Origin of the sequence: Pseudomonas putida, from assembly GCF_028682475.1 — a bacterium.
GTDB lineage: Bacteria > Pseudomonadota > Gammaproteobacteria > Pseudomonadales > Pseudomonadaceae > Aquipseudomonas > Aquipseudomonas putida_AG.
This window is the reverse complement of sequence record NZ_JANHLE010000035.1, coordinates 1-57671: the sequence shown is the minus strand read 5'-3', so window position 1 is coordinate 57671 and position 57671 is coordinate 1. Positions and strand designations below refer to the sequence as shown.

The following is a 57671-nucleotide window of genomic DNA, read 5'->3' as shown; positions in this document are numbered from 1 at the left end:
GCTGGGTGAGCGCCTGCGCCGCCTGCAGTGGGTTGCCGTAGGCCTGGCGGCACTGGGGGTGGCCCAGCAGGTCTGGCAAGTCGGCAGCCTGCCCTGGGTTTCGCTGGTGCTGGCGCTGAGCTTCGGCTTCTACGGCCTGATCCGCAAACAGGCCCCCGTCGCGGCCTTGCCGGGACTGGTGGTGGAAACCTGGATGCTGGTGCCGCTGGCCATCGGCTGGCTGCTGCTCAACCCCATGGCCCATAGCGCTCAGGCGAGCTTTTACACGACCAGCGAAGCGCTGTGGCTGATCGCCGCCGGCCCGGTGACCCTGGTGCCGCTGGTGTGTTTCAACGCTGCCGCTCGACACCTGCCCTACACCACCCTGGGCTTCCTGCAGTACCTGGCGCCGACGCTGGTACTGCTGCAGGCCGTACTGCTGTTTGGCGAACACCTGTCGAGCAGTACACTGGTGGCCTTCATGTTCATCTGGGCCGGTCTGGCCCTCTACAGCGTCGATGCCTGGCTGAGCTTGCGTCGGCGCCGCTGATCAAAAAACGTACAAATGTCTGCAGGCCACGTGATTCGTGGCCTACAGCAACCTCTCCCAAGGTTATCCACACCCTCATCCCCGTGCTTTGTGCACAAGCCACTGATGATTGATGGTTTTTTGCTCAACTCCTGCAAAGCCGCGGCCCGCCTGGGCTGGCGCAGGCTTCCCCCAGCTTATCCACAGGCCGGTCCCCGACAAACCGGGATAACTATTCTTCCGGCCGCAGCTTGAGTTCCACCATCAGGTCATCTGCCAGCGCCTCAAGCTTGGCCTGAAGCACATCCAGAGAAAGGGTCAAAGGCATCGCCAGCAACGCATCTGCGTGAAACAGCGGCTCGCTGCTCATCGGGGCCGGACGCACGTCGGTGCTGAGGCGCTCCACATTGACCCCCTGTTCGGCCAGCAAGCGGGTGATGTCACGGACAATACCCGGGCGATCATTGCCCACCAACTCCATGGCAATCGGCTTCCAGGTACAGGACGGATCGATGCCGCTTTTGGCAATCAGCACGCGAATATCATGTTTGCCCAAGGCTTCCAGGGCCCGGACCAGCTCTTCGTAGGACTCCGCCGGCACCGCTACCTTGAGGATCCCGGCAAACTGCCCGGCCATCCGCGACATGCGGCTCTCCAACCAGTTACCGTTATGCTCGGCAATGCATTCAGCGATACGTTCGACCTGGCCGGCTTTGTCGGGGGCGATCACTGTCAGTACGAGATGATCCACGCGGTAACCCTCTGCTTTTAAAGGTTAGGCCCCTGAATTCAAAGGGCGCGCAGAAAGTATAGGCAAGGCGCGGCAACCTGCCGCAGCAGCCTTTGAAGACAAATCGTGTACCGTTTCAAGATTTATCTGGAACAATCTGCCACTTTTTTGAGAACATACTGATTCCCAGCGTGACCCTCTGCGACCAAATGGTCGCAGAACGACGTATTTAGTCTGATTTTCACAACCGCAGCGCATCATGTAGTATGCCGCAGCGCGGACTACAAAACGTCGAATCGATGTCTGCCAAGGCGCCTGTGAAAATACGCAACCGCTCGCCAGCCTGTCTGGCAGGCAGCACCCAGCCGCCCATCGGGCATGTTCTGGTGCCGTGTTTAGAGAAGCGCGCAAGGCCTAAATAGAAGAGCAATAGCTGAGCAGAGTGAGGCAAGCAATGACTGAACACGTTCAAGTCGGTGGCCTTCAGGTCGCCAAAGTCCTGTTCGACTTCGTGAACAACGAAGCCATTCCCGGAACTGGCGTCAACGCCGAGCAGTTCTGGGTGGGGGCAGAAAAGATCATCAACGACCTCGCTCCAAAGAACAAAGCACTGCTGGCCAAACGTGACGCACTGCAGGCACAGATCGATGCCTGGCACCAGGCGCGCAAAGGCCAGGCTCACGATGCCGTGGCTTACAAAGCCTTCCTCCAGGACATCGGTTATCTGCTGCCAGAAGCTGCAGACTTCCAGGCCTCGACCCAGAACGTCGACGACGAAATTGCCCGCATGGCCGGCCCGCAACTGGTTGTGCCAGTGATGAATGCGCGCTTCGCCCTGAACGCCTCCAACGCCCGCTGGGGCTCGCTGTACGATGCCCTGTACGGCACCGACGCGATCAGCGAAGCCGGTGGCGCGGAAAAAGGCAAAGGCTACAACAAGGTTCGCGGCGACAAGGTGATTGCCTTCGCCCGCGCCTTCCTCGACGAGTCCGCGCCGCTGGCTGCCGGCTCGCATGTCGACTCCACCGCTTACCGTATTGAAGGCGGCAAGCTCGTCGTCGCCCTCAAAGGCGGCAGCAACAGCGGCCTGCGCGATGATGCCCAACTGATCGGCTACCAGGGCGACGCTTCGGCACCGACTTCGATCCTGCTCAAGCACAACGGCCTGCACTTCGAAATCCAGATCGACGCCAGCACCCCGGTCGGCCAGACCGACGCTGCCGGCCTCAAGGACGTGCTGATGGAAGCCGCCCTGACCACCATCATGGACTGCGAAGACTCGGTTGCCGCGGTCGATGCCGACGACAAGGTAGTGATCTACCGCAACTGGCTCGGCCTGATGAAGGGCGACCTGTCGGAAAGCGTCAGCAAAGGCGGTCAGACCTTTACCCGGACCATGAACCCGGACCGCGAATACAGCGCGCCGAACGGTGGCACCGTCACCCTGCACGGTCGCTCGCTGCTGTTCGTGCGTAACGTAGGTCACCTGATGACCATCGACGCCATCCTCGACAAGGACGGCAACGAAGTACCCGAGGGTATCCTCGACGGTCTGGTCACCAACCTTGCCGCGATCCACAACCTCAACGGCAACACCAGCCGCAAGAACAGCCGCACAGGCTCGGTGTACATCGTCAAACCGAAGATGCACGGCCCGGAAGAAGCGGCGTTCACCAACGAGCTGTTCGGTCGCATCGAAGACGTGCTGGGCATGAAGCGTAATACGCTGAAGGTCGGCATCATGGACGAGGAGCGCCGTACCACGGTCAACCTCAAGGCCTGTATCGAAGCGGCCAAGGAACGTGTGGTGTTCATCAACACCGGTTTCCTCGACCGTACTGGCGACGAAATCCACACCTCCATGGAAGCCGGCGCTGTCGTGCGCAAGGGCGCCATGAAGACCCAGAAGTGGATCGCTGCCTACGAGAACTCCAACGTCGATATCGGCCTGGCTACCGGTCTGCAAGGCCGTGCCCAGATCGGTAAAGGCATGTGGGCCATGCCGGACCTGATGGCCGACATGCTCGAGCAGAAGATCGCTCACCCGCTGGCCGGTGCCAACACTGCCTGGGTTCCGTCGCCGACTGCTGCCGCGCTGCACGCGCTGCACTACCACAAGGTCGATGTATTCGCCCGTCAGGCGGAACTGGCCAAGCGTACCCCGGCCTCGGTGGATGACATCCTGACCATCCCCCTGGCGCCTGACACCAACTGGTCGGACGAAGAAATCCGCAACGAGCTGGACAACAACGCCCAGGGCATCCTCGGCTACGTTGTACGCTGGATCGATCAGGGCGTAGGGTGCTCGAAAGTGCCGGACATCAACGATGTCGGCCTGATGGAAGACCGCGCCACCCTGCGGATTTCCGCGCAGTTGCTGGCCAACTGGCTGCGCCACGGTATCGTCACCGAAGCGCAGGTACTGGAAAGCCTCAAGCGCATGGCGCCGGTGGTCGACAAGCAGAACGCCAACGACCCGCTGTACCGCCCGCTGGCACCAGACTTCGACAACAACATCGCCTTCCAGGCGGCGGTCGAACTGGTGGTAGAAGGCACCAAGCAGCCAAACGGCTACACCGAGCCGGTGCTGCATCGCCGTCGTCGTGAGTTCAAGGCCAGGAACGGTCTGTAATCGCGTCGCTTTAATCGCGGGGCAAGCCCGCTCCCACAGGGATATCACCACACCCTGTGGGAGCGGGCTTGCCCCGCGATAAGCTTCAAAACATTCCCAGCTCCTTGCGCACCAACCCCACCAGCTTCTCCAGATCGATCGGCTTGAGCAAAAAGTCGACGACACTCAAATGCATCGCCGCGATGGCGTCCGGCACGTCGGCATCACCGGACACGATGATGATCGGCAACGCCGCTTTCTCCGATTCGCGAATCTGCCGGATCAGCTCCAGGCCATCGAACGGCCCCATACGCAGATCGGTAATCAACAAACCGATATCCTGCTTGCCTTTCAGGCACGTCAAGGCCTGTTCGGCATTTTCCGCCATCAGGCACTTGATACCCTTGGTTTTCAGGTAACTGGCCAACGCCTCACGAGCCAGCTGATTGTCATCGACGATCAATACTTTCTGTGACGCAGCCCGCGCCGTAACCGTTGCCAGTGCTTCACGTTCGGCATCACTCAGTATGTCTTCTTGGTCGGGCATGGCTGTCTCATCATCAATGACTCGCAAAATGTCCCTCGAATCAAGTTCAGACTGCTTTTGATCGCCTTGCAACCCGCCTCTCGTCGACAATTTGACACCCGTCGCGTTTCTCACCCTGCCCGTCGCCCCATTTAGACTTACGTCCAATGGGCACTGGGCACCCTGCAGCCGACCATGAGGGTCGAAAACAACAAGGTCGATGTACACAGGTCGACACAAAAGACGCGGTAATGCTCATGAGCAAAATGGACGCCTTCTCCCAGGCCGGAAAAACTGCAGTACTGCAGAACATCCAGGGGACCCTGCAATTCCTGCAACGCTTCCCGCCCTTCAACCAGATGGAGAACGCCCACCTGGCGTTTCTCGTCGAGCAGTGTCAGCTGCGCTTCTATGCGGCCAAAGACAGCATCATCAAGCCCGCCGACGGGCCGGTCGAACACTTCTACATCGTCAAACAGGGCCGGGTGATCGGCGAACGCCAGCACGTCACCCGCCCCGGCACCGAAACCACCTTCGAGATCACCAGCGGCGAGTGCTTTCCGCTGGCCGCGCTGCTCGGCGAGCGTGCGACCCGCACCGAACACCTGGCCGCTGAAGACACCTTCTGCCTGCAGTTGAACAAGGCGGCATTCATTCGCCTGTTCGCCCTTTCCGATGTGTTTCGCGATTTTGCCCTGCGCGGCGTCAGCAGCCTGCTCGACCAGGTCAATCAACAGGTCCAGCGGCGTGCGGTGGAAACCCTCGGCACGCAGTACTCGCTCAACACCCGCCTGGGTGAGCTGGCCATGCGTCACCCGGTGGTCTGCGAAGGCCAGACGCCGCTGCGCGAAGCCGTGGCCCTGATGCACGAGCAGCAGGTCGGCAGCATCGTGATCGTCGATGCGCAGCGCTTTCCGCTGGGGATCTTCACCCTGCGCGACCTGCGCCAGGTAGTGGCCGACGCCAGCGCCGATTTCGCCCAGCCGATCGCCGGCCATATGACCCACAATCCGTTCTACCTGAGCCCCCAGGCCAGCGCCTTCGACGCCGCCATCGCCATGACCGAACGGCACATCGCTCACGTCTGCCTGGTCGAGGACAAACGCCTGTGCGGGGTGGTCTCCGAGCGCGACCTGTTTTCCCTGCAACGGGTCGACCTGGTCCACCTGGCGCGGACCATCCGCCATGCCACGCGGATCGAAAGCCTGGTGTCGCTGCGTGGCGAGATCGGCCAGCTGGTCGAACGCATGCTCGCCCATGGCGCGTCCTCAACGCAGATCACCCAGATCATTACCCTGCTCAACGATCACACCGTGTGCCGGGTGATCGAACTGGCCATCGAGGACAAAGGCGATCCGGGTGTACCTTTCAGCTGGTTGTGCTTTGGCAGTGAAGGCCGGCGCGAACAGACCCTGCACACCGACCAGGACAACGGCATTCTGTTCGAAGCCCGCGATGCCGCCCACGCCGCCGAGATCCGTGGCCGCCTGCTACCGCTGGCGCAGCACATCAACCAGGGCCTGGCGCAATGCGGCTTTACCCTGTGCAAGGGCAACATCATGGCCGGCAACCCCGAGCTGTGCCTGTCCCGTGCCGAATGGGCACGACGCTTCGCCGCCTTTATCCGTGAAGCCACCCCGGAAAACCTGCTGGCCTCGAGCATCTATTTCGACCTGCGCGTGGTCTGGGGTGACGAAAGCGCCTGCGAGCAGCTGCGCCAGAGCATTCTTGAACAGGTTGCCGATAACCGCCTGTTCCAGCGCATGATGGCTGGTAATGCCTTGCGCCAGCGGCCACCGGTCGGGCGCTTCCGGGAGTTCGTGCTGACCCGTCAGGGCAATGACAAGGCGGCCACCCTGGACCTCAAGGTCCAGGGCCTGACGCCGTTCGTCGACGGTGCGCGCCTGCTGGCGCTGGCCAATGGCATCAGCGCCAACAACACCCTGGAACGCCTGCGCGAGCTGGTGACCCGGGAAGTCATCGACCCGCTCGATGGCGCCGCCTATGAAGAGGCCTACCACTTCATCCAGCAAACCCGCATGCAGCAACACCAGTTACAAAGCCGGCAGCACCTGCCCTACTCCAACCGCGTCGATCCGGACAGCCTCAACCACCTCGACCGGCGCATCCTGCGCGAGTCCCTGCGCCAGGCCCAGCGCCTGCAGAGCAGCCTGGCCCTGAGGTATCAGCTGTGAGCCTGTTCACCTGGCTGCGGCCCCGACAGATCAACGAACAGGTTCGCCAACGGGTAGCACAACTGACACCTGCCGCCCCACTCAGCGAAGACTCGCTGCGCAACCAGCGCTGGGTGGTCCTCGACCTGGAAACCAGCGGCCTGAATACCCAGCGCGATCAAGTCCTCTCGATTGGCGCGGTGGTTATCGAAGATGGCGCCATCGACTTCAGCCAGCAGTTCGAGCGCACCCTCTACCAACGCGATCACAAGCTGACCTCCAGCGTCCTGATCCATGGCCTGGGGCCCAGCGCCATTGCCGCTGGCTGCGATCCGGTCGAGGCGCTGCTCGACCTGATGACCTTCATTGGCAACAGCCCGGTGCTGGCCTTTCACGCGCCCTTCGACCAGCGCATGCTCAGCCGCGCGCTGAAAGACCACCTGGGCTATCGCCTGCAGCACCCGTTCTTCGACGTCGCCGAACTGGCGCCGCTGCTGAACCCGCAGATCACCCTGCGCGAGGCCGGGCTGGACGACTGGACCGCCTGTTTCGGCCTGGAAGCGATTGAACGCCACAATGCCAGCGCCGATGCCATGGTCACCGCCGAACTGGCCCTGATCCTCTTCAGCCAGGCCCGCCGCCAGCACCTCGACAGCCCGGCGCAGCTGGACCAGCACCTGCAGCGTTGGCGGCGGCGAAAGCAACAAAGTCACGGCTTCTAGCGCCATCCGATGAGCGTCAATTGCGTTCCACAAGAAGATTCTGCAACAATCGCGAATAATTCTCGTTAGTTAACGCATCTTTTTCGGGGAACGCCTTGTCGTCCGTACAAAGCCCACACAGTGAGCTGGTCGGTACGCTCTACCGCGACCATCGCAGTTGGCTACTCGGCTGGCTACGGCGTAATATCGCCTGCGCCGAGCGTGCCGAAGACCTCAGCCAGGACACCTTCGTGCGCCTGCTCGGTCGTGACCAGCTGCCGCCACCGCGTGAACCCCGAGCCTTTCTCCTGGCCATCGCCAGGGGCCTGTTGTTCGATCATTTTCGCCGCGCGGCACTGGAGCAGGCCTATCTGGCCGAACTGCTGCTGATCCCCGAAGCCGAACAACCGTCCCCGGAAGAACAACACCTGATTCTCGAAGACCTCAAGGCCATTGATCGCCTGCTGGGCAAGTTGTCGAGCAAAGCCCGCGCGGCGTTCCTCTACAACCGTCTGGACGGCCTCAATCATGCGCAGATTGCAGAACGCCTGGGGGTTTCCGTGTCCCGCGTGCGCCAGTACCTGGCCCAGGGCATGCGCCAGTGCTATATCGCCCTGTACGGCGAGCCAACATGAACAACAAACCGGTCAGCACCCGTGTGCTTGACGCCGCCATCGCCTGGCAGCTGTGCCTGGACTCAGGCAGCGGCAGTGCCGACGAGCGCGCCGAATTCGCCCGCTGGCATGCTGCCAATGAAGAACACGCCCGCGCCTGGATGCAACTGGGCATGCTCGATCAGCGTTTCAGTGCCGCCGCCGGGCCGGCGCGCCAGGCCTTGTTGCAATCGCGCGCCAGCCTGCGTCAGCGGGTACGCAAGATTGGCAGTGGCGTCGCCAGTCTGGTGCTGGTGGTTGGCTTGCTGAGCTGGGTCAGCGCCTATCAGTCAGCCGGTTACTGGCTCGCCGATCAGCGCACCGGCACCGGCGAGCAACGCAGCCTGCGCCTGACCGACGGCACCCTGATCAGCCTTAATACCCATTCGGCGGTAGACATCCGCTTCGATGAAAAGGAGCGCCTGATTGTCCTGCATGAGGGTGAAGTCTCCATCGAGACCGGACACAAGGATGATCGTCCCTTTGTCGTCGCGACCGAAGACGGACGCATGCGTGCGCTGGGTACGCGCTTCCTGGTCAAAGTGGAAGATCAGGGTACCCGCCTGAGCGTGTTGCAGTCGGCCGTGGCGGCCAGGCCGCAGGACAGTGGCGACGAACAGATTCTGCATGAAGGCCAGCAGGTGCTGATGAGCCATGACCGGCTCGGCCAGATTGCCGGGCTGAATGTCGGCGCCGACGCCTGGACCCGCGGCATGCTGGTGGTCGACAACGTACCACTGAGCGAGTTGATCGACGAGCTTGGCCGTTATCGCAGCGGCTATCTAGGCGTTGCACCGGAGGTGGCCAACCTGCGCATTACCGGCAGCTTCCCGCTGAACGACACCAACCTGGCCCTGACCTCGTTGCTGCCGACCTTGCCGGTGAAGATCGAGCAGCACACCCCGTGGTGGGTGACGGTGGTGGCGCGACCTTAGCAACCTGATCGCGGGGCAAGCCCGCTCCCACTGACCCGGTGGGAGCGGGCTTGCCCCGCGATGATTTTCGCCTGCAATCCCAGCCGCAATCAAAATCTAAATTATTTTCACTAACCCCTATCACTTTTTCTCTCTCACTCGGCAAGGAAGCTAGTTAGCACTTATTCGTCGAGGAGTTGCTGCATGTCCCGCGTTGTTCAAACCTTCCTGCGCCCCAGCTTGCTGGCCATCGCCATTGCCCTGTCCGCCCCCGTGGTGAGCAGCTCGCTGGTTGCCGCCGAGCAATCCGGCCTGCACAGTTACAACCTGCCTGCCGCACCGCTGTCGAGCGCCCTGAACCAGATCGCCAGCCAGGCCGGTATCGCCCTGACCCTGGACCCGAGCCTGGCCAGCGGCCGCACGTCGGCACCGGTCAGCGGCGAGTACAGCGGCGTCGGCGCGTTGCAGGCGGCCTTGCGGGGCACCGGTTTGCAACTGCAGCAAAGCAGCGCGGGCACCTACAGCCTGGTAGCGACTCCCGAAGGCGCCATGGCGCTGCCGGAAACCAGTATCAACGCCACCGGCGATTATGAAAGCGCCTGGGGCCCGGCCACCGGTTTCACGGCCACCCGCACCGCTGCGGGCACCAAGACCGACACCCCGATCGTCGAAATCCCGCGTTCGATGTCGGTTATCACCCGCGAACAACTGGATGATCGCCAGGTCCTCAACCTCAACGACGCCCTGCGCTACACCGCAGGCGTACAAAGCAGCGGCTACGCCTCCGACCCGCGCGCCGACTGGCTGCGGGTCCGCGGCTTCGATCCGACCCAGTTCCTCGATGGCTTGCCGCTGCCAAAAGGCTCGTTCGCCAACCCCAAGGTCGAACCGTGGAACCTTGAGCGTATCGCCGTGCTGCGTGGCCCGGCCTCGTCCGTCTACGGCCAGACCCCGCCAGGCGGCATGCTCGACATGGTCAGCCGTCGCCCGCAAGCTGAAAGCGCGCACCAGCTCGAAACCCAGGTCGGCAGCAACAACCACCGCCAGATCAACTTCGACAGCACCGGCCAGATCGATGACCAGGGCCAGTTCCTCTACCGCGTCAGCGGTGTGGTGCGCGACAGCAGCTCGCCAACCGACCACGTTCCGGACAAGCGCTACAACATTGCCCCCAGCCTGACCTGGAACATGGATGAAGACACCAGCCTGACTTTCATCACCCAGTACACCCGCGACGATACCGGCATCTCCGGGCAGTTCCTGCCGATACAAGGCACCAAGCTGGACTCGCCAGCCGGCGATATCTCTCACCACAAGAACCTTGGCGATCCGGACTGGGAATTCTACGACCGCACCTACTACGCGCTCGGTTACGCATTCGAGCATCGCTTGAACGATGTCTGGCAGTTCCGTCAGAACCTGCGCTACACCAAGAGCGATCTGTCGTTCCAGGGCATCAACGTCGCAACCATGAACAACGGCTTCGTCGAAGCAGACGGCACGGTTCCGCGGGAAACCGGCATCGTCAACGAAGACATCAGCCAGTTCGCCGTGGATAACAACTTCCAGGCCGACTTCCAGACCGGTGCGTTTGGCCACACCCTGCTGATCGGTCTCGATCACCAGCGCTCGAATACCAACTACCGCTGGGACTACGGTCTGAGCCCCAGCGTGCCACCCGGCAACGTGATCAACCCACCGTACGGCCAGGACTTCTCCAAGGTGCAGTACTTCACCATGTACGACTACAACCAGAAGACCCGCCAGACCGGCTTCTATGTCCAGGACCAGATCGCCCTGGACAACTGGCGCCTGACCCTGGGTGGTCGTGAAGACTGGGTGCACACCGGTACCACCTTCCACAACCTCGGCGACGCCACCAGCACCGAACGCGACACGGCCTTCACCGGCAACGTCGGCCTGAGCTATGTCTTCGACAACGGCGTGACCCCGTACATTTCCTACACCGAGTCGTTCCAGCCGACCACCGGTGCTGCGGTCTCGGCCAGCCAGTCGTTCAAGCCGACCGAAGGGCGCCAGTATGAAGTCGGTGTGAAATATCAGCCGGTGGGCAGCAAAAACCTGTACACCGCCGCGGTCTACGACCTGCGCCAGGAGAATGTCAAAGTGGCCGAAGGTAACCTGACCCGCCAGGTCGGCGAACTGCAGGTCCGCGGTCTGGAACTGGAGGCGACCACCCAGGTAACCGACAACCTCAAACTGATCGGTTCCTACAGCTACACCGACACCGAAATCCTCAAGGGTGCGGCCAACGAGCAAGGCAATCGCATGGCGCTGATCCCGCGCAACCAGGCCACCCTGTGGGCTGACTACACCTGGTACAACGGCGTGCTCGACGGCTTTGGTATCGGCGGTGGCGTACGCTATGTCGGCGACAACTATGGCAACACCGCCAACACCGATCTGGCCCATGTCGGCTCCTACACCGTCTACGATGCTTCGGTGCATTACGACCTGGGCCGCAAGATCAGCACCCTCAAAGGCATGACCGTAGCGGTCGAAGCCAAGAACCTGTTCGACAAGGATTACCTGGCCAACTGCGACGGCTACTGGTGCTACTACGGTGACGAGCGCAACGTGGTTGCCAGTGTGAATTACAAGTTCTAAGGGCGTTAATGAAAAGTTCGACCATACGCCGCTGGTCCTTCGTCCACACCTGGACCAGCCTGATCTGCACCCTGTTCCTGCTGATGCTGGCAGTGACCGGTTTGCCGCTGATCTTTCACCACGAGATCGACCACTTGCTGGGCGATGCACCCGAGTTGAGAGAGATGCCGGCAGACACGCCGAAACTGGACCTGCAGCAGCTGGTACTCAAAGCCCAGGCACATCGCCCGGGTGAGGTCATGCAGTACTTCGGCTGGGATGAAGACGACAGCAATGGCGTGATCGCGATCATGGCGGCCACTGCCGGTACCGAGCCGAACTCGTCGCATACCTTCATGCTCGATGCCCGAACCGGTGAAGCGGTGGAAATGCCTTCGGCGAACGGCGGTTTCATGATGACCATGCTACGTCTGCATGTAGACATGTTTGCCGGCCTGCCCGGCAAACTGTTGCTGGCATTCATGGGCTTGTTGTTCGTCGTCGCGATCATCTCCGGCACGGTGCTCTACGCACCGTTCATGCGCCGCCTGAAGTTCGCCACCGTGCGTCATGAAAAGTCGTCGCGCCTGCGCTGGCTCGACCTGCACAACCTGATCGGCATCGTCACCCTGACCTGGGCCCTGGTGGTGGGCGTCACCGGGGTGATCAGCGCCCTGTCGGACCTGGTCATCGCGGCGTGGCGCAACGACAGTTTGAACGCGATGGTGGCGCCTTACCGTGATGCCCCGCCATTAGCCGAACTGGCGCCGGTCAGCCGGGTGCTGTACATCGCCGCCGAGGCCGCGCCGGGGATGGTCCCGGACTTTATCGCGTTTCCGGGCACCCGCTTCTCCAGCGAACATCATTACGCGGTGTTCATGAAAGGCAGCACGCACCTGACAGCGCACCTGCTGACACCGGTGCTGATCGATGCCACGACCCTGGCGGTGACCGCTGTTGGCGACCGGCCCTGGTACATGGACGCGATGGGGCTGTCACAGCCACTGCACTTTGGTGACTACGGCGGTCGGCCGATGCAGATCCTCTGGGCGCTGCTCGATGGGCTGACCATTATCGTGCTGGGCAGCGGACTGTACCTGTGGTGGGGCAAGCAACGGCGCCCGCGGGTGCAGGAGGTGACGGCATGAGCCACCGTTCGCAATCAACTGCCAAGGTCTTTACCTGGCCGCTGGTCATTGGCCTGGCAGGGGCAGCCGGACTGTTCGCCGCGCTGCTCGGCGATGGCTGGTGGGATGCGTTGGCCTGGTTGGGGCTGGGTATTCCCGCCCTGTTGGGCCTGCGCGGGTTCTTGCGACCTCGAGCAACAATGTCATAACAATGTACCGACTGCGCCCGACAGCGCGGTCCCAGCATGGCCAGCTCCTTTTCAACAGGCGCTGGACCATGACCCCTCTTGAACGCATCGAAGCCGTCGATCAACAGATCGCCGAGCTGCTCAAAGACCTTCCATCACCTGAAACGCCCCTCAATGGCACTCATGGCGAACACCAGCATCTGCAGGGTGCATTGGCGGGTTTCTGGTCCGCCGCAGTCATTGACGGTGTCACGCGCAAGCAGCAACTGATCACACTGCGGCGCAATCAGCTGCGCGCTGAAATCGACCTGCGCGTCGCCGACCAGACCCTCGACGCCGAGCACGCCTGGCAGATACGTACCTGCCTGGAGCTTCCTCAATCCTGGCAGCGTCGGCATCTGCCACCGCAGCAACGCCCACAAGTTTTTCGGCCACTGCTGGAGAGCAGCCGCCCGAACTGGCGCAGCTACCTGCATGGCACCCTGGTCGTCATTGCAGGCGCTCCGGAAGGCACGCTGCTAGAACCGGAACAGACCCGCGGCCGGGCGTTGCTTTGCAGTTTGTCCCATGGCATCGAAGCCTATGCCTCGCTTGCCGAGCTGCACGCCGAACTGTGCGAGCGCCTCGACGACCCACAGCAAAGCAAGCCCCTGCTGCATCTCTTCGACCCTCAAGAGGATGCCGAACGCGCGCGTCATGCCGAACGGCTGCGCTATGACTGGTACGCCTATGACCTGCTTGAAGAACAGATCGAACGCCTGCTCGGCACCCAGCGTCAGCGCCTGAACAACGCCTGGCTGCAAGCACAACAGGGCGAACTGCGGGCCCGGCTCGACAAGGCAATGAGCCTGAAGGACGACTGTGGCGCTCAAGGTGCCCTGAAGACCCGCTACTCCTTGCTGCTGGAGAAACACTTACCTTCATGGCTGCGCCAGACCTCCGCCCAAGGCCTGAGTCACATCATGCAAACCCTGCAAGAGCTGGTGCTGGTCACGGAACAAGCGGCCGCGCCCGGCATCCTCGACTTCACCCGGTTTCAACAGCAACACAGCTTGCTGGCATGGACCCGCACGCGCCTGCAGGCACGCATTCGCCACGATCTGGGGGTAACCCTTGCACCTGAACAGGTCAGGGTCAGCATCACCCGCGCACGCCAGACCGGGCCGCACCTGAATCCGCTGAACCCATCGAGTCATGTCACCTGGCAAGGCATGGTCCGCGTCGGCGACGAACTCGTGGAGATGATCACCCAGACCTTCCCGTTAGACCTGCTGGCCTTGAACAATCTGCCCTGGTTCGATTTCGACTACTGGCTGACGGCGAGGATTTCTCATGCGCAAGGCGAGGCGCTTCCCACCGCACTCTCACCCGCCTATGTGAAGGCGCTCGTCCGCGATCTTAACGTCGGCGGACGCTATGCCGAGTTCCTCTATACCCAATTGATCGATTCCCGCGCAGGGCGTTGGCGCACGCAGGCACACGCCCGGATCAGCCGTGCGCGGATGCGCGCCGAAGCCGCCAAAGCCCGCTATGCCGGGCATTTCACCGAGGATCGGCGGGAGCGCGGATACCGTTGGGTAACAGCCGTACTGGACGCCCCTGACAATGGCAACCGTCCCCAGGTAGAGGGCCACTCGATTGAGGTTCGGCAATTGCTGATCAAGGGACACACCCTGCAAGGCGTACTGTTGCTCAACGCTCAGGAGCAGAGCATTCCTTCATTTGTCCTGTACACCCCTGACGCACCGGACAGGCGATCCTGGCGCGAATACAGCAGCGTCCGTGAACTGTTACGCGCGCTACGTGCCAGCCCGCCCCTGCGCCAGTACATCACGCACCGTCTGTCGCAACTCGATCCGGCCAGTATTGAGCGACTGTTGACCAAAGGTCGACTGGGCCCTCATTTCAGCAAACCCGCGATCTCCGGCGATCTGTTCTTCGCTTACTACATGGCGGAAGTACGCGGCTTGCTCGCTGCAGTCAGCGCGAGCAGTCGGACGACCGCCGAGGTCAACCTGCAGTCGGTCATCGATGCCGCCTGGCTGGTCGTCGACCTGATCAGCCTGGTACTCCCCAATCGCGCCATGGTGGCACTGTCCATTGGCCGCCTGGCCCTTGAGGTGTGGGATGGACTTGAAGCCTACAAACAAGAGGACCGCGAAGGCGTTCTCAGGCACCTTTACAACGCCCTTAGTCACGCCAACGACGCGGCGACCAGCTACGTAGGCACAGGCTTCATGCGCCGCGCCATCCGCGGTATCCCCAAGCGGCCACCGCTGCCGGTGCCAGGCCGCTTTCAGGTCAACCCCGAAACCAGCACGCTGCGCTACCGTATCGATAGCATCTACGGCGAAGGGGTATACGAGCATACTTCTGCGCTGGAAGGGCTCTCCCAGTATTACGTGAAAGATAACCATGGGCACTATTACAAGGTCAGCTTCGATGGCCAGCGTTGGCAAGCGATTGATCCCGAAGAACCGGACGCCTACATTCAACTCCCGCTCAAACGTCGCGAAAACGGTGACTGGTTCATCGATTCGCCGGTGATCTGGCATGAAGGACTGCCCGACCTGGAACGCTTGCTCGCTGACTGTCGCCTGTCAGACCCGCTGGCCGGGCAACCTGTCGATGGCGGCCACGGGGTGTACGAGGACGATGGCCAGCTGTATCTGCAGGCCGGTGCCAGACAGCTACCGCTACGTCGACACCTGCTGGAGAACCACTACCACCTGATTATTCCCGACGCTCAGCGCGCCACTGTTGTTGCCTGGGCGGTGCTGCGCTGGCATCTGGGCAATTGGCGCATCAGGGTTCGCCAGGCCGGTCGCAGCAGCGACTGGCTGGTGGGAGCGGGCTTGCCCCGCGATGCGATGTGACTGACAGACCGCAATCGCGGGGCAAGCCCGCTCCCACCGTCCGGTCAGTCAGTCAGCTTTGGCAAACACTCATCCAGGCGCTTGTGCAGCGCACTGCCACTCGGCCAGTTACGCAGCAGCCGCGCCCGGTCACGGGCAAAGGCCGGGGCGAAGCTGAGCTGAGTGGCGTGCTGGCACATGGCGTCGAGGTCGATCAGCGACCACTGGCCGTCCTGCCAGAACAGGTTGTGGCCCTTCATGTCACCATGGCTGATGCGCTCATGAATCAGTTGCTTCAACAGCGCGTGCAAGGCCTGTAGCTGCGCCTCGGGCACCTCGCCGCTATCGACGTAAGGGGCGAAGCATTCGATCAGGTCCGGCCCGTCGGCATACTCGGTCACCAGGTAGGCGCGACTGCGCAGGCCAATCACCCGCTGCTCAAGCACCGCCAGCGGCCGTGGCGTGGCGATGCCGAGAAACTCCAGGCGATGCCCTTCGATCCACGAGTGCCAGGCCCGGCTCGGACGCCAGAAGCGCTTGAACCAGTGTGCGGTGCTCTTGATGTTGTAACGCTTGAGGACCAACGGCCGGCCGTTCACGTCAATGCGCGCGACACTGGCAGCACCACCGGTCTTGTACAGGTGGCCCTGGTCGATCAGTGCATCGGCCTGCTCCAGCACCGGCAGCATGGCCGCCAGTTCGTTGCGGCGGACCGAACGCAAACCGGACAGACCGCGCTCGACGCTGAACAGCGTGCACTCGCGCCCGGCCTTCTCCAGGTAATCCTTCAGGCGCCAGCTGCGCACCTTGTCGATCTGCTTCTGCAAGGCTTCCAGGGGCAGGGCATGCTCGGCGTTGGCCAGCAGGTAATGCACCAGCAGCTCTTCGATGAACGGCTCCAGGCGCTTGGGCAGCTGCGCGAAGAGCACGCCCAGGTTCTGCAGCACTTGCCCACGCGACAGTGGCTTGCCGGGAGTTTCAGCCTTGATCCCGGCACCATCGATCAGGTACAGCTGACCGTCATGGCGCAACAGGTTGTCCAGGTGCAGGTCTTCCTGCCACAGGCCTTTGGCGTGCATCTGCCCGACTGCCGCCAGCGCTTCACCGAGCACTGTCTGCTGCTCATCGGCCAGCGGCGGCAAGGCTTCGACCTCTGCCCAGGCATCGGCCAGGCTCTGCGCGCCTTCGAGAAACTCGAACAGCAACCAGCCACCCTCACCTTCGCGCAAGCCATCGGCAAGCAACAGCGGCGTGGTCAAGTCTTGTGCCGCCAGCAAGCGTGCTCCGTCACGTTCACGCTGGAAATGCCGGGAAGCACTGCCGCCTACCAGCAACTTTGCCAGCACCGGCTTGCCACGCCAGACGCCAGCGCCGACATAGCGCTGCCCGGGCAGCACCCGCAGCAGGCTGAGCAGTTGCAGCTCGGCATTGCCAGCGGCGTCGGCCAGGCTGATGTTCAGGGGCAGGTCCGGGTGGCGCCCGGCATCCTTGAGTTCGGACAAACGCATCAACGAGCCTCTTTCGCACGGCGGCGGCGCGTCAGGCGCTGCAGCCAGGTATCGACCAGCATGCTGTCGGCAGGCTGTTCCAGGTAGGATGACAGCATCACCCGCACTTCAGCTTCGCTCCATACCGGGGCACGGCGCAACAGCGGTTCAAGGTCCTTGAGCCGGTCACGCATGCCCAGCAACAGCGGCCGGGTTTTCTCCAGATCGATCAGTTGCGCCAGCCAGCCATCGCTGCGTTCACGCAGGAAGATGTGCTTGGGGTAGAAACAGCCATGCACCTGGCCGGCGGCGTGCACGGTACGCGCCAACAGACCACAGGCGCGCAGGATGCCCTGACGCTGGCCGACTTCCAGCAGCGGCCATTGCCCGAGCAAGCCGTCGAGATCGCTCCAGTCGTCGAGGGCACGGGTCATCAGGATCGCCCGGCGTTCACCGTCGATCTTGCGCTCGCCGTAGTAGACCGCCTGCAGGGCGGGAATCCCCAGCTTCTGATAGCGGCTGATATTGCGAAACTCACGGGCAAAGGTCGGCTCGCCGAAGGGCCGGTGCAAGGTACGGGTCAGGTAATCGCTCTGGCGCTTGAGGTAGTAGCCCTTACCCTCCAGCTCCAGGCGATAGACGCTGCTCCAGCCACCGCGACCGGTATTGGGCTCATCCACAGCATCGAGCTGCAGCGCCCAGAGCTGGTCGAAACCGTTCAGGCCGTGGCGCTCAAGCAGTGCCGTCTCGGCACTGGCGAGAAAATCAGTCATTCGCGTCCCTCGAAAAACGTCACGACATGCCGGATCCGGCGCTTGTCCGCCGCATTCAGGCGCTCACGCCCGCGATACTGCAGGTAAAAGCGCAAACGCTGGGTGGCCGACAGGTGATATTTGGCCACTTTGTCCAGGCATGCCAGGTCTTTGGTGATCCGGTAGCGCAGCATGAAGCCCCACCAGAAGTCGCCGGTCGGGCAGTCAATCAAAAACAACCGGGCCTGGTCATCGACCAGCAGGTTGCGCCACTTCAGGTCGTTATGGGTGAAGTGGTGGTCATGCATGATCCGCGTATGCCGGGCCAGTTGACGGCTGACATGGTCGACCCAGCCGCGATCGGCCAGGCGGTGATCCTTGCGCTCGGCCAGCGCCGACAGGTCTTCGGTGCGCGGCAGCTCACGGGTGATCATCGCCCCGCGGCCAAAGGCCAGGCCGTTGCGTTCCAGGCCCCAAGCCACGACTTCGGCGGTGGGGATGTCCCACTTGGCGAACTGCTTGAGGTTCTGCCACTCGGCCTTGATCCGCGGGCGCCCCAAGTAGCGGCGCAGGCCTTTGCCGGCACCGATGTAACGTTTGACGTAATAGTTGACGCCATCACGCTCAACGCGGATCACCTCGCTCAATGGGTCGTGCGTCAGGCGCTCGCCCTGCAAGGCGAAGACCGCCTCGATACTGCCAAAATCCGCCGCCAGTGCCTGATAACCAGACGCCAGTGTCCAACCCGCCATCAGAGCGCATCCCCGTATCGTTGTTTACGCTCGTAGAGCTTCTGGGCCTTGCCTTCCAGCCAGCGCAGCAGCGCGGCTTCCTCAGCCAGGATCTGACGCAGCGGTTGCTGGAAATAGCCGCGCAGGAAGCGCAGCTTGTCACGCGCGGTCAGGCCGATGTCCAGCGCCGAGAAATACAGCGCCGCCAGGTCCTTGTTGCGCCAGCGCCGGGAGATGCTCGGCCGGGTCTGCGCACGGTGCAGGTCGATGAGCGACAGCTTGAAATCATCAGCCGTCACTTCACGGTCGGTGTGCAACAGGAAATGACAGATATAGCAGTCCCGGTGATTGACCCCGGCGCGGTGCATCATCCCGGTCATGCGCGCCACCTCGGCAATCAGCGCATGCTTGAGACGCGGTGCCGGCGGCTGCTTGACCCAGTCGATACTGAAGTCTTCGAGGCTGATGGTCGGCGCCAGCTCTTCGGTGACGATAAACGAATGCTGCCCGGCCGGATTGTTGCCGCGCTCGCCGTAAGCGACGGCAGTCATGGTCGGCACCCCGACTTCATGCAGGCGCTGGATCGCCCGCCATTCCTGGCCGGCACCGAGCACCGGCAGTTTGGCCGTGAACAGGTTCTTGAAGATTTCACCCCAGCCGATGCCGCGGTGGATCTTGACGAAGTAGCCACGCCCTTCGACTTCGGTGCGCAGGGTGCGACGGCCTTCCAGCTCGCGGTACACCTGGCCCTGCAGGCCCTCCACGGCGTCGAAGGCATCGCGCCCGGCCCACAGGCGTTTGAACGGCTCGGCCAATATCAGTTTCATTTACGCTCCGGGGCCAGGATCACATCGGCAGCATGCTCGGGCATGCTGTAGAGGTCGGCGCTGTCGGCGAAGGCCAGCCCGTTGCGCGCCCAGTCGGCGCGGGCCGCATCGTCTTCGAGCATGCGTTGCAGGTACTGGTTGAGCTGTTCCTGTTCGAACGGCTCATCGAGCACCAGGCCGCTGTCGGCTTCGGCAATGTAATGGGCATAGCCACAGACCTTTGACACCAGCACCGGCAAGCCGGCCACCAGCGCTTCGAGCAACACCGTGCCGGTGTTTTCGTTGTAGGCCGGGTGAATCAACAGGTCGGCACCGAGCAGGAACCGCGGGATATCGCTGCGGCCCTTGAGGAACTGCACCTGATCGGTCAGGCCGAGGGTCGCGCTCTGCAGCTGGAACACCTTGGGATCATCCTGACCGATGACCATTAGCCGCGTGCGCTTGCGCAGCGCCGACGGCAATGCTGCCAGGGCCTTGAGGCTGCGGTCGACGCCCTTGGTCTTGAACCCGGAGCCGATCTGCACCATCAGCAACTGGTCGTCCTTGAGGTCGAACTCGCGACGGAACTCGGCGCGGATCTCGGCGGCATTGGCCGGTGCCCGGCGGTCCTGGGAAATGCCCGGTGGCAGCAGATGGAACCGCTCCAGCGGGGTGTCGTAATGCTTGATGAACAGCGGTTGCTGGACTTCCGAGATCATCAGCACCTCGGTCTTGGCGTCCTTGGCAAACACCGCGCGCTCGTACTCGGCAAAGTGCCGGTAACGGCCCCAGCGCCGGTACAGCGAGTTGCGCAGGTTCTGCGCCTTGTCTTCGAAGCAACCGTCGGCGGCGTAGTAGACGTCGAGCCCCGGCATCTTGTTGAAGCCGATCAGGCGGTCTACCGGACGCTTGGCCAGGTCCGCTTCCATCCAGGCACTGAGTTTCTCGTTGCGCCGATGGTTGAACAGCGCCTTGACCGGCGCCACCAGCACTTCGAAGCCTTCCGGCACATCGCCTTCCCAGATCAGCGTGTAGACGCGGATCTGATGGCCACGGCGCTGGCATTCCAGGGCAATACGCATGAAGTCGCGCTGCAGGCCGCCGAAGGGGAAATATTTGTACAGCACAAAAGCCAGTTGCATTAACGAACATCCTCAGCCAGCAGCAACGCGCGCAATTGGCTCGCCACACGCTCGGGATTCAGGCGAGTGAAGCACAGCGGCCACTCGCGTTTGAGATCGAACCGGCGCTGGTCTTCAGCGCTCGGTTTATAGGTACATTTCTTCTGCAGACAGGGTGCGCAGGCCAGATCGCTGGCCAGATGCACCTGGGACTTGCCGTAGGCACCGGTCAGCCCCGGGTTGGTCGGGCCGAACAGCGACAGGGTCGGCACATCCAGCGCCGCCGCCAGATGGCCGAGACCGGTATCCACCGCCACACAGGCTTTGGCCGCCGCCAACACGCGAGCAACGCCAGCAAGGTTCAATTTGGGCAGTACCTGGCAGTTATTCAAGCCTTTGGCGATGCGCTCGGCACGCGCCTGCTCGGCCGGGTTGCCCCACGGCAGGCGCACCTCGAGGCCCTGCTGCCCCAAGCGCTCGGCCAGCTGACGCCAGTAAGCCTCGGGCCAGTGTTTGGTGGCCCAGGTGGTGCCGTGCAGAAACACCACGAACGGCGCGGCCGGTGGCAACTGCAGGCGGTTGAGGTCCAGGCCGTAGTCACCCAGGCCGGCCGGCAAGTCGTAACCCAGGGCCAGGGCGAACAGCTGGCGCACCCGCTCCACCGCATGTTGCCCACGCTGCACCGAAAAACGCCGGTCATAGAAGCGGCTGGCCAGGCCTTCACGTGCCGAATAGCGGTCGAGCCCGGCCACCGGGGCCTTGACGTAGCGGGTCAGCCAGGCGGACTTGACCAGACCCTGGGCATCAATCACCAGGTCATATTTGGTTTCGCGCAGGCGCTGCTTGAACTGGCGCCATTCGCCGTTCTTGAAGGTCTGCCAGAGGTTCTTGCGCCAGCGTCGGATCGCCACCGGGATAACCTTGTCCACCGCCGGGTGCCAGCTGGGGATCTCGGCAAAGCCTTCCTCGACCACCCAATCGAAACGAATACCGGGAATCGCCCGGGCCGCATCGGTCAGGGCCGGCAGCGCATGAATCACATCGCCCAGGGAAGAGGTCTTGATCAGCAATACCCGCACTTAGTCGACCTCGGCCAGGACATCGATCAGCTTCGGACCATTGAGGCGCTGCAACGCAGCCACCACCGCCTCGGGTTCGAGCTGACGCAAGCAGTTGTAATGGCCGAAACGGCAGGTACGGTCGAAGCACGGACTGCACTCCAGGCCCAGGCGCACCACCTCGACCTGATCGGCCAGCGGCGGCGTGAAGCCCGGCGAGGTCGAACCGTAGACCGCCACCAGCGGCCGGTTGAGGGCCGCGGCGACATGCATCAGCCCGGAATCGTTGGACACCACGGCATCGCTGCACGACAGCAGGTCGATCGCCTCGGCCAGCGAGGTTTCGCCACTGAGGTTACTGGCTTCCTCACGCAAGCCGGGAATCAGCCGGTCGCGAATCGACTCGCCCACCGCATGGTCGCTCTTCGAGCCGAACAGCCACACCTGCCAACCCTCACGGATCTTGGTCTCAGCCACCTTGGCGTAGTGTTCCGACGGCCAGCGCTTGGCTTCGCCGAACTCGGCGCCCGGACACATTGCCAGCACCGGACGGTCGAGGCTCAGGCCGAACTTGGCCAGCGCAGCATCGCGGCTGGTAGCCTCGATCTGCAGGCTCGGACGCGGGTACGGCTTGGGCAGCTCGGTGCCCACCGGATAAGCCAGGGCCATGAAGCGCTCGATCATCAGCGGATAGCGCGCCTTGTCCAGCTTGCGCACATCGTTGAGCAGGCCGAAACGCAGCTCGCCGCGCCAGCCGGTACGCTTGGGGATACCGGCAAAAAACGGCACCAGTGCCGACTTCAGCGAGTTGGGCAGCAAGATCGCCTGGTCGTACTGACCAGCCAGGGACTTGCCGATGCGCCGCCGGGTCGCCAGTTCCAGCGCGCCGTGGCCGAGCGGAAAGCTCAAGGCCTGGCGCACTTCAGGCATGCGTTCGAGGATCGGCCGGCTCCACTCGGGGGCCAGCACATCGATCACACACGCCGGATGTTGCTGCTTCAGGCACTGGAACAGGGTTTGCGCCATTACCATGTCGCCCACCCAGCTGGGGCCAATGATCAAAATTCTCATGCTTTATCCAGAAACGATCAGGGAGGCTGCAGCCTGTCCGTGAACAGCCTGGCCTCCCCTCTTTATATTCAGGCTATATGTGGACCAGTGTACGCCACTCGGGCTGTAGTGTGGTCGTGGCAGGCTTCCTGCCGCCTGATTCGCCTGGTTCAACCGCTCAGGTCAGCCCCAGTTCAGCCCAGATACGCCGCACTTCCCGGCGTTCCTGAACGAACTGCGAGGCATCGATCACCCCGGCCTGCTTCTGCAGGGCCTGGCGGTGCGCCGCCGAGCGGAACGCTTTGTACACCTCACGCAGCAGTATGGCGTCGCTGGCGGGCATCAATCCGGCCTGCTCGAGTTCTTCGAGGATGCGGATGTTGTCGGTCCAGCGCAGCAGTTCCGGATGGTCGTGAGACCAGGCCAAAGCGGCGTATTGCACCATAAATTCGATATCGACGATACCACCGGCATCCTGCTTGATATCGAAGGGTACGCCAGCCTCGAACGCATTGGCACCGGTACCGGCGGCGCTGACTTTGGTCCCCAGGTTGTCGCGCATCTTGGTGCGCATGTCGCTGACCTCGGCCTGCAGCCCGGGCAAGTCGCGGGCCCGGCCAAGAATCTGCGCACGCACCGCTTCAAACGCCGTGCCCAGCTCTGCACAACCCGCCAGCACCCGCGCCCGCACCAGCGCCTGATGCTCCCAGGTCCAGGCCTCGTTCTGCTGATAGCGCTCGAAAGCGCCCAGCGAACTGACCAGCAGACCGGAAGCGCCGGAAGGCCGCAGGCGCATGTCCACGTCATACAGCTGCCCGGAGTTGGTCTGGGTGGTCAACAGGTGGATGATCCGCTGGCCCAGACGGGTAAAGAACTGGGCGCTGTCGATGGGCTTGGCACCATCGGTTTCAGCCTGCGGGTCGCCATCATGGATGAACACCAGATCAAGGTCCGAGCCATGACCAAGTTCGATGCCTCCGACCTTGCCATAGCCAACAATAATGAAACCGGGGTCACACAGGCTGCCGTCGCTGCGCTTGGGCTGCCCATGGCGCGCCACGGTCTGGCGCCAGGCCAGGGCCAGCACCTGGTTGAGGATGGCTTCGGCCAGCCAGGTCAGGTAATCGCTGACCTTCATCAACGGCAGGTTGCCGGCGATTTCCGAAGCGGCGACCCGCAGGCTGTGGGCCAGTTTGAAGTGCCGCAGCGCTTCCATCTGCTGTTCCAGATCTTCCTCGGGAATCCGTGTCAGCCGTTCGCGCAATTCAGCCGCCAGCTCCGGCGCTTTGGGCGGGCTGAACAAACGGCCTTCGTTGAGCAGCTCATCGAGCAACAGCGGGAAGCGGGTGATCTGTTCGGCGATCCACGGGCTGGCGGCGCACAGGGTCAGCAAACGGCGCAACGCCCCCGGGTTCTCGGTCAGCAACACCAGATACGCCGAGCGCCGGGCCACCGCCTCCACCAGCGGCAGCACGCGTTCGAGCACCAGGTCCGGATCGGCGTGCTCCACCGCCTGCGCCAGCAAACGCGGAATGAAGGCGTCCAGCCGCTCGCGGCCCAGACGCTGCATGGCCCGCAGCTGTGGGCTGGCGCGCAGCCCGGCAAGCTGCTTGAGGGCCTTGCCAGGATCGGCAAAGCCGGCGTCCTGCAACTGACGGCAAGCGGCTTCTTCATTCTGGGCCTCTTCCCACAGCGGCAGCCATTCGCCACCGACAATGACCTCTTCGTTTTCATCCTCATCCGGATCGGCGATGACCTGACGGAAGTGCCAGTCGATCCGCCCGCGCCAATGCATCAGCTGGTCACGGAAGCTCGCCCAGTTGCTGAACCCGAGCATGAAGGCAATGCGCACACGGTCCAGCTCATCATCCGGCAACATCTGGGTCTGGCGGTCGGCAATCGCCTGGATCGCGTGCTCGGTGTAACGCAGGAACTCATAGCCCTCGCGCAGTTCGGCCACCACTGCAGGCGGCAGGTAACCCTGTCCTTCAAGGGTCGAAAGCACTTTCAGCAAAGGCCGCTGCTGCAGGCTCAGGTCGCGTCCGCCATGGATCAGCTGGAACGCCTGGGCGATGAACTCGACCTCGCGAATGCCGCCAGCACCCAGCTTGATGTTGTCGGCCATGCCCTTGCGCCGCACTTCCTGCTGGATCAGCTGCTTCATGGTGCGCAGCGCTTCGATCGCGGAAAAGTCCAGGTAACGCCGGTAGACGAAGGGTCGCAACACATCCAGCAATTGCGCGCCAGCCACCTGGTCACCGGCGACCACCCGCGCCTTGATCATCGCGTAGCGTTCCCAGTCACGGCCCTGGTCCTGGTAGTACTGCTCCAAAGCATTGAAGCTGAGCGCCAGCGCGCCGGACGAACCGTAAGGACGCAGGCGCATGTCGACGCGGAACACGAAGCCGTCGACGGTGATCGGGTCCAGGGCCTTGATCAGGCGCTGGCCGAGGCGGGTGAAGAACTCCTGGTTGTCCAGCGAACGCTTGACCCCTTCGGTCTCGCCGCCTTCGGGGAAGGCGAAGATCAGGTCGATGTCCGATGACAGGTTCAGTTCCACCGCGCCGAGCTTGCCCATGCCCAGCACCACCATATGCTGCGGCTGGCCGCTGCGATGGCCGATGGGGGTACCGAACTGCTGGCAATGACGTGGGTACAGCCATTGGTAGGCCTGGTCGATGCTGGCGTCGGCAAGGTCCGACAGGTCACGGCAGGTCTGCACCAGGTCGGCCTGGCGGTTCAGGTCGCGCCAGATGATCCGAACCTGCTGGCGGCTGCGCTGGCGGCGCAGGTTGCGCGCCAGCTCGTCTTCGCTCCCGGCAGCCTGAGTGGCAGCGGCAATCTGCGCGCACAGCTCGCCCGGGGCGAAGCTGCGGTCGAGTTCGCCGCTGGCGACCAGATCGAGGAGCATGGCCGGATCACGCAGTGCTTGTTCGAAGACAAAGTCGCTGGCCGCAGTGACCCGGGCGAACTGTGCCCAACGCTCTAGCGTCCAGCTATCGAGCGATAAAGAAGGTGTCTGGGCAACCGCGTCACGCAACGATTGCTCGCTGCGGCTGACAAACGGCGCAAGGGTGGCGGGCACATCGGCCAGCAATGGCAGGCTCATGGTCTATCCTTGATCGGCGAGAAAAGATTGGCAGCGAGCGGACGAGGGAAACCTGACCACGGTTGGACTGTCATACAAAAGTTAGAAATAGCTGAAAAACATGATTCTCTGGCAGAAACCATCGCAGCAAACCTTTTCTTAACTTGTTTTTAACTACCGGTATCGATTTTTCTCACAACCCGAACAGAGGCCACGAGCCATTTTTCTGTAGTTTTACTACTGCTTCTTCACTTCAAAAGCATGAAATGGTGATTCATTTGTAGTAAAACTACACAACGCCGGTACACTCTCCGGTAATCCAAGAATTTCATGTCGTCTGCCCAAAAGGCCAGTCGCAAACTCAGGCAACCGATTCTGGAAGCCTTTCCGCCCTGGAGCAAGCCATGCAAGACCTCGATCCCGTCGAAACCCAGGAATGGCTGGACGCCCTGGAGTCGGTTCTCGACAAAGAAGGCGAAGACCGCGCTCACTATCTGATGACCCGTATGGGCGAGCTGGCCACCCGTAGTGGCTCCCAGCTGCCTTATGCCATCACCACGCCATACCGCAACACCATCCCTGTTACCCACGAAGCACGCATGCCTGGCGACCTGTTCATGGAACGCCGCATTCGCTCGTTGGTGCGTTGGAACGCGCTGGCCATGGTGATGCGCACCAACCTGAAAGACTCGGACCTGGGCGGCCACATTTCGAGCTTCGCCTCCAGTGCCACCTTGTACGACATCGGCTTCAACTACTTCTTCCAGGCCCCGACCGACGAGCACGGCGGCGACCTGATCTTCTTCCAGGGCCACGCCTCGCCTGGCGTCTACGCCCGCGCCTTCATGGAAGGCCGGATCAGCGAAGACCAGATGAACAACTTCCGTCAGGAAGTCGATGGCCAGGGCCTGTCGTCCTACCCGCACCCTTGGCTGATGCCTGACTTCTGGCAGTTCCCGACCGTTTCCATGGGTCTGGGTCCTATCCAGGCGATCTACCAGGCGCGCTTCATGAAGTACCTGGAAAGCCGCGGCTACATTCCTGCCGGCAAGCAGAAAGTCTGGTGCTTCATGGGCGACGGCGAGTGCGACGAGCCGGAATCGCTGGGTGCAATCTCGCTGGCTGGCCGCGAGAAGCTGGACAACCTGATCTTCGTCATCAACTGCAACCTGCAGCGCCTCGACGGCCCGGTTCGCGGCAACGGCAAGATCATCCAGGAACTCGAAGGCGTGTTCCGTGGCGGTGGCTGGAACGTCAACAAAGTGGTCTGGGGCCGTTTCTGGGACCCACTGCTGGCCAAAGACGTCGACGGTATCCTGCAGCGCCGCATGGACGAAGTCATCGACGGCGAGTACCAGAACTACAAGGCCAAGGACGGCGCGTTCGTCCGTGAGCACTTCTTCAACACCCCGGAGCTCAAGGCCATGGTCGAAGACCTGTCCGACGACGAGATCTGGAAGCTCAACCGTGGTGGCCACGACCCGTACAAGGTCTATGCAGCCTACCACCAGGCGGTCAACCACAAAGACCAGCCGACCGTGATCCTGGCCAAGACCATCAAGGGCTACGGCACCGGTGCTGGCGAAGCCAAGAACACCGCGCACAACACCAAGAAGGTCGACGTCGACAGCCTGCGTCACTTCCGCGACCGTTTCGACATCCCGGTCAAGGACGAAGAGCTGGAAAACCTGCCGTTCTTCAAACCGGAAGAAGGCAGCGCCGAAGCCCGTTACCTGGCCGAGCGCCGTTCTGCCCTGGGCGGTTTCGTGCCGCAGCGCCGCGCCAAGAGCTTCAGCATCCCGACCCCGCCACTGGAAACCCTCAAGGCAATCCTGGACGGCTCGGGCGACCGCGAAATCTCCACCACCATGGCCTTCGTGCGGATCCTCGCGCAGCTGGTCAAGGACAAGGAAATCGGCCAGCGCATCGTGCCGATCATCCCGGACGAAGCCCGTACCTTCGGTATGGAAGGCATGTTCCGCCAGCTGGGCATCTACTCGTCCGTCGGCCAGCTCTACGAGCCAGTCGATAAAGACCAGGTGATGTTCTACCGCGAAGACAAGAAAGGTCAGATCCTCGAAGAAGGCATCAACGAAGCGGGCGCCATGTCCTCCTTCATCGCTGCCGGTACTTCGTACTCGAACCACAACCAGCCGATGCTGCCGTTCTACATCTTCTACTCGATGTTCGGCTTCCAGCGTATCGGTGACCTGGCCTGGGCCGCTGGCGACAGCCGTACCCGTGGCTTCCTGATCGGCGGTACTGCCGGCCGTACCACCCTCAACGGTGAAGGCCTGCAGCACGAAGACGGTCACAGCCACATGCTGGCCGCGACCATCCCGAACTGCCGCACTTATGATCCGACCTACGGCTACGAGCTGGCGGTGATCATTCAGGACGGCATGAAGAAGATGACCGAAGAGCAACAGGACGTCTTCTACTACATCACCGTGATGAACGAAGCCTACACCCAGCCTGCGATCCCTGCCGGCGCCGAGGAAGGCATCATCAAGGGCATGTACCTGCTCGAGGAAGACACCCGCGAAGCGGCACACCACGTTCAGCTGATGGGCTCCGGCACCATCCTGCGTGAAGTGCGTGAAGCGGCGAAGATCCTGCGTGAAGAGTTCAACGTCGGTGCCGACGTCTGGAGCGTCACCAGCTTCAACGAACTGCGTCGCGACGGCCTGGCCGTAGAGCGCAGCAACCGTCTCAAGCCTGGTCAGAAGCCACAGATCACCTACGTCGAAGAGTGCCTGGCTGGCCGTAAGGGCCCGGTCATCGCCTCCACCGACTACATGAAGCTGTTCGCCGAACAGATTCGCCAGTGGGTGCCGAGCAAAGAGTTCAAAGTCCTGGGTACCGATGGTTTCGGTCGCAGCGACAGCCGCAAGAAGCTGCGTCACTTCTTCGAAGTCGACCGTCACTTCGTCGTGCTGGCTGCACTGGAAGCCTTGGCTGACCGTGGCGAGATCGAACCCAAGGTTGTGGCCGACGCCATCGCCAAGTTCGGTATCGACCCGGACAAACGCAACCCACTGGACTGCTGAGGAGTATTTTTAAGTGAGCGAACTCATTCGCGTACCTGACATCGGCAGCGGTGAAGGTGAAATCATTGAACTGTTCGTCAAAGTCGGCGACCGCATCGAGGCTGACCAGAGCCTGCTGACCCTGGAGTCCGACAAGGCCTCCATGGAGATCCCGGCCCCCAAGGCCGGCGTGATCAAGTCGCTGAAGGTCAAGCTCGGCGATCGCCTGAAAGAAGGCGACGAGCTGATGGAACTGGAAGTCGAGGGCGCCGCTGCGGCGCCTGAGGCTCCGGCCGCTGCCCCGGTTGCGGCTGCACCCGCTGCCGCTGCGGCTGCAGAGGCTGCTCCTGCTCCGGCAACTGCCCCGGCGGCTGCCACTGTTCAGGACATCCACGTTCCGGACATCGGCTCCTCGGGCAAAGCCAAGATCATCGAAGTGCTGGTCAAGGTCGGCGACACCGTCGAAGCCGACCAGTCGCTGATCACCCTGGAATCGGACAAAGCCTCGATGGAGATCCCGTCTCCAGCCGCTGGCGTGGTCGAAGCCGTGATTGCCAAGCTGGACGACGAAGTCGGTACCGGCGACCTGATCCTCAAGCTGAAAGTTGCCGGTGCCGCGCCGGCTGCCGCTCCAGCACCTGCCGCTGCCGCTCCGGCGCCAGCCAAAGCTGAAGCTGCACCAGCTGCTACGCCTGCACCTGCTGCTGCCCCGGCTGCCGCGCCAACGGCTGCTCCTGCGGCCGCCAACGGTGCCAAGGTTCACGCCGGCCCTGCCGTGCGTCAGCTGGCCCGTGAGTTTGGCGTCGAGCTGAGCGCTGTGGCTGCCACCGGCCCGCACGGTCGTATCCTCAAGGAAGACGTGCAGGTTTACGTCAAGGCCATGATGCAGAAGGCCAAGGAAGCTCCAGCCGCCGGTGCAACCGGTGGTGCAGGCATCCCGCCGATTCCGGAAGTCGACTTCAGCCGTTTCGGCGAAATCGAAGAAGTGCCGATGACCCGCCTGATGCAGATGGGTGCTACCAACCTGCATCGCAGCTGGCTGAACGTGCCTCACGTAACCCAGTTCGACTCGGCCGACATCACTGAGCTGGAAGCCTTCCGCGTTGCGCAGAAAGCCGTTGCCGAGAAGGCCGGCGTCAAGCTGACCGTCCTGCCGCTGCTGCTCAAGGCCTGTGCTCACCTGCTCAAGGAACTGCCGGACTTCAACAGCTCGCTGGCGCCTAGCGGCAAAGCGATCATCCGCAAGAAGTACGTCAACGTCGGTTTCGCCGTCGACACCCCGGATGGCCTGCTGGTCCCGGTGATCAAGAACGTCGACCAGAAGAGCCTGCTGCAACTGGCTGGCGAAGCGGCGGCCCTGGCTGAAAAAGCCCGGACCAAAAAACTCTCGGCTGACGATATGCAAGGCGCCTGCTTCACCATCTCCAGCCTCGGTCACATTGGCGGCACCGGCTTCACGCCGATCGTCAACGCGCCGGAAGTGGCGATCCTCGGTGTTTCCAAGGCCACCATCCAGCCAGTCTGGGACGGCAAAGCCTTCCAGCCGAAGCTGATGCTGCCGCTGTCGCTGTCCTACGATCACCGTGTGATCAACGGTGCAGCCGCCGCGCGCTTCACCAAGCGCCTGGGCGACCTGCTGACCGACATCCGCACCATGCTGCTGTAATGCTGTTTCCTGTCTCCCCCTGCCGGGGGAGACAGGCTCCCTTTTCGAGCTGCCACGCTCGTACCTCAACCCCGTCACTTTGGCGGGGCTTTTTTTTGCCTGTGATTCCCGGTGGGAGCGGGCTTGCCCCGCGATGCGATGGGGCTGACAGCTCGCAATCGCGGGGCAAGCCCGCTCCCACCGCACTTAAGATCTCAGCTTCGATGCCGACACAGTAGATGCAGGCTTGTCAGCCTCAAGCGCATGATGCAACCTTGCCAAAACGCCGGGTAGCAGATTGCGCTATCTTCGCGAACAGCCTTCTTGAAGCGAGCCCTCAATGAAAAGCCAACCCGATGCCGCCAGCCGTATGGTGGCCGAGGTCGTGACGCAGTTGCCCGTGCCTTCGCGGCTCGGCATGCTGCGTTTCGAACGGCTGAATGAAGCCAGTTGGGCCCTGCTGTACCTCGACCCTGCCTGCGAACGCCAGTTCGGCCTGGCCGCGGTCGAGCTCTGCGCCCTGGTCGGCTCGCCCTACGCCAGCCTGATGGAACCCGAGGCTCGCTACAAACTGCATGACGACATCCAGCTGCAGCTGGGCCAGCGCCCGCACTACCTGGTGCGCTATACCCTGCACACCGCGCAAGGACCACTGCACCTGCTGGAACTCGGTGAAGCCTACAAACAGCACAACCGCCAGTTGCTGCGCGGCTACCTGATGGTCATCGACACCCAGCCCGGTGACGGCCCGGACCTCAGCGCCGCCGACCTGGAAACCCGCAACAACCGCCTGCAGATCGCCCTGCAACTCAACCAGCAGGCGCAGCAGGAACAACTTGAACATCTGGAACGGGTGCGTGCCCAGCAAGAGCTGATCCTGCACCTCGCCCGCCATCGCTACAGCGCCAGCAACTCGCTGCTCGAAGCGGCCGAGCTGATCACCCGCAGCGCTTGTGAGATCTACAAGATCGAATGTGCGAGCATCTGGTACCTGGAAGGCCAGCGCCTGGAGCCTATCTCCGCGTACTACCGCGAGAGCCAGCAATACCACCTGCCCGAGCCCATCGACGCCAGCTGCTTTCCCGACTACCTCGACGCCCTGCACACCAGCCGCGCTATCGACGCCCACAACGCCAGTCACGATCCGCGCACCCGGGAAATGGCCGAAAGCCTGCGCCCGCGCGACATCAACGCCATGCTTGATGCCAGTATCCGCATCGATGGCCAGGTGGTCGGCGTGCTTTGCCTGGAACACACCGGCTCGGCACGGGCCTGGCAGTCGGATGAAATCGCCTTTGCCGGCGAGCTCGCCGATCAGTTCGCCCAGGTCATCAACAACCACAACCGGCGGACCGCCACCAACGCCCTGCACTTGTTCCAGCGTGCTGTCGAACAGAGTGCCAACGCCTTTTTGCTGGTCAACCGCGATGGCGTGGTCGAGTACGTCAACCCCAGTTTCACCGCCATCACCCAGTACAGTACTGACGAGGTTCATGGCCATCGCCTCTCCGAGCTACCGGCCCTGGAAAACCTCAGCGAGCTGCTGTTCGACGCCCCTTCCAGCCTGGCCATGGGCAACAGCTGGCAGGGCGAATTCAAGAGCCGGCGCAAGAATCTCGAGCCCTACTGGGGGCAGTTGTCGATTTCCAAGGTCTACGGTGACAACCGCGAGCTGACCCATTACATCGGCATCTACGAAGACATTACCCAGAGCAAGCTGGCCCAACAGCGCATCGAACGCCTGGCCTACACCGACAACCTGACCAGCCTCGGCAACCGGCCGGCGTTCATCCGCAACCTTGACGAACGCTTCGCCCGCGACAGCGACAGCCCTATCTGCCTGCTGCTGGTGGACATCGACAACTTCAAGCGGATCAACGACAGCCTCGGCCACCAGACCGGCGACAAACTGCTGATCAGCCTGGCCCGGCGCCTGCGCAACAGCCTCAGCGCCGGCGGCAGCCTGGCGCGCTTTGCCAGTAACGAGTTCGCCGTGCTGCTCGAAGACACCGACCTCAAAGACGGCAAGCAGATTGCCCAGCAACTGCTCAGGACCCTCGACAAGCCGCTGTTCGTCGACAACCAGCTGATCAACGTCACCGGCTCCGTGGGCCTGGCCTGTGCGCCGTTGCATGGCCGCGATCCGCAGACCCTGATGAAAAACGCAGGGCTGGCCCTGCACAAGGCCAAAGCCAACGGCAAGCACCAGGCCCAGGTGTTCACCGAGGCCTTGAATGCCGAAGCCAGCTACAAGCTGTTCGTCGAAAACAACCTGCGCCGGGCCCTGACCCAGAACGAGCTGGATGTCTTCTACCAGCCCAAGCTGTGCCTGCGCAGCGGCCGCCTGCTGGGCCTGGAAGCGCTGCTGCGCTGGAACCATCCGGACAAGGGCATGATCCGCCCGGACCAGTTCATCAGCGTTGCCGAGGAAACCGGGCTGATCATCCCGATCGGCAAGTGGATCGCCCGCCAGGCCTGCCGCATGAGCCAGAAGTTGCGCACCGAAGGGCTGGGCAACCTGCAGGTGGCGATCAACCTGTCGCCCAAGCAGTTCTCCGATCCTGAGTTGGTTGCCTCGATCGCCAATATCCTCGAGGAAGAAGCCCTCCCGCCGCATCTGCTGGAGCTGGAGCTGACCGAAGGCCTGCTGCTCGAAGCCACCGAAGACACCCACCGCCAGCTCGACCAGCTCAAGCAGCTGGGGCTGACCCTGGCCATGGATGATTTCGGTACCGGCTATTCTTCGCTCAGTTACCTGAAGAAGTTCCCGATCGACATCATCAAGATCGACCGCAGCTTCATTCATGAAATCCCCGACAACCAGGACGACATGGAAATCACCTCGGCAGTAGTGGCCATGGCCCACAACCTCAAGCTCAAGGTGGTCGCCGAAGGCATCGAGACCGCCGAGCAGCTGGCGTTCCTGCGGCGTCACCGCTGTGATGTCGGCCAGGGCTATCTGTTCGACCGGCCTATTCCCGGGGCCGAACTGGTCAACAAACTCAAGCGTTATCCACGCGGACCTGGCGCCTGACAGCGGCGTAACACTCGGGCAAACTACGACTCTATCCCTTATCGTCCTACTTTGAAGAGGAATGGGTTCATGGTCCTGCGCTCGGAAATCCTGGTGAACAAAAACGTCCTGCCTACTGCGGAACAGGCCCTGCCTGGCCGCGAAACCCCGATGACCCTGCCCGAGAAGCACTTTGTCTTCAAAGACACCCCACTGCTCGGGCCGTTCTTCGAGAACGTCGACTTTGCGATCTTTGGCCTGGGTTGCTTCTGGGGTGCCGAGCGGCGCTTCTGGCAACGTGAAGGCGTGGTCAGCACCGTGGTCGGTTATGCCGGCGGCTTCACCCCCAACCCGACCTACGAAGAAGTCTGCTCGGGCCTGACCGGCCACACCGAAGTGGTGCTGGTGGTATTCGACAAGGACAAGGTCAGCTACCAGGAACTGCTGGCGATGTTCTGGGAACTGCACAACCCGACCCAGGGGATGCGCCAGGGCAACGACATCGGCACCCAATACCGTTCGGTCATCTACTGCACCAGCCCGCAGCAGCTGGAGCAGGCGCTGGCCAGCAAGCAAGCCTACCAGGCAGAACTGAGCAAAGCCGGCTTCGGCGAGATCACCACCGAGATCGACCAGGCGCCGACCGTCTACTTCGCCGAGGCCTATCACCAGCAGTACCTGGCGAAAAACCCTGACGGCTACTGCGGTATCGGTGGTACCGGTGTCTGCCTGCCGCCCAGCCTGCAAGGCAACTGAGGGTTCGACATGTCCGCACCGAGCATGATCCTGTTCTACTCGCCGGCTTCGCCCTTCGTGCGCAAGGTCATGGTGGTGCTGCACGAAACCGGGCAGACCGACCGCGTGGCACTGCAGAGCGTCAACCTGTCGCCGGTCAACCCGGTGGCCGAGCTCAACCAGGGCAACCCGGCAGGCAAGATCCCGGCCTTGCGTCTGGTTGACGGCACGGTGCTGCACGACAGCCGGGTGATCTGCGAGTACCTCGACCAGCAGCATGTCGGCATCCCGCTGATTCCCAGGGAAGGCTGGTCACGCTGGCATCGTCTGACGCTCGCCTCACTGGCAGATGCCATCATGGATGCGGCGGTACTGACCCGCTACGAAACCTTCCTGCGCCCGGAAGAAAAACGCTGGGACAGCTGGATCGAAGCGCAGCAGGACAAGATCCGTCGCGCTCTGGCCAGTCTTGAACAGGAACACATTGCCGAACTGAGCGCGGTGTTCGACATCGCCGCCATCGGTGTGGCCTGTGCTCTGGGCTACCTCGATTTGCGCATGCCCGACTTCGGCTGGCGTGAGCAGCAGCCGAAGCTGGCGGCCTGGTATGCCGAGGTCAGTCAGCGGGCTTCGATGCAGGCTACTGATCCTTCGCGTTCCTGATTCAACCCTTGTGGGAGCTGGCCTTGCCAGCGATGCAAACGCCGCGCAGCAGCTGACACCGCAGCGAATTCATCGCCGGCAAGGCCGGCTCCCACACTGACCTCGGCCGTCCACATATTGGCAATACCCACGGCCAACAGCATTCCCAGATGCCTTTCCTCGCGCAACCCGCTCATTGCAATTTCCCCTGACCAACGCTGTACCAGTCCAGTCGCCGGGTCAGGACCATGAACACACCCAACAGTCCAAACAACAGCAGTGAGCCCATCAGCAAGGCATAGTCCTCGGCGCTCAGCAGCCCGTAGAGCATGCCGTAGAGCACCGCCAGCCCGAGGGCAAAGCCCATGGCCCGCCACAGGCTATGCAGCACATGCGACAGATAGAAGCCGATCAGCAGCACACAGGCCCCGGCAGACAACAGGTAGGCCAGGCCAAAGCCCAGATGCTCGGACAACGACAGCATCAGCAGGTAGAACAACGCTAGGGCCGCCCCCACCAGGGCGTACTGGATCGGGTGCACGCTGAGGTTCTTGAGAATCTCGAAGAGGAAGAAGCCAGCAAAGGTCAGGGCGATGAACAACAACGCATATTTGATCGCCCGCTCGCTCTTGAGGTACTGATCCACCGGGTCGACAAAGCTGACGCCGAAGGCACGATTGCGGAAATCCTCGCAGTTGGCGTTGACCGCACACTGGGTCAAGGCGTCTTCCAGGTTGGTGGAAAAGAACGACGTCTGCCAGCGCGCCGAGAAACCCCCTGCGTCGATCTTGCGGCTGCTCGGCAGGTAGTTGCCGACAAAGCTTGGGTGCGGCCAGTTAGCCGCCATGCTGACACTGGTGCTGCGGCCAACCGGCAGCACATACAGCTGGCCAGTACCCTGCAAGCTGAGGTCGAAGGCGTAGTCGAACAGGGTTTCTGCCTTGCCGTCGAGGCGGCCCAGGGGTACGTGCACACCACCGCCCAGCCAGCTCAGGCCGGTGCCGGCCTGGAAGTCCAGGCGCTGATCATTGAACTGTAATTGCAGGCCCTTTTCGATACCGCGGATATCACTGATGCCGACCGCCAGATAGGCTTGCTCGAAACGATAATCCTCAAGGTCCTCGCTGATGCCCCAGTTCGCCGGCACCTTGAATTGGCCACTGATGTGGTTATCGGCATGAAACAGCCGTGCCTGGTAAATCCCTCGCGAACGCAGTTCGGTGTCGATCCCCGACTTCAGTTCGAAGGTCTCCGGCAGAAAGTACAGGTGCCCACTGACTTGCTTGGTTTCCTGGAACGTATTGCCGTCCTCGGTCTTCCAGCGGCGCTCGGTCTTGCGGTACGGCACCACCAGGACCGGGCCGCTGATCTGCTGACTGAAACTCGCGCTCTGGGCGATATCCTGTACGACGTTGTCACGCAGTTGCTGACGCTCGCCAATCACGCCGCCGATCATCAACAGCGGGATAAGCAACAGCACGATCAGCAAGGCGATGGTGCCTAATTTCAGACTCAAGGTTCGGCTCATGGGGCAACACTCCGGTTTCGATCAGCAGAGTCTGCGCAATCAACATGGAGCCCTTGGGGAGATGTGTGGAGCTTGCGTGCAGAGTGTGTGAAGTTTCAGTCCAGGCGTTTGGCCGGCAGCCACAAGCGCACACGGACACCGTCCTCGACGTTGGCTACTTCCAGCGAACCGCCATGCAGCTGCATGACTTCCTCAACAAAGTTCAGCCCCAGCCCGGTACTCTTGCGCCCGCTAAGCGGGCGCGGTAGCGAATAGAAGCGCTCGCTCACCCGCCCCAGGGCATAGTCGGGGATCGCCTCACCCTGGTTGAACAGGCTCAGGGCCACACGTGTGCCCTGCTTCTCCAGTTCGAACACCAGCTTGCCGCCGGGCGGAGTGAAGTCCAGAGCGTTGTCCAGCAGGTTGGCGATGGCCTGGCGCATAAGGAACGGCTCACACAGCAGGCGGGTGTTCGCCGGTACACGTTGGCGCACCTGCAGACCGTTGCTTTCGATCCGCGCACTCTGGGCCAGCAACAGCTCATCAACCAGGGCCGCCAGCGACACCTGCTGCTGTTCTTCCAGAGTCTGCAGCTGTTCGACCTGCGCCAGGTTGAGCAGGCGCTCGATCAACTGCTGCATGCGTGCGCTTTCGCTCTCGATGTTGTCGGCAAAGCGCTGGCGTTGCGCCTCCGGCATCGGCCCCTGGAGCAGCTCCGAGGCGCCGCGAATGGCCGCCAGCGGGCTTTTGAGCTCATGGGTCAGGGTGTGGACGTAGCGCTCGACATAGTCCTTGCCGTCCAGCTGAGTGCGCATACGCTCCACCGCTGCCGCCAGTTGCCCCAGTTCACCTCCGCGATAGTGCGGCAGCGCGGTTCGCTCACCTTCACTGACGGCCTGGGCGTAATGGGTCAGGCGTCGGAGCGAACGGGCCAGCCACCACGACAGCGCCGCACCGACCAGCAAGCCGAGGCCGATCAGGCCCAGCCCCAGGTACAGCAACCGCCGCTCGGAGCGGTCGATATACGGCTGCAATGACTTGTTCGGCTTGGCCACGGTGACCACGCCGATGATCTTGCCTTCATCGAGAATCGGCGCGGCGACGTGCATCACTGACGATTCGGGATCATCCGGGTCGCTGCGGGTCGAACGCGCGCCATATTCGCCGCGCAGGGTCAGGTAGACGTCGTTCCAGCGTGAGTAGTCCTGGCCGACTGCCGCACCACTGGAGTCGAGCAGGACAAGGCCCTTGGCATCGGTGACATAGATGCGATGGTTGACCTGATTCTTCGACAGCCCCCAGATATCGGCCTTCGGCTGACGCTGGCCATAGGCACGCAACACCTGCGGCAGGCGGCTCTGGCCAAGGGTACCGGCCTTGACGTCGTCGTGAAGGATTTCGGCGAGCAGGTTGGCGGTGTCCACCAGGGTTTCTTCAGTGGACTGGCGCACACCGGGGCGGATTTCCTCACGCACGGTGCTGAGAATGAAATAGCCGGTCAGCCCGACAAACAGGAAGTAGACCAGGAAGATACGGATGCCCAAGCGCATCAGCTGTGGCTCGGGCTGTAGCTGTAGCCCAGACCACGGTGGGTCTGGATCGGCTCGGCTTCGGCGGCCACCTGGCGCAGCTTGGCACGCAAACTCTTGATATGGCTGTCGATGCTGCGTTCATAACCGGCGTCGGCCGGTACACCAACGGCATCGAGCAGTTGCTCGCGGCTGAACACCCGCTCGGGTTGCTCCAGCAGGCTTTGTAACAGGCGGAATTCGTGGCGCGTCAGACTCAGGGGCTGACCGCGGTAGCTGATCTGCATGCGCAGGGTATCGACCTGGAACAAGACAGGCGCAATCACAGGCTCGGCACGCGGTGCCATACGTTTGAGGATGGCCCGCACCCGTGCCGCGACTTCACGCGGGCTGAAGGGTTTGACCACATAGTCGTCGGCGCCGATTTCCAGGCCGACCACGCGGTCGATTTCACCGTCGCGGGCACTGAGGAACATCACCGGCACATCACTGAAACGCCGCAATTGGCGGCAGGTTTCGAAGCCGCTGATATCCGGCAGGCCGATGTCGAGGATGATCAGATCGGCTGGCCGCTGACGCTGCTGCTCGAGCGCAGCACTGCCCAGGGTCACCCACTTTGTGCTGTGACCATCACCCTGCAAGGCAAAAATCAGGGTATCGGCGATGGCCGCTTCGTCTTCGACAATGAGAATGTGGGGCATGGCGTCCGGGCCTGGCACAGAGATGTTGCATCTTGTAGGAGATTCTTGGGTGCCTGGCAAGGCCCATAGGATGTTCCGCCTCCCCGGTGGGAGCGGGCTTGCCCCGCGATTGCGGTGAATCAGTCACAGCGCATCGCGGGGCAAGCCCGCTCCCACCGCAAGCCCCACCGCGTATCAGCACTCAGGCTTGCCCGCCATAAAACGCCGCGCCGGGTTCACCGCCGCCTTGAACTCACGCAACGCCTTGGCACCGATCAGCAGCGGATAATTGAAACTGCTGCGGTCGGTCAGATTGACCTCCACCGTGCGTTTGACATCACCCAGGCACAGCTCAAGGTCCACCACCGGACGCTTGCTGATCTCCGCACCTTCACCGTCTTCATCTTCATCGGCGCGGTTCTTGATCTTGCTGATGCGCGCCAGCTTGTGTTCGTAAACCTTGCCGCTGGAGTCCTTGGTCGCCAGGCGGAAACGCACCCACTCTTCACCATCGCGGGTGAAAAGCTCAATGTCTTTGGCCGACAACGATGCGGTCAGCGCGCCGGTGTCCATTTTCGCCTTGAGAGTTTCACCGCCAAATTCCGGCAGCGTGATGTATTCGTAGCGGCCATACAGGGTCGGCTCGGCAGCCATTACCGGAAGGGCCAGCAGCGACAGCAGTGCAAGTACAGATTTCACAGGGATCCGCTTCCTTGAGATAAGACAGTGTTTAGACTGCAAAGGCAGGATAGGTTCGCGCTAACAGCTTATTCAACACAATGTGAAACATTTGTCCCGCTCAAGCAGACCTGAGCATTTGGCGTAAGCCGATAGGCTGCTTATCATTGCCGGCCGCTTACTTGAATATAAGAGCTATCTTATGCGCCGCTTACTGACGGGCATTCTTGTGACCTTGCTGTTGCTGCTCAACACCCTGGTCCTGATCGGCCCATTGCTGGTCTTTGCCCTGCTCAAACTGGTCCTGCCCGGCCGATACCGTGACTACGCTTCATGGACGGTGATGTGGATCGCCGAAACCTGGTCTGAAATCGACAAACTGATTTTCCGCCTGTGCATCCCCACGGTGTGGGACGTGCGCGGTGCCGATGACCTGCGCCTGGACACATCCTACCTGGCCATCAGCAACCACCAGAGCTGGGTCGATATCCCGGCGCTGATCCAGGTGCTCAACCGGCGTATTCCGTTCTTCAAATTCTTCCTGAAAAAAGAGCTGATCTGGGTGCCGCTGCTGGGCCTGGCCTGGTGGGCGCTGGATTACCCGTTCATGAAGCGCTACAGCAAAGCGTTTCTCGACAAACATCCAGAACTCAAAGGCCAGGACCTGGAAATCACCAAGGCCGCCTGCGAGCTGTTCAAGCGCCAACCGGTCACCGTGGTCAACTACCTCGAAGGCACACGCTTCACCGAGGCCAAACGCGTGGCCCAGCAGTCACCCTACAAGCACCTGCTCAAACCCAAGGCCGGTGGTGTCGCCTTCGTACTGGCGGCGCTGGGCGAACAGCTCGATGCCCTGCTTGACGTCACCATCGTCTACCCCGGTGACAAGGCGCCGGGCTTCTGGGACCTGCTCAGTGGCGCAGTACCGAAAGTGATCATCGATATCCAGGTGCACGAGCTGGACCCGGCGCTGTGGGATGGCGACTACGAGAACGATCCGGTTGTACGCCAGGCGGTACAGGAGTGGGTCAACCAGCTGTGGCACGACAAGGATCAGCGGATTGAAGCCTTGCGGGCGGAGCTTGCTCCGCGATAGCCGATTAAAATCTGTATTAATAATCAAGATAAGGGAATCTTCTTTGCTATTGGCCGCTTAACTGGATAAAAATCGATCAACAAAACAACTACAAAAAAGCCAGGATCGATCAATGGCCAACCAATCCAGCAATGCTGCCCAGGCAGATTCCGCTCAACTGCGCCGCGTCCTCGGGCTTCCCGCCCTGGTGTTCTTCGGGCTGGTGTACATGGTCCCGCTGACCATCTTCACCACCTACGGCATCGTCACCGAACTCACCGGGGGACGCACCGCCGGCGCCTACCTGGTCACCCTGCTGGCCATGCTGTTCACGGCAACGTCCTACAGTTTCATGGTCCGGCGCTTTCCGGTCGCCGGTTCGGCCTACTCTTACGCCAACCTGGCGTTCGGGCCGAGCGTCGGCTTTCTCGCTGGCTGGTCGCTGCTGCTCGACTACCTGTTCCTGCCGATGATCAATTACCTGCTCATCGGCCTGTTCCTGAACATCGCCTTCCCGAGCATCCCGGTCTGGACCATCATCCTCGCCTCGATCGCCCTGGTTACCGTGCTCAACGTCGTCGGCATCAACTCGGTGGCCAAGGCCAGCAACTTGATTGTCGGCGCGCAGATTGTCTTCATCGGGGTGTTCGTCGCCTTGTCGCTGAAAACCTTGGGCGGCGGGCAAGCGGTCGATGTGCTCTCACCTTTTCTCGGCGATGGCAGCCAGCCGGGCTTCGGTCATCTGATGGCGGGGGCGGCGGTGTTGTGCCTGTCGTTCCTTGGCTTCGATGCGGTGTCGACCCTGGCTGAAGAGACCAAGGACCCGGAGCGTAACGTGCCACGGGCTATCATCCTCACCACCCTCGGTGCTGGCCTGCTGTTCACCCTGCTGGCCTATATCAGCCAGCTGGTATTGCCAGGCAGCCATTTCGCCAATACCGACGCAGCCGCCAACGAAGTCATGTTCAAGGCCGGTGGCCAGTTCCTGGCCAACTTTTTCACCGCCGCGTTCGTTGCCGGCAGCCTGGGTTCGGCCCTGGCTTCGCAAGCGGCGGTATCGCGGATTCTCTACACCATGGGCCGGGACAAGGTCTTGCCACAACGCTGGTTCGCCACCCTCTCGCCACGCTTCGGCACCCCGGTCACTGCGACCCTGGTGGTCTCGGCGTTTTCCCTGTTGGCGCTGGTGATCGACCTCGCCACCCTGGCATCGCTGATCAGCTTTGGCGCCCTGGTGGCGTTCTCGGCGGTGAACCTGGCGGTGATCCGCACCCACCTGATCAGCGACACCTGCCACCGCAACCTGGCCGGGGTGCTGCGTTACGGTGTGATCCCGCTGGTGGGCATGAGCCTGACCCTGTGGCTGTGGACCAGCCTGTCGACCCTGACCCTGACCATCGGTCTGAGCTGGTTCGGCCTGGGCCTGGCCTACCTGATGGTGCTGACGGGCGGATTCCGCCGCCCGGTGCGCACGGTGAACTTCTCCGAAGCCTGAGCCGTTACACCGACGGCACTGTAGCCGTAGCCGGCGTGCCCCACAGGCCGCCAAGGCTCTGCAACAGTGAACCGGTTACGCCCTGCTGACCGAGGTACTGCAGGATCAGCGGGGCAAACTGGCCGATCATGCCGGTGTCCATGCCCAGGGCACTGAAAGCGTTGTTCAGGTCATTGGTGTCTTTGACGTTGTCGCCCAGGGCATTGCTCAGGGCCGACGAATTGCCGCTCTTGCCGAGCAACTCACCCAGCCCACTCAGGCCGCCCAGGGCGTTCTCGCCAGAGAGCAGATCGAGGCCCGGCACAGCTTTGCTCAGTTGTTCATAGTCAGCGCTGCTGAGTTGATTACGGGCCAGACCGAGCAAGGCGCCGGTGCCACCGATAGCTTGTTCAGGGGTGATTTTCAGCTCGCTGCCGAGGGTGTTGAGCAGATTCGCCGAGGCGGCTGGCGCCTGCACGGCAGCACCGTCCTTGTTGCCTTGCATGGCCGACACGGCATTGGCCGCATCGCTGAGGTTGAAGGCAAACACCGGGCTGGCAGCCAGGGTCATCAGGGTGACCAGTGCAAAACGTTTCATGGGTAGACCTCGTCAGCCGTAAAGGCGGGGGGAAACGAGGGTTGGACTGTGTCGGCGGGGGAATGTTCCATTGCCAAGGCCAACGCCCACAGTGGCACTGCATGCAGCGGACACTGTGGGAGCTGGCCTTGCCGGCGATGGGCCGCAAAGCGGCCCCAAAATAATTCGTCAGGCCGCACTGAACAGCTTGTGCGGATCGATGACAAACTTCTTCGGCACCCCGGCATCAAACTCGCCATACCCTTCAGGCGCCTGATCCAGGCTGATCACCTGCACGCCCACCACTTCGGCAATGTTTATGCGGTCCCACATGATCGCCTGCATCAGCTGGCGGTTGTACTTCATCACCGGGGTCTGCCCGGTGTGGAAGCTGTGCGACTTGGCCCAACCCAGGCCGAAGCGAATGCTCAGGCTGCCGATCTTCGCCGCGGCATCCACCGCACCCGGGTCTTCAGTGACATACAGCCCGGGAATACCGATCTTGCCAGCAACCCGCACCACCCCCATCAACGAGTTGAGTACAGTCGCCGGCGCTTCATGCTTGGCCCCGGCATGGCCATGACCACGCGCTTCGAAGCCCACGGCGTCCACCGCGCAATCCACTTCCGGCTCGCCCAGCAGGTTGGCGATCTGTTCGTGCAGCGGGGTGTCCTGGGACAGGTCGGCAATTTCAAAGCCCTGGGCCTTGGCGTGCGCCAGACGCACCGGATTGACGTCACCGACGATTACCACTGCAGCACCCAGCAGACGTGCCGAAGCCGCCGCAGCCAGGCCCACAGGGCCGGCACCGGCGATGTACACCGAGCTGCCCGGACCGACCCCGGCAGTCACCGCGCCGTGATAGCCGGTCGGCAGGATGTCGGAGAGGCAGGTCAGGTCGCGGATCTTCTCCATGGCCTTGTCGCGGTTAGGCAGTTTCAGCAGGTTGAAATCGGCGTAAGGCACCAGCACGTATTCGGCCTGGCCACCGGTCCAGTCGCCCATGTCGACATAGCCGTAGGCACCACCGGCGCGGGCCGGGTTGACGGTCAGGCAGACGCCGGTGTGTTGTTCCTTGCAGGAGCGGCAGCGGCCACAGGCGACGTTGAAGGGCACCGAGACCAGATCGCCGATCTGCAGGTTTTCCACGTCGCGGCCTTTTTCGATCACCTCGCCGGTGATTTCATGGCCCAGCACCAGGCCGACCTGGGCCGTGGTACGGCCACGGACCATGTGCTGGTCGGAGCCACAGATGTTGGTGGAGACCACCCTGAGGATCACCCCGTGCTCGATCTTCTTGCCACGCGGATCCTGCATTTTTGGGTAGTCAATTTTCTGCACCTCGACCTTGCCGGCGCCGAGATACACCACACCACGATTACCAGACATGCTTTTACCTCGCTAAAGTTTGTTGTTATGTAGCGGTGCAAAGTGCGCTGCCCGGGGGCGGCGCTGGGTTACTGGAATCTGTTTGTTTTATCGCGGGGCAAGCCCGCTCCCACCGGGGCCACTCAACCCGGTGGGAGCGGGCTTGCCCCGCGATCAAAGCACTACCGTCCTGTTGGCGTTCAGAAACACCCGCCGCTCAATGTGATAGCCCACCGCCCGTGCCAACGTCAGGCACTCGATATCGCGCCCCTTGGCGATCAGGTCTTCCGGATAATGGCTGTGATCGACCGACTCCACGCCCTGGGCAATGATCGGCCCTTCGTCGAGGTCGTTGTTGATGTAGTGCGCCGTCGCCCCCACCAGCTTCACGCCTTTGTTGTAGGCCTGGTGATAAGGCTTGGCGCCCTTGAAACCCGGCAACAGCGAGTGATGGATGTTGATCGCCCAGCCGTCGAGTTTGCGGCACAGTTCCGGCGACAGTACCTGCATGTAGCGGGCAAGGATCACCAGCTCGGCGCCGGATTCCTCGATCACCTGCAGCACCTTGCGCTCCTGCGCCGGTTTGTCGTGCGGATCCAGGGCGAAGTGGTAGTAGGGAATGCGGTGCCAGTGCGCCAGCGGCTCGAGATCCGGGTGATTGGAGATCACCGCCACAACGTCCATGCTCAATTGCCCGATGCGCTGGCGATAGAGCAGGTCGTTGAGACAGTGATCGGCTTTGGACACCATGATCACCACTTTCGGCCGGTGCTTGGGCGCGGTTAGCTCGAACAGCATGCCAAAGGCCTCGCCACGCTCACCAAGGCCGGCACGGAAACCGGCTTCGTCGAAATCATCCGGCTGACGGAATTCCACGCGAATGAAGAAACGCCCGGACAGCCGGTCATCGAACGAATGGTGCTCGGTGACGTAGCAGCGCTGCTCATACAGATAACGCGTCACCACATCCACCGTGCCGAGCAGGCTCGGACAGTCAGCGGTGAGAATCCAGGTGTCCGGTGCTCGGCTCATGACGACTCTCCCTAGGCCTCGATGCTCAAACCGTATTCGGCTGCCGCGTCCTGCAGCCACAGCCACCAGTAATCGGAGAAGCTGCGGCGGATCAGCAGTTCCCAGGTTTCCTCGCCAGTACGGCGGATCACCAGTTGCGACTTGGCGAACACCGTGCCCACGGCCTTGCCGACGGGGAAGTTGTTTGGGTGTACATCGTAGCTGGTGGATTTCATCAGCACTTCGCGCACATTCGGGCCGCTCAGTTCCAGCAGGGTTTGCCCGCCGCTGACGTTGACCACCTGGATATGCTGGCCGTCGAGGGCGTCACGCAGTTTCTGCTCGACGGCGAACTCCTGGCCGCCGGGCACGATCAGCAGCCATTCATCCGGGCCCAGCCATTGCAGCGACATCTCGCCGTTGGCGACCACGGTCAGCGCCACCGGCAGTTCCAGGCCCAGGGCCTTGAACACGCCACCGGCGAACGCCGGATCGCGGCCATCGCCACGCAGGGTCAGATGACCGAGGAACTTGTGTTCACGCAGGGTTACCCCGGCGTTCTTGCGGCCTTTGCCGACCAGGCTGGGCAGGTCGGCGTGATGCAGTGGCGACTCGGCCTTGACGTCGTTGCCGGGGCGTTGCTGGTAGACGTTGATCGTGCTCATTACTCACCTGCCTTGAATTCGTTTTCTGTAGGGCGACTACCTTGTGGGAGCCGGCGTTGCCGGCGATGCAAGGCACAGCCTTGCCAACACCAGGGCCGCTACGCGCCCCATCGCCGGCAACGCCGGCTCCCACAGGTCATCAAGCCACCAGATCGATTAAACGTTCTGCCGCTCACCCTTCGGATCGAAGAACACCGAAGAACAGATCTCCGCTTCAATCACACTGCCATCGGCCTGCGGTGAGTAAACCCGCTCGCCAATACGCTTGAGCCCGCCTTTCACCACACCCATGGCGAAGGAATAGCCCAGGGAGTTGCTGGCATAGCTGGACGTCACGTGACCGACCATGTCCATCGGGATCGCTTGTTTCGGGTCAAACACCAGTTGCGCACCTTCCGGCAGCCACTGGTTCGGGTCGACCGGCTTGAGTCCGACCAGCTGCTTGCGGTTCTCGCGCACGCAGTCTTCGCGGTTCATCCCGCGCCAGCCAATCCACGAGAACGGCTTGGTCCGGCCCACACACCAGCCCATGTTCAGATCGTCCGGGGTCATCGAGCCGTCGGTGTCCTGGCCGACGATGATGAAGCCCTTCTCCGCCCGCAGCACGTGCATGGTCTCGGTGCCGTAAGGGGTGAGGTTGTACTGTTTGCCGGCCTCGGCGATTTTCTCCAGCACGCCCATGGCGTAGTTGGCCTGGATGTTGATCTCGTACGACAGCTCACCGGTGAACGAGATACGGAAGACGCGCGCTGGCACACCAGCGACCAGGCCTTCCTTCCAGCTCATGAACGGGAAGGCGTCCTTGTCCAGGTCGATATCGGTCACTTCGCCGAGCAGCTTGCGGCTGTTCGGGCCCGACAGGGTCAGGGTCGCCCAGTGGTCGGTCACCGAGGTGAAGTAAACCTTCAGGTCCGGCCATTCGGTCTGTTGATAAATCTCCAGCCACTGCAACACACGCGCCGCGCCGCCGGTCGTGGTGGTCATGATGAAGTGGTTTTCACCGACGCAGGCAGTGACGCCGTCGTCGAAGACCATGCCGTCTTCCTTGCACATCAGGCCATAACGGGCCTTGCCCACATCGAGCTTGGTCCAGGCGTTGGTGTAGATGCGGTTGAGGAACTCGCGGGCGTCCGGGCCCTGGATGTCGATCTTGCCCAGGGTCGAGGCATCGAGCAGGCCGACGCTGTCACGCACGGCCTTGCACTCACGGGCCACGGCGGCATGAATGTCTTCGCCGTTGCGCGGGAAGTACCACGGCCGTTTCCACTGGCCGACGTCTTCGAACTCGGCGCCGTTTTTCAGGTGCCAGGCATGCAATGCGGTAAACCGCACTGGCTCGAACAGGTGCCCACAGTGTCGCCCAGCCACGGCACCGAAGGTGATCGGCGTGTAGTTGGGGCGGAACATGGTGGTGCCCATTTCCGGAATGGTGATGCCCATCGAGCGTGCCGCGATGGCCAGGCCGTTGATATTGCCCAGCTTGCCCTGGTCGGTGCCGAAGCCCAGGGCGGTGTAGCGTTTGACGTGCTCGACCGACTCGAAGCCTTCACGCGTAGCCAGTTCGATGGCGGCGGCGGTGACGTCGTTCTGCTGGTCGACGAATTGCTTCGGCGCCCGCGCAGTGTTCTTGTCGTGCGGCACCTGGAACAGTGCCACGGTGGCTTCTTCCTGACGCGCCAGGACTTTCGGCAGCGTGCCCTGTACAGCCTTGAAGCCCGCTTCTGTGGCCGCGCGCACGCCGCCTTCGAAACCGTCGGCCAGGGTGTCGGCCAAGGCGAACACACCGTTGATGCCACCGACACACACACGCTTCTGCGGTGCGTCGCCCGGCACGAAGCCGAGGATGTCTTCACGCCAGATTGGTTTGCCGCCCAGGTGCGAGGCCAGGTGCACCACCGGGCTGTAGCCGCCGGAAGTGGCAACCAGGTCGCAGTCCAGCCATTCGCCGGGACTTGCGACTTTGTGCGCCTTGAGGTCAATCGCAGCGACACGGGCAGCGGTGACATGCTTGCTGCCACGCGACTCGATCACCGCACTGGAGGTGAGGATGCGCATGCCCTTGGCGCGCGCCTCTTCCACCAGCGAACCGCGCGGGTTGTGCCGGGCATCAGCGATGGCGACCACCTTCAGGCCGGCGTCATGCCAGTCCAGCGCCACACGGTAGGCATGGTCGTTGTTGGTCGACAGCACCAGGTTGCGACCCGGCGCCACGCCATAGCGACGCACGTAGGTGGAAACCGCACCGGCGAGCATGTTGCCCGGCACATCGTTGTTGCCGTACACCAGTGGCCGCTCGTGAGCACCAGTGGCCAGCACCACGCGCTTGGCGCGCACCCGGTGCATGCGCTGGCGCACGGTGCCGATCGGCGCGCGATCACCCAGGTGATCGGTAAGACGCTCGTGGATGGTAAGGAAGTTGTGGTCGTGGTAACCGTTGACCGTGGCCCGTGGCAACAGGGTCACTTCGCGCATGCCCTTGAGCTCGGCTACTACCGCCGCGACCCATTCGGCCGCCGGTTTGCCATCCAGGCTTTCACGGCTGTCGAGCAGGCTGCCACCGAACTCTTCCTGCTCATCGGCAAGGATCACCCGCGCACCGCTGCGCCCGGCAGCCAATGCCGCGGCCAGGCCGGCTGGCCCGGCGCCGACCACCAGCACGTCGCAGTGCTGGTTCATGTAGTCGTAGCTGTCCGGATCGTTTTCCAGCGGCGCACGCCCAAGGCCCGCGGCCTTGCGGATGTACTTCTCGTAGGTCATCCAGAACGACTGCGGGTACATGAAGGTCTTGTAGTAGAAGCCCGGCGGCATCAGCTTGCCGCCGACCTTGCCGAGAATCCCCATGACGTCGGTGTTGACGCTCGGCCAGCCGTTGGTGCTGGTGGCCACCAGGCCGGCATACAGGGCCTGCTGGGTGGCGCGCACGTTGGGCACCTGGGTGGCTTCGGTGGCACCGATCTGCAGGATCGCGTTCGGCTCTTCCGAGCCTGCGGCGATGATCCCGCGCGGGCGCGAGTACTTGAAGCTGCGCCCGACGATATCCACACCGTTGGCCAGCAACGCCGCGGCCAGGGTGTCACCGGCATAACCCTGGTAGGTCTGACCGTTGAAGGTGAAATTCAAGACTTTGCTGCGATCGATACGACCGCCGCTGGACAGGCGATAGACCTGGCTCATACCTTTTCTCCCTGACCACTGACTGCCAACTGCGGGCTGGTGTTTTTGCCGGTCACTTGCGGTTTGGCGCCGATCGGATAGGTTTCCAGAATTTCGTAGGTCACCGTGTCACGGGTGGCGTTGAAGTACTGGCGGCAACCGGCGGCGTGAATCCACAGCTCGTGGTGCAGGCCACGCGGGTTGTCGCGGAAGAACATGTAGGTGCCCCACTCCTCGTCGGAGCAGGCGTTGGGGTCCTGCGGCCGCGGAATGTGCGCCTGGCCTGCGGCGTGGAACTCCTCTTCGGAGCGCAGCTCGCCGCAGTGGGGACAGAAGATATGCAACATGGGGATTTCTCCTGTTAGTGGGCGACAGCGGCGGCGCCGTGTTCGTCGATCAGTGCACCGTTGTAGAAACGGTCGATGGAAAAGGGTTTGGCCAGCGGGTGCATTTCGCCCTTGGCCAGACTGGCGGCAAAAACGTTGCCCGAGCCCGGCGTGGCCTTGAAGCCACCGGTGCCCCAGCCGCAGTTGAAGAACATGTTCTTCACCGGGGTCTTGGAGATGATCGGGCAAGCGTCCGGCGTGGTGTCGACGATGCCGCCCCACTGGCGGTTCATGCGCACCCGCGAAAGAATCGGGAACATTTCGACGATGGCCTGCAGGGTGTGTTCGATCACCGGGTAGGAACCGCGCTGACCGTAACCGACCCAGCCGTCGATACCGGCGCCGATGACCAGGTCGCCCTTGTCCGACTGGCTGATATAGCCGTGCACGGCGTTGGACATGATCACGCTGTCGATGATCGGCTTGAGCGGTTCGGACACCAGCGCCTGCAGCGGATGCGATTCGATCGGCAGGCGGAAGCCGGCGAGCTTGGCCATGTGCCCGGAGTTACCGGCGGTGACCACACCGACGCGCTTGGCGCCGATAAAACCCTTGTTGGTCTCGACGCCGATAACCACGCCGTTTTCCTTGCGAAAGCCGATCACTTCGGTCTGCTGGATCAGGTCCACGCCCAGGGCGTCGGCGGCGCGGGCATAGCCCCAGGCCACGGCATCGTGACGGGCAACGCCGCCGCGCCGTTGCACGGTGGCGCCGATGATCGGGTAGCGGGTGTTTTTCGAGCAGTCCAGGTAGGGGATCTCTTCGGCGACCTGCTGGGCATTGAGCAACTCGCCGTCCACGCCGTTGAGGCGGTTGGCGCTGACCCGGCGCTCGGAATCGCGCATGTCCTGCAGGGTGTGGCAAAGGTTGTAGACGCCGCGCTGGGAGAACATCACGTTGTAGTTGATGTCTTGCGACAGGCCTTCCCAGAGCTTCATCGCATGCTCATAGAGGTGCGCCGACTCGTCCCACAGGTAGTTGGAACGCACGATGGTGGTGTTGCGCGCGGTGTTACCGCCGCCCAGCCAGCCCTTCTCGACCACCGCCACGTTGGTGATGCCGTGCTCTTTGGCCAGGTAGTAGGCGGTGGCCAGGCCGTGCCCGCCACCGCCGACGATGACCACGTCGTAGACCTTTTTCGGGGTCGGCGTGCGCCACATGCGCTGCCAGTTTTCGTGATGGCTGAGCGAGTGCTTGAAAAGGCCGAAGCCCGAGTAACGTTGCATAGTCTTCACTCCTGAACCGCTCAGCGATAAACCGGAAAATCTGCACAGAGTGCCGACACGTTCTGCGCAACATCGGCCTCGACATCGGCATCGCCGAGGTTGTCGAGGATGTCGCAGATCCAGCCGGCCAGCTCCACGCACTGGGCCACCTTGAAGCCGCGGCTGGTGACCGCCGGGGTGCCGATGCGCAGGCCGGAGGTGACGAACGGCGACTGTGGATCGTTGGGCACGGCATTCTTGTTGACGGTAATGTGCGCGCGGCCGAGGGCGGCGTCAGCATCCTTGCCGGTCAGGCCCTGGCGAATCAGGCTGACCAGGAACAGGTGGTTGTCGGTGCCGCCGGAAACCACGTCGAAGCCGCGCTCGATAAACACCTTGGCCATGGCCTGGGCGTTGTCGATGACCTGCTGTTGATACGTCTTGAAGCCAGGCTCCAGCGCCTCCTTGAAGCACACCGCCTTGGCCGCGATCACATGCATCAGAGGGCCGCCCTGGGCACCGGGGAATACTGCGGCGTTGAGCTTCTTCTCGATCTCTTCGTTACTGCGCGCCAGGATCAGGCCGCCACGTGGACCACGCAGGGTCTTGTGGGTGGTGGTGGTGACCACATCGGCGTAAGGCAGCGGGTTCGGGTACAGACCCGCCGCCACCAGACCGGCAACATGAGCCATGTCGACGAACAGGTAGGCGCCGACCTTGTCAGCGATCTGACGAAAGCGCGGGAAATCGAGGGTTTTCGAGTAGGCCGAGAACCCGGCAACGATCATCTTCGGCTTGTGTTCGACGGCCAGGCGCTCGACTTCGTCGTAGTCGATCAGCCCGGTGCGAGTGTCGATGCCGTACTGCACCGCGTTGTACAGCTTGCCCGAAGACGACACCTTGGCGCCGTGGGTCAGGTGACCGCCGTGAGCCAGGCTCATGCCGAGAATGGTATCGCCGGCCTGCAGCAGGGCCAGGTACACGGCACTGTTGGCCGAGGAGCCGGAGTGTGGCTGGACGTTGGCGTAGTCGGCGCCGAATAGCTGCTTGGCGCGATCGATGGCCAGTTGCTCGACTTTATCCACATGCTCGCAACCGCCGTAGTAGCGCTTGCCCGGGTAGCCTTCGGCGTATTTGTTGGTCAGGCCGCTGCCTTGGGCCTGCATGACGCGCTTGCTGGTGTAGTTTTCCGAGGCGATCAGCTCGATGTGATCTTCCTGGCGTTGCTCTTCGGCATTGATCGCCGCCAGCAGTGCATCGTCGTAACCCTGGATCTGGTCTTGCTTGCTGAACATCGCGTCTCTCCCGGCAGCGGCATAGGGTCTGGTTGGGCAATTGCCCTTTTGCAGCGATCCTATGCCCGACGCAGACAGCCCAGATGCCTATGGACGCCACACAAAGGTGCGTTTACGACATGCGACCTGATCGCGGGGCAAGCCCGCTCCCACCGCACTGTGGGAGCGGGCTTGCCCCGCGATGCTTTGCCGTTCACGACAGTTGTATAGGCGACTTGATAAATCTTGTTTACAGTGCTCACCTGCGTCGTTCACAGGACAGTGTCATGACAGATCAAAGCCAGCAATTCGCCAGCGACAACTACTCAGGTATCTGCCCGGAAGCCTGGGCCGCGATGGAAAAAGCCAACCAGGGTCACGACCGCTCCTACGGCGACGACCAGTGGACCGCGCGCGCCTCGGAGTACTTTCGCCAACTGTTCGAAACCGACTGCGAAGTGTTCTTCGCCTTCAACGGCACCGCCGCCAACTCGCTGGCGCTGTCGTCCCTGTGCCAGAGCTATCACAGCGTGATCTGTTCGGAGACGGCCCACGTCGAGACCGACGAATGTGGCGCGCCGGAGTTCTTCTCCAACGGCTCGAAACTGCTCACCGCCCGGAGTGTAGCCGGCAAGCTGACCCCCGAATCGATCCGCGAAATCGCCCTCAAACGCCAGGACATCCACTACCCCAAACCCCGCGTGGTGACCATCACCCAGGCTACCGAGGTTGGCACGGTGTACCGCCCGGACGAGCTCAAGGCCATCAGCGCTACCTGCAAGGAGCTGGGCCTGAACCTGCACATGGACGGCGCGCGCTTCAGCAACGCTTGCGCCTCCCTCGGCTGCAGCCCGGCCGAGCTGACCTGGAAGGCCGGTGTCGATGTGCTGTGCTTTGGCGGCACCAAAAACGGCATGGCGGTCGGTGAGGCGATCCTGTTCTTCAACCGCAAACTGGCCGAAGACTTCGACTACCGCTGCAAACAGGCAGGCCAGCTGGCCTCGAAGATGCGTTTTCTGTCCGCGCCCTGGGTCGGTTTGCTGGAGACCGGCGCCTGGCTCAAGTACGGCACCCACGCCAACCGCTGCGCACAACTGCTCAGCGAACTGGTCAGCGACGTGCCGGGCGTGGAGCTGATGTTCCCGGTGGAAGCCAACGGGGTGTTCCTGCAGATGTCGGAACCGGCACTGGAAGCCTTGCGCAACAAGGGCTGGCGTTTCTACACCTTCATTGGCAGCGGTGGCGCGCGGTTCATGTGCTCGTGGGACACCGACGAGGCGCGGGTACGCGAGCTGGCGGCCGATATCCGCACTGCCATGGGCGCTTGAAGCCCACAGGCGGCTGTGGAGCGGAACCCTCATCAATTGAACTGGCGTTTTCCCTTGCCTAGATTGGACTTTCCCAGAACCTGTTTCTGGGTCATTGGAAAGTTCAATCTGGAGGGATCCACATGTCGCTCGAAACACGCTCCATCAGTGCTGCTCATTACCTGATCAATGGTGTACTCAGCAAACCCCGCCCCAACATCAACCTGGAAATGTTCGCCTGTATGCGGGTCGGCGATCTTGCCTATCTGCACACCGGCGAAAAGCAGGAAACCGCGGTTCGTATCGACGAAGTCATCTTTATCGAAAGCCAGGTCGTCAATAACTGGGACATTGTTATCCGCGGCCACACGGATAACAGCAAACAAAAAATCAGAGATCTGGTGAAAGGATAATTGTCATAAGCCATGTATCGCTGCCCACGATACATGGCTGCGCATAGCTGCGGTTACAACCTGAAACCGCCCATCTGCCGCGCCAGATCATCGGCCAGACCGCGCAATGCCTGACACTCCTCCCGACAGCCCTGGACATCGGCTGCCGTCGCACGGGCCAGATCGGAAATACCCTGAACGGTGCGATTGATCTCTTCGGTTACCGCCGACTGTTGCTCGGTCGCCGTGGCCACCTGATGGTTCATGTCACTGATGTGCTCGACCTGATCGGTGATGGTGCTCAGGGAAGCGCCGGTCTGCTGGCTGGATTGCACGCCGGTGCCGGTAGCGGCCTGTCCGGCCTGCATCGAAGCCACCGCGCTGCCAGCACCGTGCTTGAGACGCAGGATCATCTGCTGCACCTCATCGGTAGACACCTGGGTACGCCGTGCCAGGGTGCGCACTTCGTCGGCGACCACGGCAAAGCCGCGGCCCATCTCGCCGGCACGCGCCGCTTCGATGGCGGCGTTGAGCGCCAGCAGGTTGGTCTGTTCGGAAATGCTGCGGATGACCGCCAGCACTTCGTCGATTGACGCCACTTCACTGGCCAGTTCACCCACCGCAGTGGCCGCCTGGCCTATTTCACCGGACATGCCTTCGATGTGTGCAATCGAACGGCGCACCACTGCGCGGGCCTCCAGCGCTTCAGTGCGCGCTGTTTCCGACGCCTGCGCGGCATTGCCGGCATTCTGCGCAATATCCTGCACGGTCAGGCCCATTTCATGCACCGCGGTGGCAACCATTTCAGTCATTTCCTGCTGACGCCCCGAGCGCTCAGCGGTGTTCTCCACCACCTGGGTCACCAGCTCGACCGAACGGTGCAAGCGCTCACTGGTGTGCAGCACTTCACCGATCAGGTCGCGCTGGCTGTCGAGAAAGCGATTGAAACCCCGCGCCAGGTCGCCCAGTTCATCCGCACGCGTTGCATCCAGGCGTTGGGTCAGGTCACCGCCACCGTTGCCAATCGCCATCAACGCTGCGGTGACCCGGCGGATCGGCCGGACAATGCCGCGGGCGAGCAACACCACCAGTAACAGCGACACCAGCGCCACAGCGGCACCAATCAGGCTGGTCAACCACACCGTCTCACGAACCGGGGCATAGATCTGTGCTTCGGGCACTTCCGCGACCAGGGTCCAGTTCAGATCGCGCAGCGGCAGACTCAGGGCCAGATAGTCTTCACCGTCACGTTCGAAACGACTGCTGTGCAAACCTTCGTTTCGGCTCAACACGGCCTGGGCCGCTGTCTCACCGATCTGTTCTGCGAGTTTCCTTTTACCGCTCAACTGCTGGTCCGGATGCACCTGGATCAGGCCATCGCCGCGCACCAGAAACACCCGGCCGCGTTCACCGAAGCTGAAGTTGTGGATCAGCTCCGACAGTTCGGTCATGCGCAGGCCAAGCCCGGCAATGCCGACCAGTTTGCCGGCCTTTTCCACCCGGTAGTCGATGAACAGTGCCAGTTCACCGCTACTGCCATCGGTGTCGATATTGAGCAAACGCGGGTTGCCACTGTCGATGAAGCCATAGAACCATTTGTCGGCCGGGTTGCTGCGGCTCAACGTGCGATCCAGACCTTTTTCGTTGTAGTAGTGATTGCTTTCGGTGGCCGCAAACAAGGCGGTGAAGGCCTGGTTTTTCTGCCGCAGGGCTTCGAGGTACTCGATAAATTGCGGCGCCTGGGCACTGTCTTCGCCCGCCGCCAACCAGTCACGCAGCAGGGTGTTGTTGGCAATATCGGCGGCGGCGGTCAACGGGCGGCTCAACATCCGCTCGATGTCGTTACGAATCGCCTCAATGCTGGCCGGCAATGCCGTGTCGACCAGGTAACGCTCGGTCAGGCGATTGACCGCCAGCGAGTAGATCCCGACCACGATAAGAATGCTCACCAACAGGGCTGCGCCCATGCTTGCAATCAATTGCCACTGGATACTGCGCCGCCAGAACTGCATGAACCTTCCCCTGAGTAAATAAGCCTTGTGCTGCAATAGCCAGGCCAATTGTATACAGATGAAAATACAATTATTCCATTGACCCACGACAATGCCGCCCACTGCCGAACAGGCAGTGAGCAAGCAAAAGAAGTAGAACGGTGTGGCGGGAGCCGATCAGCTGTTGCCGATGGTCCGGGCAATGACATCGACCGTGGCGCTGACTTGCTCTTGGTAACGGTCGAGGGCCTGCTGGTGCTGCTGTTGCAGTTCAATCTGCTGCGAGCACAGGTTCAGCGCTGCGAGAACCAGCAGCTTGTCACCAATCAGGGTCGGGTATTTACGCTTGGTCTCGGCCAGCGACGCGTTGAGCATCTGCACGGCCTGCGCCAGGGCCTGTTCCTGGCCTTCGGGGGCCTTGATCGAATAGTCGCTGCCAAGGATCGACACGACATTGATCGGCTGTGCTGAAGTTCTCATGCGTTAACGGTACCGACGCTGGCGCGCTCGACCAGGGCCTGGATGCGCGCGGCGGTGGCGCCCTGCTTTTCTTCCTGTTCCATCAGCGCCAGTTGCAGGCTTTCGTTTTCATCTTTGGCCTGGGCCAGTTCCGCGCCGATCTGCTCGTTGCGTTCGGTCAGTTCCTGATTCTTCTGTACCAGGTCGCTGACGAGTTGTTCCAATTGACTAAGGGAAGTTTCCAACATGATTGCCTTCTCGGGATTTTCAGGGGGCGCACACGATAAAGAAAACTCCGCGTGGTCGCCAGGGATATCGGGTTAGACGCTTCGGCCTGGTGCAGATTGACCCACCGATCAGCGCCCGGTTCCCGTTGCAGATGCCCGCCTGTCAGGAAAACCGCTGGCTATTTCACAGTTTCATCTTCCGCCCCTCAAGTCTGCCCAAGGATGTCCGATAGCGAAGGCAATCCTGAATCTGGCGCCGCTATCGCGCGCCTTTTCCCCCTCCGGAAGACCACCATGTCCCTACGTAATATGAATATCGCCCCGCGCGCGCTGCTGGGGTTCGCCTTGATCGGCGCGCTGATGCTGGGCCTGGGTCTGTTCGCCCTGAACCAGATGAGCAAAATTCGCCAGGCCGGCGAATTCATCGAGCGCTCTTCGGTACCGAGCATCACCAACCTCGATCAGCTCAACCAACTGACCCTGCGCCTGCGTACCTTGTCTTATCGCTTGCTGCTCAACCGCGAAGCCGACACCCTGCAGAACACCCTCAAGCTGATCAGCCAGCGCAACCAGCAGATCGATGAAGCGCGCCGGGTGTATGAACCACTGATCAGCAGCCCCCAGGAGCGTTCTACCTACAACCAGTATGTGCAGTTGCTCGGCGAGTACCGCCAGCTGGAAAGCCGCATGCACCAGGCCTCGCAGAACAACGATCTGGAAACCCTGCGCACCCTGATCAACCGCGACATGCTCAACAGTTCCGAGCAGATCAACGGCGTCATGGATCAGCTGGTCAGCATCAACACCGAGCAAACCCGTGAAATCAACCAGACGGCTGCCGAGCAGTATTCCAACGCCATCAGCCTGGTCGTCGGTCTGTTGCTGACCGCCACGGTGCTGACCCTGATCTGCGCCCTGCTGCTGACCCGCAGCATCGTCAAGCCAATCGATGAGGCCCTGCAAGCGGCCGAGCGCATCGCTGAAGGCGACCTCACCCGCACCATCGAAACCCAGGGCCACGATGAAGCCGCACGGCTGCTGCGGGCCATGGCCAAGATGCAGAACAAACTGCGCGACACTCTGCAGCTGATTGCTGGCTCGGCTACTCAGCTCGCTTCGGCGGCCGAAGAATTGAACAGCGTCACCGACGAAAGCGCCCGTGGTCTGCAACAGCAGAACAACGAAATCGAGCAGGCCGCCACCGCCGTCACCGAGATGACCAGCGCGGTTGAAGAAGTGGCGCGCAATGCCGTGAGCACCTCTGAAGCGTCGAAGGAAGCCACCCGTTCAGCCGGCGACGGCCGTGACCTGGTGCTGGAAACTGTCAGCGCCATCGAACGCATGAGCGTCGACGTTCAGGGCACCGCCGAGCTGATCGGCAACCTGGCGGAAGAATCGCGCGATATCGGCAAGGTGCTGGATGTGATTCGCGGCTTGGCCGACCAGACCAACCTGCTGGCCCTCAACGCCGCCATCGAGGCTGCGCGTGCCGGTGAAGCCGGCCGTGGCTTTGCCGTGGTTGCCGATGAAGTGCGCGCCCTGGCCCATCGCACCCAGCAGTCGACCAGTGAAATCGAGCGGATGATCGGCAGTATCCAGGGCGGTACCGAGCAGGCGGTCAACTCCATGCGCAACAGCACCGAACGCGCCGAGTCGACGCTGAACATTGCCCGCGGTGCCGGCCTGGCGCTGGACACCATCACCGGTGCGGTCGCCGAGATCAACGAGCGTAATCTGGTGATCGCCAGCGCCGCCGAAGAGCAGGCGCAGGTGGCCCGCGAAGTGGACCGCAATCTGGTCAACATCAACGACCTGTCGGTGCAATCGGCCACCGGTGCCCACCAGACGACGGCCGCCAGTGCCGAGCTGTCACGCCTGGCGGTGGATCTGAACGGGCTGGTGGCGCGTTTCAGCGTCTGATCATCGCGGGGCAAGCCCGCTCCCACAGGTGGTGTGATAACC

45 protein-coding genes and 1 pseudogene (1 of these 46 running past the window's edge) are annotated in these 57671 nt (G+C 62.2%); 20 read left to right on the top strand and 26 right to left on the bottom strand.

Translation table 11 applies throughout. The features are described 5' to 3' along the window. Nucleotides 1–529, top strand: the 3' portion of a protein-coding gene (gene rarD / locus NPS47_RS22475; RefSeq protein WP_274296954.1) for an EamA family transporter RarD. Its footprint begins 359 nt before the window's first position; the window shows 529 of its 888 coding nt (coding positions 360–888); its start codon lies beyond the left edge, outside the window; its stop codon occupies nucleotides 527–529. A 211-nt stretch (nucleotides 530–740) separates the two neighbouring features. Here the strand turns inward: rarD and NPS47_RS22470 are convergent, their stop codons facing one another. Further along, nucleotides 741–1259: a glycine cleavage system protein R gene (locus NPS47_RS22470; RefSeq protein ID WP_274296953.1), complete on the bottom strand. Its 519-nt coding sequence runs from the start codon at nucleotides 1257–1259 to the stop codon at nucleotides 741–743. A gap of 433 nt (nucleotides 1260–1692) precedes the next feature. On the opposite strand from NPS47_RS22470, the gene NPS47_RS22465 reads away from it, so the two are divergent. After that, nucleotides 1693–3870, top strand: a complete 2178-nt coding sequence (locus NPS47_RS22465) for a malate synthase G (protein ID WP_274296952.1) — start codon at nucleotides 1693–1695, stop codon at nucleotides 3868–3870. A gap of 85 nt (nucleotides 3871–3955) precedes the next feature. Here the strand turns inward: NPS47_RS22465 and NPS47_RS22460 are convergent, their stop codons facing one another. Next, nucleotides 3956–4396: a response regulator gene (locus NPS47_RS22460; protein WP_274296951.1), complete on the bottom strand. Its 441-nt coding sequence runs from the start codon at nucleotides 4394–4396 to the stop codon at nucleotides 3956–3958. A 236-nt stretch (nucleotides 4397–4632) separates the two neighbouring features. Here NPS47_RS22460 and NPS47_RS22455 point away from each other — a divergent pair, with 236 nt between their 5' ends. The 8 genes from NPS47_RS22455 (at nucleotide 4633) to NPS47_RS22420 (ending at nucleotide 15615) form a co-directional block, all read left to right on the top strand. Further along, complete coding sequence (locus NPS47_RS22455) at nucleotides 4633–6570, top strand: DUF294 nucleotidyltransferase-like domain-containing protein (protein WP_274296956.1); 1938 nt, start codon at nucleotides 4633–4635, stop codon at nucleotides 6568–6570. Next, nucleotides 6567–7271 carry a 3'-5' exonuclease gene (locus tag NPS47_RS22450; protein ID WP_274296950.1) on the top strand — a complete coding sequence of 235 codons (705 nt, stop codon included), beginning with the start codon at nucleotides 6567–6569 and terminating at the stop codon, nucleotides 7269–7271. The genes NPS47_RS22455 and NPS47_RS22450 overlap by 4 nt, the downstream gene beginning before the upstream one ends. Before the next feature lie 95 nt (nucleotides 7272–7366). Then, the gene (locus NPS47_RS22445) at nucleotides 7367–7885 is read left to right on the top strand and encodes an RNA polymerase sigma factor (protein ID WP_274296949.1); all 519 of its coding nucleotides are present in this window, start codon (nucleotides 7367–7369) and stop codon (nucleotides 7883–7885) included. Further along, on the top strand, nucleotides 7882–8838 hold the full coding sequence (locus NPS47_RS22440) for a FecR domain-containing protein (protein ID WP_274296948.1): 957 nt from the start codon (nucleotides 7882–7884) through the stop codon (nucleotides 8836–8838). The genes NPS47_RS22445 and NPS47_RS22440 overlap by 4 nt, the downstream gene beginning before the upstream one ends. A gap of 183 nt (nucleotides 8839–9021) precedes the next feature. Next, nucleotides 9022–11445, top strand: coding sequence for a TonB-dependent siderophore receptor (locus tag NPS47_RS22435; protein ID WP_274296947.1), 2424 nt, complete (start codon nucleotides 9022–9024; stop codon nucleotides 11443–11445). Between the two features lie 8 nt (nucleotides 11446–11453). Continuing rightward, complete coding sequence (locus NPS47_RS22430; RefSeq protein WP_274296946.1) at nucleotides 11454–12572, top strand: PepSY-associated TM helix domain-containing protein; 1119 nt, start codon at nucleotides 11454–11456, stop codon at nucleotides 12570–12572. Next, complete coding sequence (locus tag NPS47_RS22425) at nucleotides 12569–12760, top strand: hypothetical protein (RefSeq protein WP_274296945.1); 192 nt, start codon at nucleotides 12569–12571, stop codon at nucleotides 12758–12760. Before NPS47_RS22430 ends, NPS47_RS22425 begins: the two co-directional genes overlap by 4 nt. A 68-nt stretch (nucleotides 12761–12828) precedes the next feature. Beyond that, a complete protein-coding gene (locus NPS47_RS22420) occupies nucleotides 12829–15615 on the top strand; it encodes a dermonecrotic toxin domain-containing protein (RefSeq protein WP_274296944.1) in 2787 nt (928 codons plus the stop codon). A 44-nt stretch (nucleotides 15616–15659) separates the two neighbouring features. On the opposite strand, the gene NPS47_RS22415 is transcribed toward NPS47_RS22420, so the two are convergent. The 8 genes from NPS47_RS22415 to glnE form a co-directional block, all read right to left on the bottom strand. After that, complete coding sequence (locus NPS47_RS22415; protein ID WP_274296943.1) at nucleotides 15660–17102, bottom strand: lipopolysaccharide kinase InaA family protein; 1443 nt, start codon at nucleotides 17100–17102, stop codon at nucleotides 15660–15662. Further along, a complete protein-coding gene (locus NPS47_RS22410) occupies nucleotides 17102–17854 on the bottom strand; it encodes a lipopolysaccharide kinase InaA family protein (protein ID WP_274296942.1) in 753 nt (250 codons plus the stop codon). Before NPS47_RS22410 ends, NPS47_RS22415 begins: the two co-directional genes overlap by 1 nt. Next, nucleotides 17851–18585: a lipopolysaccharide kinase InaA family protein gene (locus NPS47_RS22405; RefSeq protein ID WP_274296941.1), complete on the bottom strand. Its 735-nt coding sequence runs from the start codon at nucleotides 18583–18585 to the stop codon at nucleotides 17851–17853. Before NPS47_RS22405 ends, NPS47_RS22410 begins: the two co-directional genes overlap by 4 nt. Further along, a complete protein-coding gene (gene rfaP, locus NPS47_RS22400) occupies nucleotides 18585–19391 on the bottom strand; it encodes a lipopolysaccharide core heptose(I) kinase RfaP (RefSeq protein WP_274296940.1) in 807 nt (268 codons plus the stop codon). Before rfaP ends, NPS47_RS22405 begins: the two co-directional genes overlap by 1 nt. Then, nucleotides 19388–20512 (bottom strand): glycosyltransferase family 4 protein, encoded by a 1125-nt coding sequence (locus tag NPS47_RS22395; RefSeq protein ID WP_274296939.1) that lies wholly within the window; start codon nucleotides 20510–20512, stop codon nucleotides 19388–19390. The genes rfaP and NPS47_RS22395 overlap by 4 nt, the downstream gene beginning before the upstream one ends. Then, the gene (gene waaC / locus NPS47_RS22390; protein ID WP_157190888.1) at nucleotides 20512–21570 is read right to left on the bottom strand and encodes a lipopolysaccharide heptosyltransferase I; all 1059 of its coding nucleotides are present in this window, start codon (nucleotides 21568–21570) and stop codon (nucleotides 20512–20514) included. The genes NPS47_RS22395 and waaC overlap by 1 nt, the downstream gene beginning before the upstream one ends. Continuing rightward, nucleotides 21571–22620: a lipopolysaccharide heptosyltransferase II gene (gene waaF / locus NPS47_RS22385; protein ID WP_274296938.1), complete on the bottom strand. Its 1050-nt coding sequence runs from the start codon at nucleotides 22618–22620 to the stop codon at nucleotides 21571–21573. It lies immediately after the preceding gene. A gap of 157 nt (nucleotides 22621–22777) precedes the next feature. Beyond that, complete coding sequence (glnE, locus tag NPS47_RS22380; RefSeq protein ID WP_274296937.1) at nucleotides 22778–25708, bottom strand: bifunctional [glutamate--ammonia ligase]-adenylyl-L-tyrosine phosphorylase/[glutamate--ammonia-ligase] adenylyltransferase; 2931 nt, start codon at nucleotides 25706–25708, stop codon at nucleotides 22778–22780. A 383-nt stretch (nucleotides 25709–26091) separates the two neighbouring features. Between glnE and aceE the strand changes: the two genes are divergently transcribed. From aceE to NPS47_RS22355, 5 genes are all read left to right on the top strand, one after another. Continuing rightward, nucleotides 26092–28737 carry a pyruvate dehydrogenase (acetyl-transferring), homodimeric type gene (gene aceE, locus NPS47_RS22375; protein WP_274296936.1) on the top strand — a complete coding sequence of 882 codons (2646 nt, stop codon included), beginning with the start codon at nucleotides 26092–26094 and terminating at the stop codon, nucleotides 28735–28737. Nucleotides 28738–28750: 13 nt separating this feature from the next. Next, on the top strand, nucleotides 28751–30382 hold the full coding sequence (aceF, locus tag NPS47_RS22370; RefSeq protein ID WP_274296935.1) for a dihydrolipoyllysine-residue acetyltransferase: 1632 nt from the start codon (nucleotides 28751–28753) through the stop codon (nucleotides 30380–30382). Nucleotides 30383–30701: 319 nt separating this feature from the next. Next, entirely contained in the window at nucleotides 30702–33395 is a 2694-nt protein-coding gene (locus NPS47_RS22365) for a putative bifunctional diguanylate cyclase/phosphodiesterase (protein WP_274296934.1), read from the top strand. A gap of 69 nt (nucleotides 33396–33464) precedes the next feature. Further along, nucleotides 33465–34130 (top strand): peptide-methionine (S)-S-oxide reductase MsrA, encoded by a 666-nt coding sequence (gene msrA / locus NPS47_RS22360; protein WP_274296933.1) that lies wholly within the window; start codon nucleotides 33465–33467, stop codon nucleotides 34128–34130. 9 nt (nucleotides 34131–34139) lie between these two features. Beyond that, the gene (locus tag NPS47_RS22355; RefSeq protein WP_274296932.1) at nucleotides 34140–34772 is read left to right on the top strand and encodes a glutathione S-transferase; all 633 of its coding nucleotides are present in this window, start codon (nucleotides 34140–34142) and stop codon (nucleotides 34770–34772) included. Between the two features lie 172 nt (nucleotides 34773–34944). Here NPS47_RS22355 and creD read toward each other — a convergent pair whose 3' ends face one another. From creD to NPS47_RS22335, 4 genes are all read right to left on the bottom strand, one after another. After that, complete coding sequence (gene creD / locus NPS47_RS22350; protein WP_274296931.1) at nucleotides 34945–36279, bottom strand: cell envelope integrity protein CreD; 1335 nt, start codon at nucleotides 36277–36279, stop codon at nucleotides 34945–34947. A 95-nt stretch (nucleotides 36280–36374) separates the two neighbouring features. Next, the gene (gene creC / locus NPS47_RS22345) at nucleotides 36375–37808 is read right to left on the bottom strand and encodes a two-component system sensor histidine kinase CreC (protein ID WP_274296930.1); all 1434 of its coding nucleotides are present in this window, start codon (nucleotides 37806–37808) and stop codon (nucleotides 36375–36377) included. Beyond that, a complete protein-coding gene (creB, locus tag NPS47_RS22340; RefSeq protein ID WP_274296929.1) occupies nucleotides 37808–38488 on the bottom strand; it encodes a two-component system response regulator CreB in 681 nt (226 codons plus the stop codon). Before creB ends, creC begins: the two co-directional genes overlap by 1 nt. 174 nt (nucleotides 38489–38662) lie before the next feature. Continuing rightward, nucleotides 38663–39166: an ATP-dependent zinc protease family protein gene (locus NPS47_RS22335; RefSeq protein ID WP_274296928.1), complete on the bottom strand. Its 504-nt coding sequence runs from the start codon at nucleotides 39164–39166 to the stop codon at nucleotides 38663–38665. A gap of 181 nt (nucleotides 39167–39347) precedes the next feature. On the opposite strand from NPS47_RS22335, the gene NPS47_RS22330 reads away from it, so the two are divergent. Together NPS47_RS22330 and NPS47_RS22325 are read left to right on the top strand one after the other, a co-directional pair. Beyond that, nucleotides 39348–40241 carry an acyltransferase gene (locus NPS47_RS22330; protein ID WP_274296927.1) on the top strand — a complete coding sequence of 298 codons (894 nt, stop codon included), beginning with the start codon at nucleotides 39348–39350 and terminating at the stop codon, nucleotides 40239–40241. 112 nt (nucleotides 40242–40353) lie between these two features. Beyond that, complete coding sequence (locus NPS47_RS22325; RefSeq protein ID WP_274296926.1) at nucleotides 40354–41715, top strand: APC family permease; 1362 nt, start codon at nucleotides 40354–40356, stop codon at nucleotides 41713–41715. 4 nt (nucleotides 41716–41719) lie between these two features. On the opposite strand, the gene NPS47_RS22320 is transcribed toward NPS47_RS22325, so the two are convergent. The 8 genes from NPS47_RS22320 to glyA all read right to left on the bottom strand — a co-directional run bounded on the left by NPS47_RS22320 (nucleotide 41720) and on the right by glyA (nucleotide 51354). Beyond that, nucleotides 41720–42292 carry a DUF2780 domain-containing protein gene (locus tag NPS47_RS22320; RefSeq protein ID WP_274296925.1) on the bottom strand — a complete coding sequence of 191 codons (573 nt, stop codon included), beginning with the start codon at nucleotides 42290–42292 and terminating at the stop codon, nucleotides 41720–41722. Nucleotides 42293–42460: 168 nt separating this feature from the next. Further along, nucleotides 42461–43660 carry a formaldehyde dehydrogenase, glutathione-independent gene (fdhA, locus tag NPS47_RS22315; RefSeq protein ID WP_028942224.1) on the bottom strand — a complete coding sequence of 400 codons (1200 nt, stop codon included), beginning with the start codon at nucleotides 43658–43660 and terminating at the stop codon, nucleotides 42461–42463. Between the two features lie 153 nt (nucleotides 43661–43813). Further along, nucleotides 43814–44671, bottom strand: coding sequence for a formyltetrahydrofolate deformylase (gene purU / locus NPS47_RS22310; protein WP_274296924.1), 858 nt, complete (start codon nucleotides 44669–44671; stop codon nucleotides 43814–43816). 11 nt (nucleotides 44672–44682) lie between these two features. Continuing rightward, complete coding sequence (locus tag NPS47_RS22305; protein WP_038605852.1) at nucleotides 44683–45315, bottom strand: sarcosine oxidase subunit gamma; 633 nt, start codon at nucleotides 45313–45315, stop codon at nucleotides 44683–44685. 156 nt (nucleotides 45316–45471) lie between these two features. Further along, nucleotides 45472–48489 (bottom strand): sarcosine oxidase subunit alpha, encoded by a 3018-nt coding sequence (locus NPS47_RS22300; protein ID WP_274296923.1) that lies wholly within the window; start codon nucleotides 48487–48489, stop codon nucleotides 45472–45474. Then, nucleotides 48486–48815, bottom strand: coding sequence for a sarcosine oxidase subunit delta (locus NPS47_RS22295; RefSeq protein ID WP_274296922.1), 330 nt, complete (start codon nucleotides 48813–48815; stop codon nucleotides 48486–48488). The genes NPS47_RS22300 and NPS47_RS22295 overlap by 4 nt, the downstream gene beginning before the upstream one ends. Before the next feature lie 14 nt (nucleotides 48816–48829). Continuing rightward, complete coding sequence (locus NPS47_RS22290) at nucleotides 48830–50080, bottom strand: sarcosine oxidase subunit beta family protein (protein WP_274296921.1); 1251 nt, start codon at nucleotides 50078–50080, stop codon at nucleotides 48830–48832. Between the two features lie 20 nt (nucleotides 50081–50100). Next, entirely contained in the window at nucleotides 50101–51354 is a 1254-nt protein-coding gene (glyA, locus tag NPS47_RS22285; RefSeq protein ID WP_274296920.1) for a serine hydroxymethyltransferase, read from the bottom strand. Nucleotides 51355–51620: 266 nt separating this feature from the next. Here glyA and NPS47_RS22280 point away from each other — a divergent pair, with 266 nt between their 5' ends. Together NPS47_RS22280 and NPS47_RS22275 are read left to right on the top strand one after the other, a co-directional pair. Beyond that, nucleotides 51621–52661, top strand: a complete 1041-nt coding sequence (locus NPS47_RS22280) for a low specificity L-threonine aldolase (RefSeq protein WP_274296919.1) — start codon at nucleotides 51621–51623, stop codon at nucleotides 52659–52661. A 122-nt stretch (nucleotides 52662–52783) separates the two neighbouring features. After that, a complete protein-coding gene (locus NPS47_RS22275) occupies nucleotides 52784–53053 on the top strand; it encodes a hypothetical protein (protein ID WP_274296918.1) in 270 nt (89 codons plus the stop codon). Between the two features lie 53 nt (nucleotides 53054–53106). Here the strand turns inward: NPS47_RS22275 and NPS47_RS25870 are convergent, their stop codons facing one another. The 4 genes and pseudogenes from NPS47_RS25870 to NPS47_RS22260 all read right to left on the bottom strand — a co-directional run bounded on the left by NPS47_RS25870 (nucleotide 53107) and on the right by NPS47_RS22260 (nucleotide 55730). Then, on the bottom strand, nucleotides 53107–53835 hold the full coding sequence (locus tag NPS47_RS25870) for a methyl-accepting chemotaxis protein (RefSeq protein WP_425313544.1): 729 nt from the start codon (nucleotides 53833–53835) through the stop codon (nucleotides 53107–53109). A 132-nt stretch (nucleotides 53836–53967) separates the two neighbouring features. Next, nucleotides 53968–54999, bottom strand: a pseudogene (locus NPS47_RS25865) (HAMP domain-containing protein); the annotation flags it as partial. Nucleotides 55000–55200: 201 nt separating this feature from the next. After that, a complete protein-coding gene (locus tag NPS47_RS22265; RefSeq protein ID WP_028942233.1) occupies nucleotides 55201–55503 on the bottom strand; it encodes a cell division protein ZapA in 303 nt (100 codons plus the stop codon). After that, nucleotides 55500–55730: a hypothetical protein gene (locus tag NPS47_RS22260; RefSeq protein ID WP_274296916.1), complete on the bottom strand. Its 231-nt coding sequence runs from the start codon at nucleotides 55728–55730 to the stop codon at nucleotides 55500–55502. The genes NPS47_RS22265 and NPS47_RS22260 overlap by 4 nt, the downstream gene beginning before the upstream one ends. A 273-nt stretch (nucleotides 55731–56003) precedes the next feature. Here NPS47_RS22260 and NPS47_RS22255 point away from each other — a divergent pair, with 273 nt between their 5' ends. Next, nucleotides 56004–57629, top strand: a complete 1626-nt coding sequence (locus tag NPS47_RS22255) for a methyl-accepting chemotaxis protein (protein ID WP_274296915.1) — start codon at nucleotides 56004–56006, stop codon at nucleotides 57627–57629. Nucleotides 57630–57671 lie beyond the last annotated feature (42 nt).

What these genes read in the sequence shown, in the direction of transcription:
- NPS47_RS22465 (WP_274296952.1), top strand. Translation starts at nt 1,693, where the DNA reads ATGACTGAACACGTTCAAGTCGGTGGCCTTCAGGTCGCCAAAGTCCTG.
- NPS47_RS22460 (WP_274296951.1), bottom strand. Translation starts at nt 4,396, where the DNA reads ATGCCCGACCAAGAAGACATACTGAGTGATGCCGAACGTGAAGCACTG.
- NPS47_RS22455 (WP_274296956.1), top strand. Translation starts at nt 4,633, where the DNA reads ATGAGCAAAATGGACGCCTTCTCCCAGGCCGGAAAAACTGCAGTACTG.
- NPS47_RS22440 (WP_274296948.1), top strand. Translation starts at nt 7,882, where the DNA reads ATGAACAACAAACCGGTCAGCACCCGTGTGCTTGACGCCGCCATCGCC.
- NPS47_RS22435 (WP_274296947.1), top strand. Translation starts at nt 9,022, where the DNA reads ATGTCCCGCGTTGTTCAAACCTTCCTGCGCCCCAGCTTGCTGGCCATC.
- NPS47_RS22430 (WP_274296946.1), top strand. Translation starts at nt 11,454, where the DNA reads ATGAAAAGTTCGACCATACGCCGCTGGTCCTTCGTCCACACCTGGACC.
- NPS47_RS22425 (WP_274296945.1), top strand. Translation starts at nt 12,569, where the DNA reads ATGAGCCACCGTTCGCAATCAACTGCCAAGGTCTTTACCTGGCCGCTG.
- NPS47_RS22420 (WP_274296944.1), top strand. Translation starts at nt 12,829, where the DNA reads ATGACCCCTCTTGAACGCATCGAAGCCGTCGATCAACAGATCGCCGAG.
- NPS47_RS22415 (WP_274296943.1), bottom strand. Translation starts at nt 17,102, where the DNA reads ATGCGTTTGTCCGAACTCAAGGATGCCGGGCGCCACCCGGACCTGCCC.
- NPS47_RS22410 (WP_274296942.1), bottom strand. Translation starts at nt 17,854, where the DNA reads ATGACTGATTTTCTCGCCAGTGCCGAGACGGCACTGCTTGAGCGCCAC.
- NPS47_RS22405 (WP_274296941.1), bottom strand. Translation starts at nt 18,585, where the DNA reads ATGGCGGGTTGGACACTGGCGTCTGGTTATCAGGCACTGGCGGCGGAT.
- rfaP (WP_274296940.1), bottom strand. Translation starts at nt 19,391, where the DNA reads ATGAAACTGATATTGGCCGAGCCGTTCAAACGCCTGTGGGCCGGGCGC.
- NPS47_RS22395 (WP_274296939.1), bottom strand. Translation starts at nt 20,512, where the DNA reads ATGCAACTGGCTTTTGTGCTGTACAAATATTTCCCCTTCGGCGGCCTG.
- waaF (WP_274296938.1), bottom strand. Translation starts at nt 22,620, where the DNA reads ATGAGAATTTTGATCATTGGCCCCAGCTGGGTGGGCGACATGGTAATG.
- glnE (WP_274296937.1), bottom strand. Translation starts at nt 25,708, where the DNA reads ATGAGCCTGCCATTGCTGGCCGATGTGCCCGCCACCCTTGCGCCGTTT.
- aceE (WP_274296936.1), top strand. Translation starts at nt 26,092, where the DNA reads ATGCAAGACCTCGATCCCGTCGAAACCCAGGAATGGCTGGACGCCCTG.
- NPS47_RS22365 (WP_274296934.1), top strand. Translation starts at nt 30,702, where the DNA reads ATGAAAAGCCAACCCGATGCCGCCAGCCGTATGGTGGCCGAGGTCGTG.
- msrA (WP_274296933.1), top strand. Translation starts at nt 33,465, where the DNA reads ATGGTCCTGCGCTCGGAAATCCTGGTGAACAAAAACGTCCTGCCTACT.
- NPS47_RS22355 (WP_274296932.1), top strand. Translation starts at nt 34,140, where the DNA reads ATGTCCGCACCGAGCATGATCCTGTTCTACTCGCCGGCTTCGCCCTTC.
- creD (WP_274296931.1), bottom strand. Translation starts at nt 36,279, where the DNA reads ATGAGCCGAACCTTGAGTCTGAAATTAGGCACCATCGCCTTGCTGATC.
- creC (WP_274296930.1), bottom strand. Translation starts at nt 37,808, where the DNA reads ATGCGCTTGGGCATCCGTATCTTCCTGGTCTACTTCCTGTTTGTCGGG.
- creB (WP_274296929.1), bottom strand. Translation starts at nt 38,488, where the DNA reads ATGCCCCACATTCTCATTGTCGAAGACGAAGCGGCCATCGCCGATACC.
- NPS47_RS22330 (WP_274296927.1), top strand. Translation starts at nt 39,348, where the DNA reads ATGCGCCGCTTACTGACGGGCATTCTTGTGACCTTGCTGTTGCTGCTC.
- NPS47_RS22325 (WP_274296926.1), top strand. Translation starts at nt 40,354, where the DNA reads ATGGCCAACCAATCCAGCAATGCTGCCCAGGCAGATTCCGCTCAACTG.
- NPS47_RS22320 (WP_274296925.1), bottom strand. Translation starts at nt 42,292, where the DNA reads ATGAAACGTTTTGCACTGGTCACCCTGATGACCCTGGCTGCCAGCCCG.
- fdhA (WP_028942224.1), bottom strand. Translation starts at nt 43,660, where the DNA reads ATGTCTGGTAATCGTGGTGTGGTGTATCTCGGCGCCGGCAAGGTCGAG.
- purU (WP_274296924.1), bottom strand. Translation starts at nt 44,671, where the DNA reads ATGAGCCGAGCACCGGACACCTGGATTCTCACCGCTGACTGTCCGAGC.
- NPS47_RS22305 (WP_038605852.1), bottom strand. Translation starts at nt 45,315, where the DNA reads ATGAGCACGATCAACGTCTACCAGCAACGCCCCGGCAACGACGTCAAG.
- NPS47_RS22300 (WP_274296923.1), bottom strand. Translation starts at nt 48,489, where the DNA reads ATGAGCCAGGTCTATCGCCTGTCCAGCGGCGGTCGTATCGATCGCAGC.
- NPS47_RS22295 (WP_274296922.1), bottom strand. Translation starts at nt 48,815, where the DNA reads ATGTTGCATATCTTCTGTCCCCACTGCGGCGAGCTGCGCTCCGAAGAG.
- NPS47_RS22290 (WP_274296921.1), bottom strand. Translation starts at nt 50,080, where the DNA reads ATGCAACGTTACTCGGGCTTCGGCCTTTTCAAGCACTCGCTCAGCCAT.
- glyA (WP_274296920.1), bottom strand. Translation starts at nt 51,354, where the DNA reads ATGTTCAGCAAGCAAGACCAGATCCAGGGTTACGACGATGCACTGCTG.
- NPS47_RS22280 (WP_274296919.1), top strand. Translation starts at nt 51,621, where the DNA reads ATGACAGATCAAAGCCAGCAATTCGCCAGCGACAACTACTCAGGTATC.
- NPS47_RS22275 (WP_274296918.1), top strand. Translation starts at nt 52,784, where the DNA reads ATGTCGCTCGAAACACGCTCCATCAGTGCTGCTCATTACCTGATCAAT.
- NPS47_RS25870 (WP_425313544.1), bottom strand. Translation starts at nt 53,835, where the DNA reads ATGGTTGCCACCGCGGTGCATGAAATGGGCCTGACCGTGCAGGATATT.
- NPS47_RS22265 (WP_028942233.1), bottom strand. Translation starts at nt 55,503, where the DNA reads ATGAGAACTTCAGCACAGCCGATCAATGTCGTGTCGATCCTTGGCAGC.
- NPS47_RS22260 (WP_274296916.1), bottom strand. Translation starts at nt 55,730, where the DNA reads ATGTTGGAAACTTCCCTTAGTCAATTGGAACAACTCGTCAGCGACCTG.
- NPS47_RS22255 (WP_274296915.1), top strand. Translation starts at nt 56,004, where the DNA reads ATGTCCCTACGTAATATGAATATCGCCCCGCGCGCGCTGCTGGGGTTC.